Consider the following 55,946-nt stretch of genomic DNA (forward strand, 5'->3'; position numbering starts at 1 on the left):
CTGGCTGGCCGGGGCGGGCAGCGTCACCGCCTCCCGGGCCGCCGACACGCCCCGCCGCCCGGCCAGCCAGTGCCCGCCCAGCCCGGCCACCGCCGCAGCGCCGGTGAGCAGCCCGGCGCCGCGCAGGAACCGCCGCCGCGACTCCGCGTCATCGTCGTGCCGTACCGGCTCCCAGCCGCCCGGGGTCTTCTCCTCCCCCGCAAGCGCGGCGACCGCCGGAGGCGGCGTCGACGGCGGCCGGTCCGCCGCGTCGGCCCGGTCGCGCCCGGCCTGCTCCCGGCGTGCCGGGCCGGCGCCCAGCGGTCCGGCCACGAACGCCCAGAGCGTCAGCGCGCCGAGTCCGCCGCCGACCAGGGAGGGCAGCGCGTCGAACGCGTTCGCGCCGGCCCGGGTCAGCGCGGCCGCGACACCGAGCACGGCGAACGCGGCGACGCCGGCCAGGCCGACCACCAGCCGCCGGGCCGCCGCCAGGCCGAGCAGCGCCCCGAAGGCGGCCAGCAGCAGCGCCGTCCCGACCAGCAGGGCGATCTTGTCGTACGTGCCGAAGACGTCGATGGCGAACTGCTTGACCGGCTCGGGCACCAGGTCGACGACGAGTCCGCCGACGGCGACGAGCGGCGCGGACCGGGGACCGGTCAGGACCGCCACGGGCTCGGCGGTACCGAGTGCCACCACGGCGGCGACGACACCGGCCAGTGCCGCGCGGCGGCGGGAGAGGGTGCTCACGGCGTCCAGTCTGGTCGACCCGCCGGCCCGGCTGCCAATGTCGTCAGCGTTCCGTAAGGGCATACGCGTCAGGGCACACCACCGGGTCGGCGGTGTGCCCTGACGTCGGGCCGTGCGGTCGGGTCAGAAGCCCGGGCCGTGCTGGTGGCCGTGACCGTGCGAGTGGCCGTGCCCACCGGCGGCCGGCTCCGGCTCGGCCGGCTTCTCCACCACGAGGCTCTCGGTGGTGAGCAGCAGGCCCGCGATCGAGGCGGCGTTGCTGACCGCGTTGCGGGTCACCTTCACCGGGTCGATGATGCCGGACTTGGCCAGGTCGACGTACTCGCCGGTGGCGGCGTCGAGGCCGTGACCCCAGTCCTGGGCGACGACCTTCTGCACCACCACGTAGCCGTCGTGGCCGGCGTTCTGGGCGATCCAGCGCAGCGGCTCGACGAGCGCCTTGCGCACGATCGAGACGCCGACCTTCTCGTCACCGGTGAAGCCCAGGTCATCGTCGAGCGCCGGCAGGATCTGGGCCAGGGCGGCACCGCCACCCGGGACCGTGCCCTCCTCGACCGCGGCCTTGGTCGCGGCGATGGCGTCCTCGATGCGGTGCTTGCGCTCCTTCATCTCGACCTCGGTGGCCGCGCCGACCTTGATCACGGCGATGCCGCCGGAGAGCTTCGCCAGCCGCTCGGCCAGCTTCTCCCGGTCCCACTCGGAGTCGGAGGCCTCGATCTCCTTGCGGATCTGCGCGACCCGGTCGGCGACCTCGGAGGCCTGCCCGCCACCGTCGACGACTGTGGTGTTCTCCTTGTCGACCACGACGCGACGGGCGGTGCCGAGCACCTCCAGGCCGACCTGGTCGAGCTTGTAGCCCAGCTCCGGGGCGACCAGCTCGGCGCCGGTCAGGATCGCCATGTCCTGGAGCATCGCCTTGCGGCGGTCGCCGAAGCCGGGGGCCTTGACGGCGCAGACCTTGACGGTCTTGCGCAGCGCGTTGACCACGAGCGTGGACAGGGCCTGGCCCTCGACGTCCTCGGCGACGATGAGCAGCGGCTTGTTGTTCTGGAGAACCTTCTCCAGCAGCGGCAGCAGCTCCTCGATCGCCGAGATCTTCTGGGTGGTGATCAGGATGTACGGGTCCTCCAGGACCGCCTCCTGCGCCTCCAGGTCGGTGACGAAGTTCGGCGAGATGAAGCCCTTGTCGAACTGGAGACCCTCGGTCACCTCCAGCTCGGTGGTGAGCGCGGAGCCCTCCTCGACGGTGATGACGCCGTCGCGGCCCACCTTCTCCATCGCCTCGGCGATCAGGTCGCCGATGGCGGCGTCCTGCGCGGAGACGGTCGCGACGTGCGCGATCGACTCCTTGCCGGCGACCTCGACGGCCTTGCCGAGCAGCGCCTCGGAGACCTTGGCGGCCGCCGCGTCGATGCCTCGCTTCAGGCCGGTCGGGTTGGTGCCGGCGGCCACGTTGCGCAGGCCCTCGCGGACCATGGCCTGGGCCAGCACGGTGGCGGTGGTGGTCCCGTCGCCGGCGACGTCGTTGGTCTTGGTCGCCACCTCCTTGACCAGCTGCGCGCCGAGGTTCTCGTACGGGTTGGTGAGCTCGATCTCCTTGGCGATGGTCACGCCGTCGTTGGTGATCGTGGGCGCACCGAACTTCTTGTCCAGGACGACGTTGCGCCCGCGCGGGCCGAGGGTGACCTTCACCGCGTCCGCGAGGGCGTTGACACCGTGCTCGAGCAGGTGCCGGGCGTCGTCCGAGAAGCTGAGGATCTTCGCCATCAGTATCCCTTCGAAGCGACGTCGCCCCGGCCCGGCGAGCCGGACCGGGGCAACGACACTGATCGGTTGCTTACTTCTCGATGACCGCGAGGACGTCGCGGGCGGAGAGCACCAGGTACTCCTCGCCGGCGTACTTGACCTCGGTGCCGCCGTACTTCGAGTAGAGGACGGTGTCGCCGACCTTCACGTCGATCGGCACGCGGTTGCCCTTGTCGTCGATCCGGCCCGGGCCGACAGCGAGGACGGTGCCCTCCTGCGGCTTCTCCTTGGCGGTGTCGGGGATCACGATGCCCGAGGCGGTGGTGGTCTCGGCCTCGTTCGCCTGGACCACGATGCGGTCCTCGAGCGGCTTGATCGCAACCTTGGTCGCGGTAGTCACGGGCATACCCTCCCGGGTACTTGGTGTCGTTGCCGGCCGGCATGCCGACCAGCGTCAATCTGCCACATGCCACCGGGCGGGGCCGTCGTCGCGGGTGCCGGTCCGCCTGGCGCTCAACCCCCGGGCACGAGGCTCGGGCGTTGGCACCCTCAGGGTGAGAGTGCTAATCGCAGGTTATTCCTCGGCTAGCACTCCGTCAAGGAGAGTGCCAACGCGTCGCCCTCCGTGTCGCGCCGGAACCGGGCCGGGAGAATGAGCGCGTGGATCTCGACCAGCTCACCGCGCTGCGTACCCCCGAGGGGTCGGCCGCGCTCGCCGCGGCCGAACGGGTGGCCGGCGGCGACCCGCTGGCGGCGGCGGCCGCGCTGCGTTCGGCCGGGATTCCCGGCGGGCTCGCGGCGGCCGCACTCACCCAGGCGGAGCTGCGCCGCCGGGCCGCCGGCAAGTTCGGCGCGGCGGCGGCCGGGATGTTCCTCACCCGGGCCGGGCTGGAGCAGGCCACCCGCCGCGCGGTCGCCGACCGGCGCGCCGCGCGGCTGCGGGCCACGGGTGTGACCACGCTGGCCGACCTGGGGTGCGGGCTGGGGGCCGACGCGCTCGCCGCGGCCCGCGCCGGCATCCGGGTGTACGCGGTGGAGGCCGACCCGGTGACCGCCGCGATGGCCGCCGCGAACGCCGAGGCGGCCGGGCTGGCCGACCTGGTGACTGTCGAGCGCGGTGACGCCACGGCGTTCGACGCGACAGGGGTCGACGCCGTGTTCTGCGATCCGGCGCGGCGGCGGGCCGGCACCGGGCGGCGTGTGTTCGACCCGAACGCCTACTCGCCGCCGTGGGACTTCGTCACCGGCCTGGCCGCGCGCGTGCCGCGCACAGTGGTGAAGGTGGCGCCCGGGCTGGACCACGCGCTGATCCCGGCCGGCGCCGAGGCGGAGTGGGTGAGCGTGGACGGCGACCTGGTCGAGGCCGCGCTCTGGTGCGGCGAGCTGGCCGAGGTCCCACGCCGCGCCACCCTGCTGCGCGAGAAGGAAGGGCCCCTTCTTAACGCCTCCGGTAGCAAAAGGGGCCCTTCCTATCACCTCACCGGGACCGGTGCGCAGGAGGCGCCGGTGGGACCGGTGCGGCGGTTCCTCTACGACCCGGACCCGGCGGTGGTGCGCGCGCACCTGGTCGCCGAGCTGGCCGCCGACCTCGACGCCACGCTCGCCGACCCGTCGATCGCCTACCTGTACGCCGACGAGGCCCGGCCCACGCCGTTCGCCCGCTGCCTGGAGATCACCGACGTGCTGCCGTTCTCGCTGAAGCGGCTGCGCGCCCTGCTGCGGGAGCGGCGCGTCGGCCGGGTCGAGATCCGTAAGCGCGGCTCGGCGCTGGAGCCGGAGAAGCTGCGCCGCGACCTGCGGCTGTCCGGCGACGAGGCGGCCGGTCTGGCGCTGACCCGGGTGGCCGGCGACCCCACTGTGCTCGTCTGCCGGCCGGTTCCGCCCGGCGGTTGACCCCGGCTCACGTTTCCGGCTCGCGGTGTCGCGGCGCGCGGGTTAGCTTGAGCCCGTGGCGGGCCCTGGCACTCCGGCGATCGCGTTGCTGAGCAAGCGGAAGATCGCCCACAGCACCCACACCTACGACGTCTCGCCGGACGCGCCGAACTACGGCGCGCTCGTGGCGACCGCGCTCGGCGTGGCGCCGGAGCGCGTGTTCAAGTCGCTCGTCACCGAGGTCGACGGCGGGCTGACGGTGGCGGTGGTGCCGGTGACCGGCGAGCTGGACCTGAAGGCGCTCGCCGCCGCGGCCGGCGGCAAGCGGGCGACGATGGCGGAGCGCACGACGGCGGAGCGCGCGACCGGATACGTCCGCGGCGGCATCAGCCCGCTCGGGCAGCGCAAGCGGCTACCGACTGTCATCGACGCCTCCGCGCTGACGCACCCGACGGTGTACGTCTCGGCGGGTCGCCGGGGGTTGCAGGTGCAGCTCGCGCCGACGGATCTGGTGGCGCTCACCGGGGCGACGACGGCGTCGATCGCCACTGCCTGAGCGGCTCGTGACGGTACGTATGGGAGCGTTTCCGGAACGCGCTCTCCCGGCGGTGTCCCGCGGGTGACAACCGCGTTGCTGAATTGTTACCGCCGCCAACAAACTTCTGACCTCGGCAGTCTTGCGGCGCATGGGAAGCGGGGAATACGTTGCCGGGCACAACAAAACATCACCACTCCCCCACCTCCGAAAGGACCCTGCACATGCGCAAGGGCTTCCTCACCTTCGCGGCCGTCGGTCTTCTCGCGACCGGCAGCATGGCCGCCTGCGGTGACAACGGCGGTTCTTCCGACGAGGCCGGCGGCTCCAACGCCAAGAAGCCGAAGATCGGCGTGATCCTGCCGGACAGCAAGTCCTCCGCCCGCTGGGAGGGCGCGGACCGCAAGTACCTCAAGGCGGCGTTCGACGCGGCCGGCGTCGAGTCCGACATCCAGAACGCGCAGAACGACAAGACCGCGTTCCAGACCATCGCCGACCAGATGATCACCAACGGCGTCAACGTCCTGATGATCGTCAACCTGGACTCCGGCACCGGCAAAGCCGTGCTCGACAAGGCCAAGTCGCAGGGCGTCGCGACCATCGACTACGACCGGCTGACCCTGGGCGGCTCCGCCCAGTACTACGTCAGCTTCGACAACGAGGCGGTCGGCAAGCTCCAGGGCGAGGGCCTGAGCAAGTGCCTGACCGACAAGGGCGTCAAGAACCCGTCGATCGCGTACCTCAACGGCTCGCCGACCGACAACAACGCCACCCTGTTCAAGAACGGGTACGACTCGGTGCTCAAGCCGAAGTTCGACTCGAAGGAGTACACCAAGGTCGCCGACGACTCGGTGCCGGCCTGGGACAACGCGCAGGCCGCCACGATCTTCGAGCAGCAGCTGACCAAGGCCGGCGGCAAGATCGACGGCGTGCTCGCCGCCAACGACGGTCTCGGCAACGCGGCCATCTCGGTGCTGAAGAAGAACAAGCTCAACGGCAAGGTTCCGGTGACCGGTCAGGACGCCACCAAGGAGGGCCTGCAGAACATCCTCGCCGGTGACCAGTGCATGACTGTCTACAAGGCGGTCAAGAAGGAGGCGGACGCCGCCGCCGAGCTGGCCATCGCGCTCGCCAAGGGTGAGCCGAAGGACACCGGCCAGACGGTCAAGGACCCGGAGGGCGGCCGGGACGTGCCGTCGGTGCTGCTGGAGCCCAAGGCCATCTACAAGGACAACGTCAAGGACGTGGTGGCCGACGGATACGTCACCAAGGAAGAGCTCTGCACCGGTGCCTTCGCGAAGCTCTGCACCGACGCCGGCGTGAGCTGACCCACCCGCCTCAGGCGGCGCCGCCCGGCACGGGGTTTCCCGTGCCGGGCGGCGCCCGCGCCGGACGGGATCCGAGACCTCCCTCCGCCCAAAGGAGAACCCCGTGTCCGCAACCCCCCTGCTGGAGCTACGCGGGATCGACAAGAGCTTCGGTCCCGTCCAGGTGCTGCGTGACGTCGCCTTCGCCGCGCACGCCGGCGAGGTGACCGCGCTGGTCGGCGACAACGGCGCCGGCAAGTCGACCCTGGTGAAGTGCATCAGTGGCATCCACCCCACCGATGCCGGCGAGTTCGTCTTCGACGGCCGCCCGGTGACCATCAACAGCCCTCGGGACGCCGCCGCGCTCGGGATCGAGGTCGTCTACCAGGACCTCGCGCTCTGCGACAACCTCGACATCGTGCAGAACATGTTCCTCGGCCGGGAGAAGCGCAGCGGCATCGTGCTCGACGAGCCGACCATGGAGCAGATGGCCGCCGAGACGCTCGCCGGCCTGAGCGTGCGCACCGTGAAGTCGCTGCGCCAGCACGTGGCCAGCCTCTCCGGCGGCCAGCGGCAGACCGTGGCCATCGCCAAGGCCGTGCTCTGGAACAGCCGGCTCGTCATCCTGGACGAGCCGACCGCCGCACTCGGCGTCGCGCAGACCGCCCAGGTGCTGGAGCTGGTCCGCCGGCTGGCCGACAACGGCCTGGCCGTGGTGCTCATCTCGCACAACATGAACGACGTCTTCGCCGTCTCCGACCGGATCGCCGCGCTCTACCTCGGCCAGATGGTCGCCCAGGTGAAGACCACCGACATCACCCACTCGCAGGTGGTCGAGCTGATCACCGCCGGCCGCTCCGGCAGCCTCGGCCTCACCGGCGAGCCGGGCGGCAACGGCGCCGCGCCCGCCGACACCACTCCAGGAGCCGTCCGATGACCGCCATCGTCGTGAAGAAGGAAGGCCCGGCCGGCGTCACCCCGACACCGACCGTCGGCAGCCACGTGAACAACTACTGGCGCCGGGTACGCGGCGGCGACATCGGTGCGCTCCCCGCTGTGGTCATGCTCGTGACGCTGGCGGTGGGCTTCTCGATCGCCCGCCCGTCGTTCTTCACCGCCGGCAACCTGGCGAACCTGTTCACCCAGGGCGCGGCGGTCACGCTCATCGCGATGGGTCTGGTCTTCGTCCTGCTGCTCGGCGAGATCGACCTCTCCGCCGGCTTCGCCAGCGGCGTCTGCGCCGCGATCCTGGCCAACGTGGTGACAGTGCTCGGCTACCCCTGGTACGTGGCGGTGCTCTCCGCCGTCGTCACCGGTGTGGTGATCGGCACCGTGCTGGGCCTGCTGGTCGCCAAGGTCGGCATCCCCTCCTTCGTGGTCACGCTCGCCGGGTTCCTGGCCTTTCAGGGCGTGGTGCTGACGCTCATGGACGAGGGCGCCAACATCGCGGTCCGGGACGACGTGCTCGTCGCGATCGCCAACCGCAACCTCTCGCCCGTGCTGGGCTGGTCGCTCGCAGCCGTCGCCGTCGTCGGGTACGCGGCCGTGCAGTTGCTGCGGCACCGCAACCGTGCCGCCCGCGGCCTGCTCACCGACCCGATCGCGGTGGTCGCCGCGCGGATCGCCGGTCTGGCCGTGATCCTCGGCGTGGCGGTCTACGTGCTCAACCTGGAGCGCAGCCGCAACGTGCTCGTCGTCTCGCTCAAGGGCGTGCCGATCGTGGTGCCGATCATCGCGATCCTGCTCGTCGTCTGGACGTTCGTGCTCCAGCGCACCAGCTACGGGCGGCACATCTACGCGGTCGGCGGCAACGCCGAGGCGGCCCGCCGGGCCGGCATCAACGTCGACCGGATCCGCATCTCCGTGTTCATCATCTGCTCCTCGATGGCCGCGATCGGCGGCATCGTGGCCGCCAGCCGGGCCAACTCGGTCGACCCCAACACCGGGGGCAGTAACGTACTGCTCTACGCCGTGGGCGCGGCGGTGATCGGCGGCACCAGCCTCTTCGGCGGCAAGGGCCGGATCCTCGACGCCGTGCTCGGTGGCGCAGTGGTGGCGGTCATCGACAACGGTATGGGACTGATGGGATACAGCTCGGGCGTCAAGTTCGTGGTCACCGGCGTGGTGCTGCTCGCCGCGGCGACCATCGACGCGCTGTCGCGTCGGCGGGCCGCCGCCACCGGCACGCGCTGACCCGGGGTACGGGAACACCATGGCAGTGGCAATGCGCGCGGGCCCCAGTCAGGACGAGATCCGTCGGCAGAACCTGGGCGCATTGCTCCGCTATGTACACGTCCACGGCGCCACCACGCGGGCCGAGCTGACCACAGCGCTCGGCCTCAACCGCAGCACCATCGGCGCGCTGACCGCGGACCTGGCCGGCGCCGGTCTGGTCAGCGAGGGGACGCCGAAGGAGACCGGCCGGGCCGGACGACCGTCACTCGTCGTCCGGCCCGAGTCGGGGCGGGTCTACGCGTACGCGTACAGCGTCGAGGTGGACCGGCTGCGGGCCGCGCGGGTCGGGCTCGGCGGTGAGGTGCTCGACCGCCGGGAGATGGACCGGCCGCGCAACCTGGTCGCCGGGGAGGCCGCCCCGCTGCTCGCCGGCGCGGTCAAGGAGATGCACCAGTCGGTGCCGCCGGATGCGATCTGCGTCGGCGCCGGGGTGGCCGTGTGCGGCATGGTCCGCCGGGAGGACGGGCTGGTCCGGCTCAGCCCCACCACCGGCTGGGTGGACGAGCCGATCGGTGCGGCGCTCGCCGTCGAGCTGGGGATAGACGTACCGATCACGGTGGGCAACGTGGCCGACGTGGCCGCGTACGCCGAGCACGCCCGCGGCGCGGCGGTCGGCTGCGACAACGTCATCTACATCTACGGCGACGTCGGCGTGGGCGCGGGCATCATCGCCGGGGGCCGGCGGCTGAGAGGGCACGGCGGCTACGGCGGCGAGGTCGGCCACATGGTGGTGGTCCGCGACGGGGTGCGCTGCGACTGCGGCCGGCGCGGCTGCTGGGAGACCGAGATCGGCGAGCACGGGCTGCTGCGCGCCGCCGGCCGGTCCGAGGCGCGTGGCCGGGACGCCCTGCTCGCCGTCTTCGACGCCGCCGACCGCGGCGACGCCCGCGCCCAGACCGCGGTACGGCAGGCCGGCGACTGGCTCGGCTTCGGCGTCGCGAACCTGGTGAACATCTTCAACCCGGAGATGGTCATCTTCGGCGGCACGATGCGTGACCTCTACCTGGCCTCCGCGGCGCAGGTACGCAGCCGGCTCAACTCCAACGGGCTGCCCGCGTGCCTGGAGCACGTACGGCTGCGTACCCCGAAGCTCGGTGGCGACGCGGCCCTGATCGGCGCCGCCGAGCTGGCGTTCGAACGACTCCTCGCCGACCCGCTGAACTGATCGGCCCGCCGATCCGTACCAGTGTGCGGACGGGCGGCCGGCTTGCGCGGCCGTCCACGACCCCGCGTACCGGTCCGGACCGAGGAGGCACCGCAACCATGGCATCGCTGGAATCCGCACGCCGCAAGCTGGCGCACCGGGTGGTACTGCTGCTCGCCGCGCTGGGCGCGGGGATCGGCGTCATTCCCGGGACGGCACAGGCCGCACCCAACCCCGGCGTGCAGATGAACGCCGCCGACATGACGCTGCTCAACGGCGTACGGCTGGCCGGGCTGTGGGAGATGCCGGCCGGGCAGATGGCGGCCGAGAAGGGCCAGTCCGCCCGGGTACGCGAGGTCGGCGCGGAGATCGCCAAGCAGCACGCGGAGCTGGACCAGCTGGTGGTCGAGGCCGCGAACAAGCTGGGCGCCACCCTGCCGACGGATCCGACGGCCGAGCAGAAGGGGTGGCTGACCGAGATGCAGAACGCCACCGGCGCCCGGTTCGACCAGATCTTCGTCACCCGGCTGCGGGTCGCCCACGGCAAGATCTTCCCGGTGATCGGCGCGGTCCGGGCCAGCACCCGCGACCCGATCGTGCGCAAGCTGGCCGAGGACGCCAACACGTTCGTCAACGACCACATGACCATGCTGGAGAGCACCGGGCTGGTGCGCTGGCAGCAGTTGCCGCCGGCCGCGCTGCCGCCCGCGCAGAGCGACTCGCTCGTCGCCGCCGCCCAGGCCAACGTGGGCAGCGGCGGTGGACTCCAGGTGGGCACCGGTGTGGTGTGGGCGGTGTTCCTGATCGCGCTCGGCACCGGCGGGTACGCGACCTGGCGGCTGACCCGCCGCACGTGACCCCGGCCGTCGAGCGGGCCCCGGCACGTGTGCCGGGGCCCGTCGCGCGTTCTCAGCCGTGCCAGGAGCGCCACAGCGCGGCGTACGAGCCACCGGCCGCGACCAGATCGTCGTGTGATCCCAGCTCGGTGATCCGCCCGTCGGCGACCACCGCCACGCGGTCCGCGTCGTGCGCGGAGAAGAGCCGGTGCGCGATGGCGACGACGGTACGGCCGTGCAGCACCGCTGCCAGCGACCGTTCCAGTGCCCGGGCCGCCCGCGGGTCGATCAGCGAGGTGGCCTCGTCCAGCACCAGCGTGTGCGGGTCGGCGAGCACCAGCCGGGCCAGCGCGAGCTGCTGCGCCTGCGCGGGGGTGAGCGGGTGGCCGCCCGCCCCGACCGCCGTGTCGAGCCCGTCCGGCAGGGCCAGCGCCCAGTCCAGCGCGTCGACCGCGGCCAGCGCCGCGCGTACCCGAGCCGGGTCGGCGTCCGGCCGGACCATCGCCACGTTGTCGGCGAGCGTCCCGATGAACACGTGGTGCTCCTGACTGACGAGCGCGACATGGGTACGCAGCTCGGCCAGGGGCATTCCGGCGAGCGGCCGGCCGTCCACTGTCACAGTGCCGGCGCTCGGCGCGTGCACGCCCGCCAGCAGCCGGCCCAGCGTCGACTTGCCCGCCCCGGACGGGCCGACCATCGCGAGCCGCTCCCCCGGCCGGGGTTCCAGCGTCACGCCGTGCAGCACGTCGTGACCCGGGCGGTACGCGTACCGGACGTCGTGCGCGGCGAGCCGGCCCGCGCCGCCCGCACTGCCCGGAGCGGCGGCGCGCTCGTCCGGCGTGGCGAATGCCTTGGCGCGCTCGTCCGGTTCGGCGGCCACCCCGAGCAGCCGGGCCAGCGAGGCGCCTCCGACCTGGAACTCGTCCAGCCAGCCGAGCAGCCGCTCGATCGGGTCGGTGAGCTGCTGGGCGTAGAGCGTGGCGGCGGTGACCTGGCCGAGGCTGGCCCAGCCCTTCAGGTGGAACCAGCCGCCGATGAGCAGGGTCGCCACCATCGGCACCAGGTAGCCGAACTCGGCCACCGGCCAGAACACTGTCCGCAGATAGAGCGTGTAGCGCTCGGCCGCGTACGACCGGCTGATGTCCGCGTCGCCGCGGGCCCGGCGACGGGCCGCCTGCCGCAGCGCCTCGGTGGTCCGCGCCCCCTCGACCGTCTCGCTGATCCCGTCGGTGATGTCCGAGTAGGCGGCGTTCTCCCGCAGGTAGCCCTGCGGCGCGCGGCGCAGGTACCAGCGGGTGCCGGCCCACAGCACCGGCACCGCCAGCAGGCTGGGCAGCGCCAGCAGCGGGCCGGTCAGCACCAGCGCGCCCAGGATCAGCAGCACGGTCAGCGCGGCGATGAGCGTCTCCGGCCCGGCGAACCGGACCGTGCGGGACAGCGCGGCGACGTCCCGCGAGGTGCGGGTGAGCAGATCGCCGGTGCCGGCCCGCTCCACAGTGGCGAGCGGCAGCGCGAGCACCCGGTCGACGAACTCCTCCCGCAGCTCCGCGAGCACCCGCTCACCGAGCCGGGCCGAGGCCAGGTGCGCGAAGCGGACCAGCACCGCCTGCACCACCACGAACGCGGCGATGGCCGCCACGACCCGGTCCACAGTCGTCGCGGCGATGCCCTGGGAGATCCCCTCCACCAGGTCACCGAGCAGGCGCGGGGCGACGAGCCCGGCGCCGGCGGCGAGCGCGTGCAGGCCGAGCGCGACGGCCAGGCCACGCGGGTGACGGCGGATCAGCTCGCGCACGTACCGGCGGACCTGGGCGATGTCGGCGACGGGCAGCGCGTTGCTCATCGGTCCTCCTCCCGGCTCACCGTGGCGGCGTAGCGCGGCTCGCCGGCGAGCAGTTCCTCGTGCCGGCCCTCGGCGACGACCTTGCCGTCCTCGACGAAGACCACGTGGTCGGCGTGACCGAGCACCAGCGGGCTCGTGGTGCAGACGAGCGTGGTGCGGCCGCGGCGGGCCGGGCCGAGCCGTTCGGCGATGCGCGCCTCGGTGTGCGCGTCCACCGCGCTGGTCGGCTCGACCAGGATCAACGTCTCCGGGTCGGCGACGAGCGCGCGGGCCAGCCGCAGCCGTTGCCGCTGCCCGCCGGAGAACTCCCGGCCGCGTTCGGCGACCTCGCCGTCCAGGCCGCCGGGCAGCGCCTCGACGATGTCGGTGGCACTCGCCGCGGCCAGCGCCGCCGCCACGGCGCCGGGTTCGGCCCGGTCGTGCGGGTCAAGCTCCGTGCGCAGCACGCCGCTGAACAGCTGCGCGTCGTTGTCGGCCACCAGGATCCGCTCCCGCACCGTCGCCAGCGCCACGTCCCGCAGCGGTACGCCGTGCAGCGTGACGTCCCCGTCGGTGTACCGGCCGAGCCGGTCGGCGATCTCGGTGGCGTCCTGCGGGGTGGCGGCGGCCAGCGCGGTCAGCCGGCCCGGTCGCAGCACCAGTCCGGAACGTACGTCCGCCAGCTCGCCCGGCCCGGCCGGCACCGGCACCGGGGTGGCCGGGTCGGTGAACTCCGGCGCGAGCCGCAGCAACCGGACGACCCGGCGGGCCGCGACGTGTCCCCGGGTCAGCTTGTCGGCCGCCTCGGTGAGGTTGCGCAGTGGGCTGACCAGGAACGCGGTGTAGCCGTAGAACGAGACCAGCTCGCCGGCGCTGATCTCGCCGCGCAGCGCGAACCGGGCGCCCAGCCAGGTCACCAGCACCACGAAGACGCCGGGCAGCAGGATCTGCGCCGCCTGCAACAGCGACTCGACCCGCGCCACCCGCAGCCCGTCCGCGCGCAACGCCTGCGAGCGTTGCCGGTAGCGCTCGGACAGCACCGGCTCGCCGCCGACTCCGCGCAGCACGCGCAGGCCCGAGACGATGTCCGCGGCCCGGGCGGTGAGCCGGCCGGTCGAGTCCCGGTACGCGGCCTGCTGCCGGTGCAGCGGGCGGATCAGCAACGCCACGAGCGCCATCAGCAGCGGCACCCCGAGCACCACCACGAGGCCGAGCGGCTGGGAGGCGCTGAGCAGGATCACCGCCACGGTGACGATGCCGACCACCGAGCCGGCGCCCCGGGCGGTGATGTCGATGGCGCTGCCGATGTGCTCGATGTCGGCGGTGCCGATACTCACCACCTCGCCCGCCGCGACCCGCCGGGGCAGCGCCGCGCCGAGGCGGTTCGTGGCGTCCACCGTGACCTGCACGGTGCGGTAGGCGGCGCCGAGCCAGTTGTGCACCGCGCAGCGGTGGCGCAGGATCCCGGCGACGGCCTGCACCAGACCCAGCCCGAGCAGGGCCAGACTCCAGCGCACCAGCGCGTCCGGGTCGCGCTGGGCCAGGCCGGCTTCCACGGCGCGGCCGAGCACGGCCGGCACCAGCGCCTGGGCCAGCATCCAGATCACGCCGAGCGCGAGCCCGGCGCCGAAGATGACGGGATGTCGCCCGGCGAGCCACACGAGATATCGGGTGGCCGACCGCGCGTCGGGGGTGCCGGGATCGCCGGCCGGTGAGAAGCGCATGGCGCACCGACGCTAGGTGCCGGGGCGACCCGCGCGCCAACCAATTCCGGCGGTCGTGACGACCCTCGCGTCAGCGGTCGACCTGCGTGAAGTCCCAGCTGTGCGGCGGGCGGGCGATCAGGCGCGCCGGCGGCTCGGGCAGCTCCCGAGGGCTGTTCCGCCACTTGGAGACGACCACCAGCCGGTGGTCGGTGGAGGAGAACACCTCGCTGGAGACGTGCATCGGGTCGTGCTCGAACTCGGGCAGCGCGGTCTCGCAGACCCAGGTGATCAGGTCGGCGAAGCCGTACGGCTCGGCCTTGGCCTCCCACATGCGGACGATCATGTCGGTCCCCTCCCCGCTCACACGCTGACCACTGTCAGCGGCATCGCCGAGTCGGCCGGCAGGTCCAGCCGGCTCGGCGCGACGCCCGCGGCGACCAGGTGGGAGCCGAGCGCGGCCACCATCGCGCCGTTGTCCGTGCAGAGCTTCGGCCGGGGCGTACGCACCCGGATGCCGTGCCTGCCGGCCCGTTGCTCGGCCATCGCCCGCAGCCGGGAGTTGGCCGCCACTCCGCCGCCGATGACCAGCGTGTCGATGCCGCTGCTGCGGCAGGCGTCGATCGCCTTGCCGACGAGCACGTCGCAGACCGCCTCCTGGAAGGATGCCGCCACGTCGGCGACCGGCACCGGCTCACCGGCCCGCTGCCGCGCCTCCACCCAGCGGGCGACAGCCGTCTTCAGGCCGGAGAAGGAGAAGTCGTACCGGTGTCCGACCAGGTCCTTCGCCGCGGTCAGCCCGCGCGGGAAGGCGATCGACGCCGGGTCACCGGCGCGCGCCTCGCGGTCGATGTACGGCCCGCCGGGGAACGGCAGCCCGAGCAGCCGGGCCACCTTGTCGAACGCCTCGCCGGCGGCGTCGTCGATGGTGGCGCCGAGCGGGACCACGTCGCGGGCCAGATCGTCGACGCGCAGCAGCGACGAGTGCCCGCCGGAGACCAGCAGCGCGATCGCGGGCTCGGGCAGCGGGCCGTGTTCGAGCGTGTCCACCGCCACATGTGCGGCGAGGTGGTTCACGCCGTACACCGGCTTCTCCGCCGCGACCGCGTACCCCTTGGCGGCGGCGACCCCGACGAGCAGCGCGCCGGCCAGGCCCGGCCCGGAGGTCACGGCGATGGCGTCGATGTCGGCGAGGGTGACGCCGGCTTCGCGCAGCGCCCGGTCCATGGTCGGCACGATGGCCTCCAGGTGGGCGCGGCTGGCCACCTCGGGCACCACGCCGCCGAACCGGGCGTGCTCCTCGACGCTGGAGGCGAGCGCGTCGGCGAGCAGCGTGTGCCCGCGCACGATGCCCACGCCGGTCTCGTCGCAGGAGGTCTCGATGCCGAGGATCAGGGGTTCGTCAGCCATGCGCGTCAGTCCTCGTTGCGCTGCATGACCAGCGCGTCGGTGTTGCTCGGTTGGTAGTAGCCGCGCCGCACGCCGATCGGCTCGAACCCGTAGGTGGCGTAGAGCCGTTGCGCGGGCGCGTTGTCCGCGGCGACCTCCAGCAGCGTGCTGCGGGCGCCGCGCCGGGCCGCCTCGGCGAGCAGCGCCTCCAGCAGCAGCCGGCCGATCCCCCGGCGGTGGGCGTCCCGGCGGACCGCGACGTTCTGCACCCACGCCTCGTCGGGCGGGGACACGGCCAGCCCGGCGTAGCCGAGGACGGCGCCGTCGTCGTCGGTGGCGACCAGGTAGAAGTGCCCGTTGGCGAGTTCGTTCCAGAACATCGCCGCCGACCACTGCTCGGCGCCGAAGAGGTCCGCCTCGATGGGCAGCACCTCGTCGATGTGCCACCAGCGGAACCGGCCCAGCCTCATGGCAGGACCGGCTTGTGGCCGGTGGCCGCGACCGCGTCCGGGCGACGCAGGTAGAGCGGGGTGAGCGTCTCGCCGGGCGCGCCCGCGCGGATCCGCGGCGCGGCGAGACGGGCCAGCGCCAGCGGGTCCGGGTAGCGCGGCTCGTCGCGTACCGGCAGCCCCAGCACGTCCGCGTACCGGTGCGCGCCGTCGCCGACCGCGACGGTGACCGCAAGGTCGCGCGCCCGCTCGGCGACCACCGCCGGGGCGGCCACCTCCGGCCCGGCCAGGCGCCGGCCGGCGCCGTCGTAGACGGCCCAGTAGATCTCCCGGCGCCGCGCGTCGCTCGCCGCCAGCACCGGCTCGCCGGCGGCCGCCGGGTGGCCGAGCCCGTCCAGCGAGCAGACGCCGTACGTGGGTACGCCGAGCACCTGACCCATGGTGGCGGCGGTGACCAGCCCGACGCGCAGCCCGGTGAACGGGCCCGGGCCGAGGCCGGCGACGATAGCGGCCAGGTCGGCGGGCCGTGCACCGACGTCCGCCAGCACGGCGTCGACCTGCGGCGCGAGCAGCTCGCCGTGGGCGCGGGCGTCGACGGTGCACCGGGACGCGCGGACCGCGACGCCGTCCGCCGAGACCTCGGCAAGGGCCGCGGTCACCGCGGGCGTCGAGGAGTCCACCACGAGTACCAGCACGGTAAGCCAGCCTAGCCGTCCGCTCCGTCCGCCCCGTCCGCCCCCGGCACGCCCTCGGCACGCTCCCGGCACGCTCCCGGCACGCCCTCGCCGCTCGCCCGGTCACGATGCGTAGCGCCCGGATCAGAGAGAAGAGGTGAGAGCCTTATGCCTCTGGGTCATAAATATGACTCAGGGGCATAAGGCCAAGAAGAGGACTGCCATTCTCCGGAGATGACGGAGAGTCGCCTCGTTCGAGAAATCGCCCGGACCTTGCGGCGTGAACGCGAGCAGGCAGGGCTCACCCAGCAGGCTCTGGCCGCCCGGTCCGGGCTCAGTCAGGCCGCCATCGCCCGGATCGAACGCGGCGACCGGCTGCCGAGCCTGACCGCCGCGGAACGCCTGCTCGCCGCGCTCGGCCGGCAACTGCGGATCGAGGTCGAGCCGCTGGACAGCCACCTGGACGCCGCGCTGGACGAGATGGCCGGGACGGTGCTTGCCGAGCGGATCGAAGTCCTCCGGCTGGACCGGATCATGGACGCCCTGGGCGACCTGCCGTACGTGCTGTCGGGCGGCATGGCGGCGCTGCTGCAGGGCGCGCCGCTGCCGGTGGACGCGGTCGAGATTGCGGTGCGCTGGCGGGACTCGCCGCAGTTCAGCGCGCTCCTCGATCGGATCTACGCGCAGCGCTGGGACGCTCGATGGCAGGTGTGGGGCGGCATCCACACGGAGCCCGAAGAGCCGGGCGAGCACCGCTGGCTGACCCGCTACGGCGAGCTGCGGGCCCGGATGTGCGAGGAACTGCCCGAGCCCATCGAGGTCCGCCTCGGTGAACGTACGTACCCGGTCGAGCCGCTGGTCGAGGTGGAGGTGACCGACCGGCGCACGGCCGAGCTGCTGTCCCGGTACCGCCGGCGCCTCGCCGCGGCGGGCGAGGCGCCGGGCGGGTCAGCCGGCTGAGCGCTCCCAGTCGACGGTGGGCAGCCCCGCGTCGGCCAGCGCCTTGTTCGCGGCGCTGAACGGGCGGCTGCCGAGAAAGCCGCGCGGGTTCATCGGGCTCGGGTGCCCGGCCTCCAGCACCACGTGCTGCGGGTTGGTCACCAGCGCCGCCTTCTTGCGCGCGTAGCCGCCCCAGAGCAGGAAGACCACGCGCTGGTCGAGCGCGTCGAGCGCCCGGATGGTGGCGTCGGTGAACTCCTCCCAGCCCTTGTTGGCGTGCGAGCCGGGCGTGGCCTGCCGGACCGTCAGCACCGAGTTGAGCAGCAGGACGCCCTGCGCGGCCCAGCCGTCGAGGTTGCCGCTGCGCGGCTTCGGCACACCCAGGTCCTCGCCCAGCTCCTTGAAGACGTTGCGCAGCGACGGCGGCACCGCCACCCCCTCGCGCACGCTGAAGCTCAACCCGTGCGCCTGGCCCGCCTTGTGGTACGGGTCCTGCCCGAGGATCAGCACCCGGGTGTCGGCCGGCCCGCACAGCCGGTAGGCGGAGAAGAGGTCCTCCAGCGGCGGGAAGACCGTGGCGGTCGCGTACTCCCGGGCGACGAACTCGGCCAGCGCCGCGGTGCGGGCCGGATCCAGGTGGGGGGTGAGCACGGCACGCCAGGCCTCCGGCAGCAGCGCCGGCAGGTCCAGGGTGGGGGCGTCGGGCATCGGCAACCTCTCCTCGTCGGTCGCCATCTTCTTACCAGCCGCGACCGACACTCCCGGGCGGCGGCAGGGCCGGGTACTGGACGGGAAAAGTTACCGGAGCGTAACCTACTGGCAAGTTACTTACGCCACACCGCCACTGCTAGCTTGCATCCACCACCATCGATGCTCGCTAGGAGTGCCCGTGAGCAGGAGAAACACCCGTCCCCGCACGCCCTCCGCCGCCCTCTCCCCCCGTCGCGCGATCGGCCTCCGGATGCTGGCCGTCGCCGCGGCGGCAGCCACCTACCTGGCCGGATCCGGCGCAGCCGCAGCCGCAGCCGCAGCCGCCGACGGCACCACGCCGGTGGTCTCCCGCGGCGTGACGATCCCCGCCTTCTACCACCCGCCCGCCGACCTGCCCGCCACCAACGGCACGCTGATCCGTACCGAGCCGCTGCCGCTCGGGCTCAGCATCCCCGGGCTCGACGGCCGCCCGATGCCCGGCACCGCCACCCGCCTGATGTACCGGTCCACCGACTCCAACGGCCGGGCCGTCGGCGTGACCGGCGCCTACATCGAACCGTCGGCGGCGTGGCGGGGCGCCGGCCCGCGCCCGCTGGTCGCCGTCGCCTCCGGCACGATGGGGCAGGGCGACCAGTGCGCGCCCTCGTTCGCCCTGCAACACCCGCTCACCCTCACCGGCGACACCCTGTCCGTCGGCTACGAGGCCCTGGCGATCTACCGCCTCCTCGCCACCGGCGCCGCGGTCGTCGTCACCGACTACGTCGGGCTGGGCGCGACCGACCGGCTGCACACGTACGTCAACCGCCTCGACGAGGGACGTGCCCTGCTCGACGCGGCCCGCGCCGCCCGCACCGTGCCGGGCGCGTCGGTCACCGACCGGTCCCGCGTCGGTCTGTACGGCTACAGCCAGGGTGGCGGCGCCAGCGCCGCAGCCGCCGAACTCCAGCCCACCTACGCGCCCGACGTGCCGCTGGCCGGCACCTACGTCGGCGCGCCGCCGGCCGACCTGACCGCCGTCATCGGCGGCATCGACGGCAGCGCGCTGGCCGGGGCGCTGGGCTGGTCGCTCAACGGCTTCGCCCAGTCCGACCCGGCGGTGCGGGACGTCATCGAGGCGAACGTCAACGACGCCGGCCGGGCGGCGCTCACCGACACCTCGACCATGTGCGTCGGTGACGCCATCCTCCGGTACGCGTTCACCAAGAGCAGCAGGTGGATCACCGGCGGCCGGTCCCTCACCGCTGTCATCGCCGCCTCGCCCGAGGCAGCCGCCGTCCTCGACCGGCAGCGCATCGGCACGCTCAAGCCCGCCGGGCCGGTACGCGTGGCGACCGGCGTCCAGGACGACATCGTGCCCCACCGGCAGGCCCGTCAACTGGCGGTCGACTGGTGCCGCAAGGGCGCCAACGTGACCTACCAGGCCGTCAGCCTGCCCAACCTCGGTGACAAGCTCCTCACCAACCACTTGGCGCCGCTCATCACCGACCAGGGCGACGCGGTGGCCTGGCTGACCGACCGGCTCGCCGGGCGCACCGCCTACTCCAACTGCTGGACGATGCCCCTTCAGCCCTAGGACAGTTCGGCGACCCGGGCGGCCCAGTCGCCGCCGACCGGCTCCAGCGTGACCGCCCGGGTGTCGTCGTCGCGGCGGTCGATGCGTACCCGCAGGTGCGCGTCGACCAGCTGCTCGACCATCCCCTCGCCCCACTCCACCACGGTGACCGCCTCGTCCACCGAGGCGTCCAGGTCGAGGTCGTCGATCTCCGCGCGCGGGTCGGCGGCCTCACCCAGGCGGTACGCGTCGGCGTGCACGAGCGTCACCCGGCCGCCCCGCGCCGGGTCGGGCCGGTGCACCCGGGCGATGACGAAGGTGGGCGAGGTGATGTCCCCGCGTACGCCGAGGCCGGCGCCGATGCCCTGGGTCAGCGCGGTCTTGCCGGCGCCGAGCGGGCCACTGAGCAGCAGCAGGTCACCGGCCCGCAGCACCCCGGCCAGCCGCCGCCCGAACTCGTGGGTGTCGTCGACCGTCTTCAGCTCCACGACCACTGTCATAGCGAGTCCAGGAACCTCTCCAGCGCCACGTTCACCTCGTCGGCGTGCTCCAGCATCACCACGTGCCCACTGTCGTTGATCTTCACGAACTCGGCGTGCGGCAGCCGCCGGACGATCTCCTCGGAGTGCGTCACCGGCGTGATCATGTCCTTGTCGCCCACGATCACCAGCACCGGCGTGCCGGCCAGCGCCGCAAGCGCCGGGAACCGGGAGTGGGTGGCGATCGTGCGTAGGTAGCGGGTGACCGTGTCGGCCGAGGTGCGCGAGTTCATCATCTCGACGTACGACACCAGGGCCGGGCTCGGCTTCGACGTGCCGAAGCCGTACTTGCGGGTGAGCAGCCAGGCCACGTTCGACGTCGACCGGCGCGCCCGGTCGATCACGGTCCCGCCGTACCGGGTGGCGTTGCTCATCATGTAGAGCACCGGCGAGCCGACGCGGCCGAGCAGCGCGGGCGCCACCAGCTTGGTCTCCGCCGCGAGGCCGCCCGAGGTGGCCATCAGCACGGTGCCGACCACGCGGTCACCGAACATCTCCGGGTACAGCTCGGCCAGCGCCATGATCGTCATGCCGCCCATCGAATGCCCGACCAGCACCAGCGGGCCGTCCGGGGCCACCTCGTCGAGCACCCGGCGCAGCGTGTGGCCCAGCGCGGTCAGGTCGTACTCGCCGCTCTCCAGCCGGCCGGAACGGCCGTGCCCCGGCTGGTCGTACGCGACCACCCGGTAGTCGCCGCGCTCGGCGAGCCGCTTGCGCTGGAAGTGGAACGTGCCCATGTCCAGGCAGAACCCGTGCACCAGCACCACAGTCGGGTGCCCTGCGACAGGGCGGGTCGGCTCGACCACCTCGACGTGGATGTCGGTGCCGTCCGGCATCTCCAGCCGGTGCGCCTCGTCGTAACGCTGCTCACCGAAGACCTCGTCGGCGTACCGGTCGGTGGGGTCGTTCTTGAGCCGGCGGACCAGCACCCGCTCGCTGACCACGCCCGCCGCGAGCCCGGCGGCGGCAACGCCGACGGCGGCGCCGACCAGCCCGGCCACCTTGCCGGCGGCGGTACGCGGTCGCGGCAACCGGACACTCATGCGTGCTCGCCGTCGTAGACGCGGGGCACGCGCACACCGCCGAAGCGGGTCACGATCTCGTAGTTGATGGTGCCGACCGCCTCGGCCCAGTCGTCGGCGGTGGGCTCGCCGTCCGCGCCGCTGCCGAACAGCGTCGCCACGTCGCCGTCGGTCACCTCGTCGTCGCCGCAGTCGACCACGAACTGGTCCATGCAGACCCGCCCGGAGATGGTCCGGCGCTTGCCGGCGAGCTGCACCGGGCCGGTGTTGGAGGCGTGCCGCGGCACTCCGTCGGCGTAGCCGAGCGGCACCACCGCGAGGTTGGCCTCCTGCTCGGTGAGGTAGGTGTGGCCGTAGGAGACGCCGGTGCCGGCCGCCACCCGTTTGGTGAGCATCACCCGGGCGCGGGCGGTCATGGCGGGACGCAGACCGAACTGCTCGCCCGCGACCGGCGACAGGCCGTAGACGGCGATGCCGGGCCGGACCAGGTCGAAGTGGGTGTCCGGCCGGGTCAGCGTGGCGGCCGAGTTGGCCAGGTGCCGGTAGCGCGGACGCAGACCGGCACGCGTCACCATCTCCAGCCCCTCCTGGAACACGGCGAGCTGGCGGTCGGTGGTGGGGTGACCGGGCGAGTCCGCGTACACGAAGTGGCTCCACACGCCGACCACCTCGACCAGACCGTCGGCCTGGGCCTTCGCGGCGGCCTCCAGCAGCGCCGGCCAGTCGGCGACCGTGGCGCCACCCCGGGCCAGCCCGGTGTCGATCTTGAGGTGCAGCCGGGCCGGGCGGTCCGCCCGGCGGCTCGCCTGGATCATCTCGTCGAGCTGGGTGAGGCCGGCGCAGCCGAGGTCGACGCCGACGGTGATCCCGTCGTGCAGCGGCAGCCCGGGGCTGAGCAGCCAGGCCAGCACCGGCGCGGTGATGCCCTCCTCGCGCAGCCGCAGCGCCTCGTCCAGCGTGCAGACGCCGAGCTGGTCCGCCCCGGCGTCGAGCGCCGCGCGGGCGGCCGGCACCATGCCGTGGCCGTACCCGTCGCCCTTGACCACCGCCATCAGCTCGGCGCTGGTGCCGGCCTTGAGCCGGGTCACGTTCTCCCGGATCGCGTCCAGGTCGACGCGCACCTCCGACTGCCACATGTCCTCAGCCTACTTCCGTCAGTGATCATCAGCGCCGTGAGCCGAGCGGGCGGTGCCCGCCGCCACCGGGCGCCGCCGCCCGGATCAGCCCAGCCGGGCCAGTACCGGACGCAACGCCGCGGCCACGTCGGGCGCGGTCACCGGACCGCCGCGCGCCGCCTCCCGCCCGGCCAGCCCGTGCAGGTACGCCGCCGCGGCGGCCGCCCGTTCCGGGGTCAGCCCGGCGGCGAGCAGCGAACCGAGCAGCCCGGCCAGCACGTCGCCGGTGCCACCGGTGGCGAGCACCGGGGTGCCGGTCGGGTTCACGTACGCGCGGCCGTCGGGCGTGCCGATGACCGTGCGGTCGCCCTTGAGCAGCACCACCGCGTTCATCCAGGCGGCCAGCCGCAGCGCGGCGGCGACCCGGTCGTCCCCCGGCATCTCGCCGCAGAGCCGGGCGTACTCCCGGTCGTGCGGCGTCACCACGATCGGCGCGTCCCGGCCGCGCAGCCGGTCGGCCAGCTTGCCGTCGACGAGCAGCGTCAGCGCGTCCGCGTCGAGCACCACCGGCACCGGCGCGGCGAGCACCGCGCGCAGCTCGGCGGCGGAGTCCTCGCCGGTGCCGAGCCCGGAGCCGCAGACCCACGCCTGCACCCGGCCGGCGTCGGCGACCCGGCCGGTGGCGATCACCGACGGATGCTGGTGCAGCACCTCGCCCTCGGCGCTCCCGGCGTAGCGGACCAGGCCGGTGGGACCGGCGAGCGCTCCGGCGACCGAGAGCACGGCGGCGCCGGGGTAGGTGGCCGACCCGGTGGCGACGCCTACTACGCCCCTGGCGTACTTCTCCGACGACGCGCCCAGCGCCGGCCACCAGTCGACCACGTCCGTCTGCTCGATCACCTGGAGCGCAGGCGTGCCGCGCAGCCACGGCGTCAGCCCGATGTCGACCAGCTCGACCTCGCCGGCCAGCTCGGCGGCCGGCCCGACGACCAGTGCGGGCTTGAGCGCGCCGAAGGCGACTGTCACGTCGGCGCGGACCGCCCGGGGCCGCCCGACGTCGGTGAGCGGGACGTGGCCGGTGTCGACAGCGACGCCGCTCGGCACGTCGACCGCGACCACGGTGGCGCGCGTGCCGCCGCGCCCGCGCTGCCCGGTCAGGCTCGCGGCCAGCTGCTCGGCCGTCTCGCGGAGCCCTCCGGTGCCACCGATGCCCACGATGCCGTCGAGCACCAGGTCGACCACAGCGGGCGGCCGGTCGGCCACACGGCCGCCGGCGGCGCGCAGGGCGGCCAGGCCCTCGGCGTGTGCCCGGCCCGGCGTGAGGAGCAGCGCTGTCACCGCCACGCCCCGGCGGGCCAGATGCGCGCCCGCGAACAGGGCGTCGCCGCCGTTGTCGCCGGACCCGGCGAGCACCAGCACCCGGGCGCCGTAGACACCGCCCCGGTCGGCGAGTAGCAACGCGCAGCGGCGGGCCAGCCCGGCCGCCGCCCGCTGCATCAGCGCACCGGGCGGGAGGGTGGCCATCAGGCCCGCCTCCGCCGCGCGAACGTCCGCGACCCGCCACACCTGTCTCATGCCACCCCGCCCCGCTCGTCGCGCCGGCTCAGCATCCGCTCGCGGCTCCCCCGATCACGGCCTCACCCTACCGGCGGTACGCGCCCGGGACCGGCTGGCGAACAAGCCCTGTGGATAACCCGGACCGTTGTCCACAGGGGTCGGCAGCCACTGCCGGGTGCCGCCTAGCGTCCCGGTGTCCGGAGCCGGCCGGTGGCGCCGGGCGAGGGAGGGCACGTGGTGGAGAAACCGTTCGACGTCGACCCGGAGCTGCTGCGATCGGTGGCGCGCGAGCTGGCCGACGACGCGTACCGGCTGGGCCGCGGGCCGGGCGCGGCACCGGAGTCGTTGCTGGTGGCGGCACCGGACGGCTGGCGATCCGCGGTGGCGCTGACCGAACTGGAGTCGGCCGTGCGGCGCTGGTCCGGCGCGCTCGGCGCCCGGGTGGCCGACACCGCTCAGGCGTTGCGCCGCGGCGCGGACGGCTACGAGGCGGTCGACGAACGCGCCGCCCGCCGCCTCACCGGGGTGCTCCGGTGAACGACGGTCCGGCCGACGCCGTGGACGTGCCGGTCGGCTACGCGCAGCTCTGGCGGGCCGATCCGGGCGCCTGGTCCACCGCCGGGGCGGCGTGGCGGGGCCTCACCACGCCGGTACGGCAGCGCGCCGACGCGTTGGCCGCCCGGATCGGCACGCTCCGCCCCGGGTGGTCGGGTGCGGCCTCGACTGCCGCGCAGCGGCGCATCGGGGATCTGCGCACCGATCTCACCGACGTGCTGCCCGCACTGGTCGAGGTCGACCAGGTGCTCGCCGAGTTCGGCGCCCGGCTGGGCGCGGCGAAGGCCCGGCTCGGCGCCGAGGTGGCCCGCGCCGAGTCCGGTGGCCTGCTCGTCGACCGCACCGGCGCGGTCCGGCCCGACCCGGCACGGCCGCTGGGGCAGACCGCGCCGGCGGTGGTCGACGCGCGGGCCGGGATCCGGGGCGCGCTGACGCTCGCCGGCGCCGCCGACCGGGAGGCGGCCGGCCGGCTGGCGGAGCTGACCACCGCTGCGGTACGCGGCTGGGTGAGCGTCCCGCCCGCGTGGCGGCCCGGTCCCGGCGCCGGGCCGGCCGAGGTGAGCCGCTGGTGGGCCGGCCTGAGCGCGGCCGAGCGGCGCTGGCTGGTGGGGCGGGAACCGGGCCGGATCGGGCGCCTCGACGGGCTTCCGGCCGCCGTCCGGGACCAGGCGAACCGGCTACTGCTCGGCGACCGGCGGGAGCAGTTGCTCGCGCGCCGGCTCGGGCTGCTGCACCCGCTTCCGGCCGGGCCGTTGGAGGCGTCCCGGCGGGTCCGGCTCGCCGCTGTCGAGGCGGCGCTGCGCGGGCTGGACGGGCTCGGCGAGCGGCTGGCCGCGGGCGGGGCGCCCCGGGCGTACCTGCTGGGGCTCGACCCGGCCGGCGACGGCCGCGCGGTGGTGGCGCTCGGCAACCCGGACCGCGCCGCCTCGGTGCTCACGTACGTCCCGGGCATGACCTCGGATCTCGCCGACGCGCCGGCCGAGCTGGGCCGGGCAGCACGGGTGTTGCAGCGATGCGCGGCGCTCGGGCCGGGCGAGGAGGCGGCGGCTGTGCTCTGGCTGGACTACGACGCGCCCGGCTTCCTCACCGAGGCGGCCGGCACCCGGCAGGCCGAGGACGCCGGCCCGGCGCTGCACCGGTTCCAGGACGGGCTGCGGGCCGCGCACGAAGGGCCACCGGCCCGGCAGACGGTGCTCGGGCACAGCTACGGCTCGCTCGTGGTCGGCACCGCCGCCCGCGACCACGGGTTGGGCGCCGACGCGCTGGTCTTCGTCGGCTCGCCGGGGGTCGGCGTCGACCACGCCGCCGAGCTGCGGATGCCCGCCGGTCAGGTCTGGTCGTCGACCGCGCCGGACGACGTGATCCGGCTGGCCCGCCCACCGGACGAGCTGGCCCGCCGCGCGCTGCTCGCGGGTACGCCGCTCGGTCCGGCGCTCGGCGTGCTCGACCCGCACGGCGAGCGACTCTGGTTCGGCGCCGACCCGAGCGCGCCGGACTTCGGCGGGAGGCGCTTCCCGAGCGCTCCGCACGGCCACACCGGCTACTGGGATCCGGACAACCCGGCGCTGGACGGCATGGCCCGGATCGTGCTGGGCCGATGACCGCCCGCGGCCCTCCGGCGACCGGTGCGCGGCCATCCGGCGGCCGCCCGCGAGGCAGGCCGGAGACGACGCGGTCCCTCCACCCGTCGTGCGGGCGGAGGGACCGTGGACGAGATCGGCTACTCGACAGTGACCGACTTGGCCAGGTTCCGGGGCTGGTCGACGTCGTGCCCGCGGGCGGCGGCGATCTCGGCGGCCAGCACCTGCAACGGCACCGTGGTCACCAGCGGCGCCAGCAGCGTCGGCGTACGCGGCACGTAGATCAGGTGGTCGGCGTAGCGGACCACCGCCTGGTCGCCCTCCTCGGCGATCACGATGGTGCGGGCGCCGCGGGCGCGGACCTCCTGGATGTTGGAGACGACCTTGTCGTGCAGCATGCCCCGGCCGACCGGGGAGGGCACGATGCAGATCACCGGCGTGCCCTGGTCGATCAGCGAGATCGGGCCGTGCTTCAGCTCGCCGGCGGCGAAGCCCTCGGCGTGCATGTACGCCAGCTCCTTGAGCTTCAGCGCACCCTCCAGCGCCACCGGGTAACCCACGTGCCGGCCGATGAACAGCACCGTCGGCTCGGACTTCAGCTCGCGGCCCAGCTCACGGACCGGCTCGATGCGGTCCAGCAGCTCCCGCAGCTTGCCCGGCATCTCCTGGAGCTGGGCCACCACCGCGCCCACCTCGTCGGCGAACTTGATGCCGCGCACCTGGGCCAGGTGCAGGCCGATCAGGTAGCAGGCGACGACCTGGGTGAGGAACGCCTTGGTGGAGGCGACGGCGATCTCCGGGCCGCCGTGGGTGTAGAGCACCGCGTCGGACTCGCGCGGGATGGTCGAGCCGTTGGTGTTGCAGATCGCCAGCACGCGGGCCTTCTGCTCCTTGGCGTGGCGCAGCGCCATCAGCGTGTCCATCGTCTCGCCGGACTGCGAGATCACCACGATCAGCGTGGACCGGTCCAGCACCGGGTCGCGGTAGCGGAACTCGCTGGCCAGCTCCACCTCGCAGGGGATGCGGGTCCAGTGCTCGATGGCGTACTTGGCGACCAGGCCGGCGTGGTAGGAGGTGCCGCAGGCGACGATGAAGATCTTGTCGACGTCGCGCAGGTCCTGCTCGCTGAGGCGGACCTCGTCGAGGGCGATCTCGCCGGTCTCGGTGAGCCGGCCCAGCAGCGTGTCGGCGATGGCCTGCGGCTGCTCCTCGATCTCCTTGAGCATGAACCAGTCGTAGCCGCCCTTCTCGGCGGCCGACGAGTCCCAGTCGATGTGGAAGTCCGTGCCGCTCGCCGGCTGACCGTGGAAGTCGGTGATGTCGATGCTGTCCGGGGTGATCAGGACGATCTGGTCCTGCCCCAGCTCGACCGCGTCCCGGGTGTGCTCGATGAACGCGGCGACGTCGCTGGCCAGGTAGTTCTCGCCGTCGCCCCGGCCGACGACCAGAGGCGAGTTGCGCCGGGCGCCGACCACCGCGCCGGGGATGCCGGCGTCGACGGCGAGCAGCGTGAACGCACCCTCCAGGCGCGCGCAGACCACGCGCATGGCGGCGGCGAGCAGCGCCGGGCTGTCGGTCTCGCCGGCCGAGCGCAGGTCGGCCAGCGCGCGGGCGATCAGGTGCGCGGCGCACTCGGTGTCGGTGTCGCTGGCGAACTCGACACCCTCGTCCTCCAGCTCGGCGCGCAGCTTCGCGAAGTTCTCGATGATGCCGTTGTGGATCACCGCGACCCGGCCGTCCGGGGAGAGGTGCGGGTGGGCGTTGCGGTCGGTCGGGCCGCCGTGCGTGGCCCAGCGGGTGTGGCCGATGCCGGTGGTGCCGTCGCCGATGCCGATCGGGCTGGCGGCGCAGTCCTCGGGGTTGTCGGCCGCCCGCTCGGAGAGGACCTTCTCCAGGTTCGCGAGCTTGCCGGCCTTCTTCTCGGTCAGCAGCTCGTCCTCGCAGACCACGGCGACGCCGGCCGAGTCGTAGCCGCGGTATTCGAGACGCCGCAGTCCGTCAAGCACGATGCCGAGCGCCGGGCGCGCACCGGCGTAACCCACGATTCCACACATGGTCCGCAGCCTAACCGAGTTTCGCTCATCGTGCGTGCTCGGAAAGGCGGTTAACGATCACTGAACTTGAGCGAACCGAGCGCCGGGGATGCGATTACCGGACAAAGCACCATCCAGGTCGTTCCGCCCGTCCCTACCGGTTCGGGACGCGGGGCGCGGACCGCCGGCCGGGACCGCACGGCTGGTCGCCACCGCCTACATTGAGGCCGGGCGCCGTCCCCCGGCCCCACCGTTCCGCGGTCGTCCGCGCCGTACCCCTGTGAGCTGAGCCCATGTCCGAGACGACCCCCGCCCCCGAACCGGCCTCCGGACCGAGCGACCCGACCGCCGCGCCGGCCACGCCGCAGCCCTCGTCCTGGACGCCGCCGGACCCGTTGGCCGCCCCGCAGCCGTGGACGCCGCCCGCGCCCTGGTCGCCACCCCCGGCACCGAGCCCGTGGGCGGCAGCCGGCCCGGAGAGCGCGTCCGGAACCGACCCGGCCTCGTCCCCGAGCGGCACGGGCCGGCCGGTGGGCGAACAGGGGTGGGCGGCTCCGGCCGACCCGGCCGCCACGCCACGCCCGGCCGTCCCACCGGCCTCCGGCGATCCGCAGGCCCCAGGCTTCCCGGGCGCGCCCGGCTGGCCGTCCCAGCCCGGCGTCCCGGACTTCTCGGCACAGCCGGCCTGGACACCGGGCGCCTACCCGCCCGGCCCTCACAAATCCGGGTCCTACCCGCCCGGGCCCTACCCGCCGCCGTACGCGTATCCGGGCATGCCGCCGCGCCGCAGCGGCGGCGGCTGGGTGGCCGGTCTGGTGATCGGCATCGTCACCGTCCTCGCGCTGATCGTCTGCGGCTGCGTCGGGCTGTCCTTCCTCGGCCGCTCCATGACCGACGGGACGGCCTCCGGCGACCGGTACGACGGGCCGCTGTACGGCGAGCCCGACGGATGGGCCGACGAGCCCACCGGTCCCCCGGCCCGACCGGTCACCACCCCGTCCGGCGGACCCGGCAGGTTCACCGTCCTGTACGAGGTCACAGCCACCGACGGCGAGGCGGAGGTGCAGTTCTACGACGCGGACGCGAACTTCCACCAGCCCGGCGCCGTGGACACGCCCTGGCGGCTGAGCCTCACCGCGAACGACCGCGAGCGGGTGCAGATCATCGCGAGCCCCGTCGAGTCCGGCGAGGTGACCTGCCGGATCACCGTCAACGGCAAGGTCGTCTCCAGGGACTCGGGCGAGTACGGCGCGACCTGCTTCGGCTGGTGAGCGGTCGGCGGCGGGCCGTAGGCTGGCCGCCGTGACGACGACCGATCCCCTGGTGGCCCGGATGCGGCCGTTCGGCACCACCGTCTTCGCCGAGATGTCCGCGCTGGCCGTGCGCACCGGCGCGGTCAACCTCGGGCAGGGCTTCCCGGACACCGACGGCCCGCCGGAGATGCTCGCCGCCGCGGCCGAGGCGCTGCGTACCGGCCACAACCAGTACCCGCCCGGACCGGGGATCCCCGCGCTGCGCGCCGCCGTCGCCGGGCACCAGCGCCGGTTCTGGGGCCTGGAGTACGACCCGGACGGCGAGATCGTCGTGACGGCCGGCGCCACCGAGGCGGTCGCGGCGAGCATCCTCGCGCTCTGCGAGCCGGGTGACGAGGTGATCTGCTTCGAGCCGTACTACGACTCGTACGCCGCCTCGATCGCGCTCGCCGGCGCGGTCCGCCGCCCGGTGACGCTGCGGCCCGGCCCCGACGGCAGGTACGCGTTCGACCCGGACGAGCTGCGCGCCGCGTTCGGGCCGCGTACCCGGCTGGTGCTGCTGAACTCGCCGCACAACCCGACCGGCAAGGTCTTCACCGCCGACGAGCTGACGACGGTGGCCGAGCTGTGCCGGGAACACGACGTGTACGCGGTCACCGACGAGGTCTACGAGCACCTGGTGTTCACCGACGCCGCCGCGCCGCACGTGCCGCTGGCCACGCTGCCGGGCATGCGGGAGCGGACGCTGCGCATCTCGTCGGCCGGCAAGACGTTCTCCTGCACCGGCTGGAAGGTCGGCTGGGTGAGCGGCCCCGCGCCGCTGGTGGCGGCCGTGCTGCGGGTGAAGCAGTTCCTCACGTTCGTCAACGCCGGGCCGCTGCAACCGGCGGTGGCTGTGGCGCTCGGGCTGCCGGACGCGTACTTCACCGGGTTCCGGGACGACATGCAACGCCGCCGGGACCAGCTCGCCGCCGGGCTGGCCGACGCCGGGTTCGGCGTGCTCGCGCCGGAGGGCACCTACTTCGTCACCGCCGACGTCACGCCGCTGCGCGGCCGGGACGGGGTGGAGTTCTGCCGGGCGCTGCCGGAGCGCTGCGGCGTGGTGGCGGTGCCGACGCAGGTGTTCTACGACGACGTGGAGGCCGGGCGCAGGCTGATCCGGTTCGCGTTCTGCAAACGGCCGGAGGTGCTGGCCGAGGCGGTGACCCGGCTGCGCCGGCTCCGGGCGGACGGATGAGCGACGAGCAGGCCACGCGGCTGCGCCGGTTCACCGCCCAGCGCGGCTGCGACACGATGCTCTCCGGCGTACGCCCGGCCTCCGTACGGGAACAGCTCGCCGCGCTCGATCAGGTGGCCGGGGACGACCCGCCCGACCTGTACGGCGAGGGCGGGCCGGTGGCGGAGCTGGAGCTGCGGGTCGCCGAGCTGCTCGGCGCGGAGGCTGCCGCGTTCTTCCCGTCGGGCACGATGGCGCAGCAGGTGGCCATGCGTCACGGGGCGGAGCTGACCGGCCGCGCCGGTGTCGGCCTGCACCCGCTCAGCCATCCGCTGACGCACGAGCGGGACGCGTACGCGCTGCTCGCCGGCGTACGCGCGGTGCGCACCACGAGCGCGCCGCGCAACCCGGCTGCCGACGAGGTGGCGACGCTCGACGAGCCGATCGGCACACTCTTCCTGGAGTTGCCGCTGCGGGACGCCGGGTTCGTGCTGCCGACCTGGGACGAGCTGGTGGCCGTCGTCGCGGCGGCCCGCGCCGGCGGTGCCCGGGTGCACTTCGACGGGGCCCGGCTCTGGGAGTCGTCAGTCCATCTGGGCTACTCGCCGGCCGAGATCGCGGCGCTGGCCGACAGCACGTACGTCTCGTTCTACAAGTCGCTGGGCGGCATCTCCGGTGCCGGGCTGGCCGGCGACGCGGAGCTGATCCGGTACGCGCGTGCCTGGCGGCACCGCTACGGCGGCACGCTGTTCCAGCAGTGGCCGGCGGCGCTCGCAGCGCTCGCCGGGCTGACCCGGGAGCTGCCCCGCCTCCCCGGGTACGTGGTGCACGCCCGGGTGGTGGCCGAGGCGCTGGCCGCCCTGCCCGGCGCCCGGGTGTACCCGGCGCCGCCGCACACCCACCAGTTCCGGTTCTGGCTGCCGTACCCGGCGGCCGTGCTCGACGCGGCGAACCTGGCGCTGGCCGAGGAGGAACGCGCGTGGTTCGTCGGCGGCTGGCGGGACACCGAGGTACCCGGGCTGGCGCTGGCCGAGGTGACCGTGGCCGGGCCGGCGCAGGAGCTGGACGCCGGCGCGGTGGCCGACCTGGCCGCCCGCTTCCTGCGCCGGGTCCAGGCGAACTGACCGCCGCGTCCGGCCGAGCTGACCGGCGAGGAGGAAGAGCAGGCGGCCCCGGGTCGGTCAGGCGACCGGGCTGGCGGTGCGGACCTGCTCGGCGATGCGCTCGGCGACCTCGCGCGCGGTGTCCTCGGTGGCCGCCTCGACCATGACCCGCACCAGCGGCTCGGTGCCGGACGGGCGCAGCAGCACCCGGCCGGTCTCGCCCAGCTCCGCCTCGGCGCGCTCGACCTCGGCCCGGACGGCCGGTGCGGCGGCGCCGACGGTACGGTCGCCGACCGGCACGTTGATCAGCACCTGGGGCAGCTTGGTGACCACGGCGGCCAGCTCGGCCAGCGAGGTGCCGGTGGCGGCCATCCGCGCCATCAGGTGCAGGCCGGTCAGCACGCCGTCGCCGGTGGTGGCGTACGCGGGCAGCACGATGTGGCCGCTCTGCTCGCCGCCGAGCGCCAGGCCGGAGGCGCGCAGCTCCTCCAGCACGTACCGGTCGCCGACCTTGGTCTCGACCAGCCGGATGCCGTGCTCGGACATGGCCAGCCGGAGACCGAGGTTGCTCATCACTGTGGCGACCAGGGTGTCCTGGGTCAGCTCGCCGGCGTCCCGCATGGCCAGCGCGAGGATCGCCATGACCTGGTCGCCGTCGACCTCGTTCCCGTCGGCGGTGACCGCGACGCAGCGGTCGGCGTCGCCGTCGTGGGCGATGCCGAGGTGGGCGCCGTGCTCGACCACCGCGGCGCGCAGCGCCTCGATGTGGTTCGAGCCGCACTCGTCGTTGATGTTGAGCCCGTCCGGCTCGGCGTGGATGGCGATCACCTCGGCGCCGGCCTCCCGGTAGGCGACCGGTGCGACGTCGGCGGCCGCGCCGTTGGCGCAGTCGACCACGACCTTGATCCCGTCGAGGCGGTGCGGCACGGTGCCGACCAGGTGCTGCACATAGTGGTCGGCGCCGTCGAGCAGGTCGTGCACGCGGCCGACACCGGCACCGACGGGGCGCTTCCAGGCGGTGGTGGCGTTCGCCTTCACCGCCTCCTCGATCCGCATCTCGATCTCGTCGGGCAGCTTGTGCCCGCCGGCGGCGAACAGCTTGATGCCGTTGTCCGGCATCGGGTTGTGCGAGGCGGAGAGCATCACGCCCAGGTCGGCCTTTGCCTCGGCGGTGAGGAACGCCACCGCCGGGGTGGGCAGCACGCCGACCCGGACCACGTTGGCGCCGGCACTGGTGAGCCCGGCGACCACCGCCGCCTCCAGCATCTCGCCGCTGGCCCGGGTGTCCCGGCCGACCACCGCGAGCGGCGGATGGCTCTTGTCGGTCTCGGCCAGCGTGTGGGCCGCGGCCACCGCGACCGCGAGCGCCAACTCCGGGGTGAGATCCGCGTTCGCCCGCCCGCGTACGCCGTCCGTGCCGAACAACCGGCCCATACCCGCCAACCTCCGTGGAACTGCCGATGAGAGGAGAAACGCGGAACGGCCGGTCCGCCTCCCGGGAAGGGGAAGCGGACCGGCCGTCCGTCAGAAGTACAAGACGCTTGTGATGATCAGCGCTTCGAGTACTGGGGAGCCTTGCGGGCCTTCTTGAGGCCGTACTTCTTGCTCTCCTTGACCCGGGCGTCACGGGTCAGGAAGCCGGCCTTCTTCAGGGCCGGGCGGTCGTCGGGCTCGCTGACGATCAGCGCCCGGGCGATGGCGAGCCGCAGCGCGCCGGCCTGGCCGGTGGTGCCGCCGCCACGCAGGTTGGCGATCACGTCGAACGCCTCGGGCTTCTCGGCGGTGACCAGCGGGTCCTTGATGAGCTGCTGGTGCACCTTGCTCGGGAAGTAGGCCTCGAGGTCGCGGCCGTTGCAGGTGATCTTGCCGCTGCCCGGGATGATCCGGACCCGGACGATGGCTTCCTTGCGCCGACCCACGGTCTGGATCGGGCGGTCACCACGGGGCGCGCGCGCGACGGGCGCCGGCGCCTCGGTGGCCTCGGGGGCGACCTCGGTGGCGGTGATGTCGGTCATGCTGCTTCCTTCGCCCGCGCTCACTGCGCGATCTGCTTGATCTCGAACGGCACCGGCTGCTGCGCGGTGTGCGGGTGCTCGGCACCGGCGTAGACCTTCAGCTTCTTGAGAAGCTGACGGCCCAGCTTGTTGTGCGGGAGCATGCCCTTCACGGCCAGCTCGATGGCCCGCTCGGGCCGCTTGGTGAGCAGCTCGTCGTAGCCGACCCGCTTCAGGCCACCCGGGTAACCGGAGTGGCGGTAAGCGACCTTGGTCTGGCGCTTGTTGCCGGTCAGCGCGACCTTGCCCGCGTTCACGATGACGACGAAGTCGCCCGTGTCGACGTGCGGCGCGAAAGTCGGCTTGTGCTTGCCACGCAGGAGCGTGGCGGCGTGGGTCGCCAGGCGGCCCAGCACGACATCAGAGGCGTCGATGACGTGCCACTGACGCTCGATCTCACCCGGCTTCGGGCTGTACGTACGCACAGGTCTACCTTGTCTCGTCGTCGGTCTGGGGTCGCGCGCCGAGGTGACCAGGAGTACCCAGCCGGACCAGCGCGCACGAACGACCAAGCGTACCTGATGCGGCACGCCTAAGAATGTCGTACAACAGCAGGCAACGATACCCGGCCGCCCGGCGGCAGGTCAAAACGGGGTCGCGCCGCGCGTGGCCTGCGGGTTCGTCATGGCACAGGTCACACGCCGACCAGCGTACGCGGTCCGGGACGCAGGTAGACCACCCAGGTGACCAGGAAGCAGAGCGCGTACCAGCCGATGAAGGCCAGGTAGGCGGCATCAGCAGTGCCGGAGGCCAGGAACGACTGCCGGAACGCCACGTTCACCAGCACCCCGCCCGAGGCGCCGACCGCCCCGGCGATGCCGATCACCGCGCCGGCCAGCCGCCGGGCCCGCCGCTGCGCCGCCTCCGGGTCGCCGGTCAGCTCGCTCTCCGCGACGGCCCGGGCCCGGAAGATCGCCGGGATCATCTTGTACGTCGACCCGTTGCCGATGCCGGAGAAGACGAACAGCGCCAGGAACCCGGCCAGGTAGAGCGGGAACGACTTCTCCCTGGCGGCGTACAGCACCAGCCCGGCCCCGGCGGCCATCGCCACGAAGTTCCAGAACGTGACCCGCGCCCCGCCCAGCCGGTCGGCGAGCTGACCGCCCACCGGCCGGATCAGCGACCCGATCAGCGGCCCCAGGAAGGTCAGCCAGGCCGCGTCCACGGGCGTCGGGAACCGGTCGTGGAACTGGAGCTGGAGCACCTGGCCGAAGGCGAACCCGAAGCCGATGAACGAGCCGAACGTGCCCACGTAGAGCAGCGACATCACCCAGGTGTGCGGGTCGCGGGCCGCCGCGCGCAGCGCGCCCGGCTCGTTGCGCGCCCCCGGCACGTTGTCCAGCCACCGGGCCGCGGCCAGCGCGGCCAGCACGATCAGCGGCAGGTAGACCGCCGGCACGAGCCGGGGGTACGCGGCGCCGGCGGTCGCCAGCACCGCCAGCCCCACCAGTTGCACGGCCGGTACGCCCAGGTTGCCGCCGCCGGCGTTGAGCCCCAGCGCCCGGCCCTTGAGCCGCTCCGGGAAGAACAGGTTGATGTTCGCCATCGACGAGGCGAAGTTGCCGCCGCCGACGCCGGACAGGCAGGCCAGCACCATCAGCGTGGCGTACGACACCCCGGGTTCGATCAGCACCGCCATCGGCACCGCCGGCACGAGTAGCAGCAGCGCGCTCACGATGGTCCAGTTCCGGCCGCCGAAGCGGGCCACCGCCAGCGTGTACGGCAGCCGCAGCACCGCCCCCAGCGCGGCCGGTACGGCGGTGAGCAGGAACTTCCCGGCCGGGTCGATGCCGTACTCGGGGCCCAGGAACAGCACCGTGACGGACCAGAGGCTCCACACCGAGAAGCCGACGTGCTCGGCGAAGATCGAGACGTACAGGTTGCGCCGGGCGACCCGGGCGCCACCGGCCGCCCAGAACGCCGGGTCCTCCGGCCGCCATTCGGTGAGCCGGCCGGCGGTGGTGGCCGGAGGCGTGGTCGGTGCGGAAACGAGCGTGCTCACGGGCGACTCCTCCTCGTCGATGACGAGGCGACGCTCTCAGCCCGTGGTTTCCCCGGCGTGCCCCGCACGCGTCGGCCCGGCAACGGAGATCGCACGTCCGCCGGACGGCGCCGGTGAGGCGGTCACAGCTCCTGGAGGATCCGCAGCGCCCGGCCGACCCGCTGCATGGTCTCGGTGTCCGCCACGTCCACGCACTCGGTGAACCACTTCTTCATCGGCGAGGAGATCCGGTCGGGCATCACCACGTACGCGCCCATCGGCACGGCGAGCGGCGAGTCGCGCAGCAGCGACTCCTCGACCACCTCGGCCACGATCACGATCGGTACCGCAGTGGCGTTGTAGACGTCGGAGCTGATCACCAGGCCGAACCGCTCCCGGGCGCCGGAGATGCGCCAGACCTCACCCCTACGCAGCACGCGGACGCCCGCCGAACAGGGCGTCGTCGACGAGCGCGACCTCCTGGGCGTCGGCCAGGGCGGCGGCTTCCAGGTCCAGGCCGGCACGGCCGACCGCGTCGGCGTGCGCGGTGAAGACCTCGCGCAGCGCCTTCTCCCGGGCGGCCTGGTCCATCCAGGCGGAGAGGGAGAGCCCTTCCCGCTTGGCGAACCGGCGCGCCTCCTCGATCGTCTCGTCGGAGAACGACAGCGTCACCTTGGCGGTCATGCCGGGAAGACTACCCATCGGTATGACCGCCAGTCATCCTCGTCCCCGCCGATCGCGGAATCGGACACCTGCAGGTGAAACAAGCGAAGCCGGTTGCGGATATTGCACTTGAGGGCGACGATAGAGCAGGTCCGAACGGCTGGGACGACACAAGCCGCATCTGCCACAGGGAGCCGTCATGAGCCTCAGCACCGGCATGGCCGCCTCGGTCATGCCCACCGAGGGAGCGGAGCGCCAGAAGGCGGCCGCCATGGAGGAGTTCCTCGTGCGGCACCCCCTCGCCGCGGGCGGAGGCGTGGCCCGCCTCGTCTCGGCGGACGGCGAAGAGGTCGAGGTGCCCGCCCAGATGTTCGACGTCCTCCATCAGATCTCGGCGATGCTCGCCCGCGGCGACGGCGTCGCGATCAGCGCCATCTCCCGCGAACTGACGACGACCGAGGCGGCGAAGCTGCTCGGCATGTCCCGCCCCACACTCGTTCGCCTCCTGGAGAACGGGTCGATCGCGTCACACCGGGTCGGCAGCCACCGGCGCCTCTTCCTCCGCGACGTCCTCGCATTCCGGCAACGGCAGATGGAGGAGCGACGGAAGTCGTACGAGGCCTTGATGTGGGAATCCGACGCGCTGGGTTTCACCGACGACGTGTAGTTCCGGGCCCGGCCAGGGGGCGCTGGGTAGGGTGTCCACTGTGATCCCCAGCGCCCCACTGGTGTTCCTGGACGCGAGGACGTTCTGGCGGAATGGATGTATCGCCTGCGCCGTAAGCGGCCCGAGCATTCCGAGCAGGCGATCGGCGGGCAGCGACGCCGCTTCGTCCAGGCGTTCCCGTACGGCCTCGTCACCGGCTATTCGCCGAACGACGTTCCGTGCCCGCCGGACCCGGACGACCGGCACGTGCTGGCCGCCGCCGTCCACGGCCGCGCCGACATCCTGGTGACCGACGACCGGTGCGCCTTTCCGCCGGAATGCGTACGGGAATCGCTGTCGGTCCGCACCGGCGACGAGTTCCTCGACTGGGTGGCCGACCGTTCGATGCCTCTGGTCATGAGAACGTTGGCGCGGCAGATCGACTACTACCGGCGCAGCCTGGTCGCCGAGGACAAGGACGCGGTCGAACTGATCGCCCACCTACGGAAGGCCGGCGCGTCCCGTTTCGCCGATCGGCTCGAGAATCACCTCGCCGATCCGTCCGGCCGCTGACCGCCGAAGACCGCGAAACGCCATTCCTTGAAGAAGCAGTCCACGTCCACCAGGCCCGCCTCGGTCAGCCAGCGACACTGCTCGGCCACCGGGGCCGGCCGGTCGTGCCGCATCCGCTCCCGGGCGCCGGCGATCTCCTCGGCGTCGGAGCCCAGCTCGGTGATCCGCGCCGTCCACACCTCGTCGTAGCGGCGGTCCAGCGCGGGAGTCGGCCCGGCGACCTGCTCGGCGTTGACGAACACCCCGCCGGGGACGAGCGCGTCGGCGGCCCGCTTGTACAGCGCCCGCTTGCCCTCGTCGTCGAGGTGGTGGATGGCCAGCGCGGAGACCACCGCGTCGTACCGGCCGGCGGGCAGCGGGGCGGCCAGGTCGGCGTGGACGGTGCGGTGCGGCACGCCACGGGCGTCCAGGTGCCCGGCGGCCACCGCGAGCATGCCGGGGGCGCCGTCCACGAGCGTCAGGCGGACCCAGGGGACGGCCGCGGTCAGCAGCAGGGACAGCAGGCCGGTGCCCGCGCCCAGGTCCAGCACCTCGGGGGTACGCCCGGCGGTGAGCGCGGCGCGCAGCGGGGGTGCGGCCACCTCGACAGCGGTGCCGTAGAAGGCGTCGAAGCAGGGCACCAGGCGGCGCCGGGCCTGGTCGTAGCTGCCGGCCACCGCGTCGAACGCGTCCGCCACGCTCATCATGCCTCCCGTTATATGAGATCTTTGTCCCACATTCTAAGCCCTGCGGAGCGTCTCGTCACCCGCGTGCGGTGTGAAGCGCTCGTGACAGGACCGAAACAGAGCAGACCCGGACCGGAAACCGCCCGACGGCACGCTTTTCCGACATGACAGACGGTGCACGCACGGCGACGCGAACGGGGTCACGCCTCGTCGAGGCCGCCACGCACTGCCCGTACTGCGCGTTGCAGTGCGGCATGGTGCTACGCGCCACCGGCGACGGTGTCGAGGTCGGCGCCCGCGACTTCCCCACCAACCGGGGCGGGCTCTGCCAGAAGGGCTGGACCGCCGCCGACCTGCTCGACCACCCGGACCGGCTCACCACCCCGCTGCTGCGCGACCGGCCCGGCGGCGAGCTGCGCCCGGCGACCTGGGACGAGGCGCTCGACCGTGTCGCCGCCGGGGTCAAGGACGTGCAGCACCGCCACGGGCCGGACGCGGTAGCGGTCTTCGGCGGCGGCGGGCTCACCAACGAGAAGGCGTACGCGCTGGGCCGCTTCGCCCGGGTGACGCTGCGGACCCGGCACATCGACTACAACGGGCGCTGGTGCATGTCGTCGGCCGCCGCAGCCGGGAACCGGGCGTTCGGGATCGACCGGGGACTGCCGTTCCCGCTCGCCGACCTCGGGCACGCGGACACGCTGCTGCTGGTCGGCGCGAACCCGGCCGAGACCATGCCGCCGCTGATGCGGCACGTCGCCGACCTGCGGGAACGCGGCGGCCGGCTGATCGTTGTCGACCCGCGCGCCACCGCCACCGCCCGCCAGGCCGACCTGCACCTGCAACCCCTGCCCGGCACCGACCTCGCGGTGGCGAACGCGCTGCTGCACATCGCGCTCACCGAGGGCTGGCTGGACCGGGCGTACGTCACGGAGCGGACCACCGGCTTCGACGACGTCCGGCGGACGGTGGCCGGCTACTGGCCGGCGGAGGTGGAACGGCTCTCCGGCGTGCCGGTGGCCGACCTGTACGCGACCGCCCGCGCACTCGCCACTGTGGACCGCGTGGTCGTCCTCACCGCCCGGGGAGCCGAGCAGCACGCCAAGGGCGTCGACACGGTCACCGCCTTCATCAACCTCGCGCTCGCCCTGGGACTGCCCGGCCGCCCCGGCTCCGGCTACGGCTGCCTGACCGGACAGGGCAACGGTCAGGGCGGCCGGGAACACGGGCAGAAGGCCGACCAGCTTCCCGGCTACCGGCGCATCGACGACCCGGCGGCCCGCGAGCACGTCGCCGGGGTGTGGGGCGTCGAACCGGACTCGCTACCCGGGCCGGGAGTGCCGGCGTACCAGCTCCTCGACGCGCTCGGCACGCCGTCCGGCGCGCGGGCGCTGCTGGTGTTCGGTTCCAACCCGGTCGTGTCCGCGCCCCGCGCCGCGCGGGTCGAGTCCCGGCTGCGCGCCCTGGACCTGCTCGTGGTGGCGGACTTCGTCCGCTCCGAGACGGCCGAGCTGGCCGACGTGGTGCTGCCGGTCGCCCAGTGGGCCGAGGAGGACGGGACGATGACCAATCTGGAGGGCCGGGTGCTGCGCCGCCGGGCGCTGCGCGAACCACCCGCCGGGGTCCGTACCGAGCTGGAGATCCTCGCCGCGCTCGCCGAACGGCTGACCGGGGGTGGGACGCCGCTGCCGGCCGACCCGCGCGAGGTGTTCGCGGAGCTGGGCCGGGCCTCGGCCGGCGGGCCGGCCGACTACGCCGGGATCACCTGGGACCGGATCGACGCCGACACCGGCGTGTTCTGGCCCTGTCCGGACCGGGACGGCCCGGACACGCCCCGGCTTTTCGCCGACCGCTTCCCCACTCCGGACGGCCGGGCCCGGTTCCATCCGGTGACCGACCGGCCGGCCGCCGAGCCGGTGTGCGCCGACTACCCGCTGCACTTCACCACCGGGCGGGTGCTCGCGCAGTACCAGTCCGGCGCGCAGACCCGGCGGGTGGCCGCGCTGCGCCGCGCCGCACCGGGCGGCTTCGTCGAGCTGCACCCCGACCTGGCGGCACGGATCGGCGTGGCCGAGGGCGCGCCGGTACGTGTGGTCTCCCGCCGGGGTGAGTTGTGCGCACCGGCCCGGCTGAGCACGGCGATCCGGCCGGACACCGTCTTCGCGCCGTTCCACTGGCCCGGCGCGCAACGCGCCAACTCGGTCACCAACGACGCGCTCGACCCGGTCTCCGGGATGCCCGAGTTCAAGATCTGCGCGGTCCGGGTGGAGCCGGCATGAACGAGCGCATCGTCGTCGTCGGCTACGGCATGGCCGGCGCCCGGCTCGCCGCCGAGCTGCACGCACGCGGCGGGAACCACTCGATCACAGTGCTCGGGGCGGAGCCGCACCGCGCGTACAACCGGATCATGCTCTCCACGCTGCTCGCCGGACGCATCGGCGAGCCGGACGTGGAGCTTGTCGAAGCCGTCGGGCCGGGCGTCGAGGTCCGCACCGGCGCGGCGGTCACCGCAGTGGACCGGGCCGCCGGCGAGGTGGTCACCGACGACGGCGAGCGGCACGGGTACGACCACCTGGTGCTCGCCACCGGCAGCCGGGCCGTGGTGCCGCCGCTGCCGGGCCTCGCCCCGCTGCCCGAGCGGGTCGTCCCGTTCCGCACGCTCGGCGACTGCCGGCGGATCCTCGCCGCCGCCGAGGGCGCGCGGCGCGTGGTCGTGCTCGGCGGCGGGCTGCTGGGTCTGGAGGCGGCCCGCGGGCTGGCCGCCCGAGGGCTCGACGTGACTGTGGTCCACCCGGTCGGGCACCTCATGGAGCGCCAGCTCGACCCGCCGGCCGGCGCGGTCCTCGCGGGCACGCTCGCCGGCCTGGGCGTCCGGTCCCGGCTCGGGGTGCCGGCCACCGCCGTGAGCGCCGGCGCCGACGGCGTCCGCCTGCACCTGGGCGACACCGGGACGCTCGACGCCGACCTGCTGGTGCTCTGCTGCGGGGTACGCCCCGACACCGCGCTCGCCGCCGCGGCCGGGCTCGCCGTCGAGCGGGGCGTGGTGGTGGACGACCGGATGCGGACGAGCGACCGGCGGATCTCCGCGATCGGCGACTGCGCCCAGCACGACGGGACGTTGACCGGGCTTGTCGCGCCGGCCTGGGCGCAGGCCCGGGTGGTGGCCGACGTGCTGACCGGCACGGACCCGCTGGCCCGGTACCGGCCCCGCCCGGCGGTGACCCGGCTCAAGGCGGCCGGTATCGACCTGGCCGCGATGGGCGACGTGGACGGGACCGGCGACCCGGACGGGCCGGTCGAGGAGCTGACCTTCGCCGACCCGGCCCGGGGCACCTACGCCCGGCTGCGCATCCGGGACGAGCGGCTGACCGGCGCGATCCTGCTCGGTGACAACCCGGCGGTCGGCACCGTGGTGCAGCTGTTCGACAGGGGCGCGCCGGTGCCGGCGGACCGGCGTTCGCTGCTGCTCGGCCGGGCGTTCGGCGAGGCGCCGGCCGGTCCGGCCGCGTCACCGGCGCTGATGCCGGACGCCGCGACCGTGTGCCGGTGCAACGACGTGAGCAAGGGCGCGCTGGTGGCGTGCTGGCGGGCGGGTGCCCGGACGGCGGCGGAGCTGTCCGCGGAGACCCGGGCCGCCACCGGCTGCGGCAGTTGCCGGGACGCGGTGGCCGGCATCGCCGCCTGGCTCGCCGAGGTGGACCCGCCCACGGACGAGACACGCGACAGCGAGACGGATCGCGAGACGGTGGAGGTGTCATGAACGAGCGGCTGGTGGTGGTCGGCAACGGCATGGTGGGGCAGCGCTTCGTCGAGGCGCTGCGGGCCCGGGACACCGACGGGCGGTGGCGGGTCACGGTGCTCGCCGAGGAGCGGCGCCCGGCGTACGACCGGGTGCGGCTCTCGGCCGTGTTCGACGGGGTGGACGCCGGTGAGCTGAACCTGCACACGCCCGACGCCGGAGTGGACCTGCGACTCGGCGAACCGGTCACCGGCGTCGACCGGGCACGGCGGGTGGTGACCACGGCGGCCGGCGAGTACCCGTACGACGCGCTGGTGCTGGCCACCGGCTCGTACGCGTTCGTGCCGCCGGTCGACGGCACCGATCTGCCAGGCGTCTTCGTCTACCGGACGCTGGACGACCTGGCCGCGATCCGGGAGCACGCCCGGGGCCGCCGTACCGGCGCGGTGATCGGTGGCGGGCTGCTCGGGCTGGAGGCGGCGAACGCGCTGCGGCTGCTCGGGCTCGCCACGAGCGTTGTCGAGTTCGCGCCCCGGCTGATGCCGGTGCAGGTGGACGAGGCGGGCGGCGCGATGCTCCGGCGGTACGTCGAGGAACTGGACGTCACGCCGTACCTCGGGGTGGCCACCACGGCGCTGCGTCCCGGGCCGGACGGCACGGTGGCCGCGCTCGACCTGGCCGACGGCCGCAGCCTCGACGCGGAGCTGGTGGTGGTGGCCGCCGGGATCCGGCCGCGCGACGAACTGGCCCGGGTGGCCGGGCTGCCGCTGGGCCCGCGCGGCGGCGTGCTGGTGGACACGGCCTGCCGGACCGCCGACGAGCGGATCTGGGCGGTCGGCGAGTGCGCGGCGGTCGACGGGGTCTGCCACGGTCTGGTCGCGCCCGGGTACGCCACCGCCGAGGTGGTCGCGGACCGGCTGCTCGGCGGCGCTGCGACGTTCCCCGGCGCGGACACCGCCACGAAACTCAAGCTGCTCGGCGTGGACGTGGCCTCGTTCGGTGACGCGCACGGCGTCACCCCCGGCTGCCTCGACGTGATGTACACCGACCCGGCCACCCGCTCGTACGCGAAGCTGGTCCTCTCCGACGACGCGCGGACGCTGCTCGGCGGCGTGCTGGTCGGGGACGCGAGCGCGTACCCGGCGTTGCGCGCCAGTGTCGGCGGACCGCTGCCCGCTCCCCCGCTGGCGTTGCTGGCGCCGGCCGGCGGCGCGGGCGCCGGTGCGGGCGCGTTGCCCGCCACCGCGCAGGTCTGCTCCTGCAACGCGGTGACCCGGGCCGACCTGGACGCGGCGATCGCCGGCGGGGCGACCGACGTGCCGGCGCTGAAGGCGTGCACCCGCGCCGGTACGAGCTGCGGCTCCTGCGTGCCGATGCTGAAGCAGTTGCTGGACGCCGCCGGGGTACGCCAGTCGACGGCGCTGTGCGAGCACTTCGACCACAGCCGGCAGGAGCTGTTCGACCTGATCCGGGTGCGGGGCATCAGCACGTTCTCCCGGCTCGTCGCCGAGCACGGGCGCGGCAGCGGGTGCGACATCTGCAAGCCGGTGGTGGCCTCGATCCTGGCCTCGCTCGGCACCGGGCACGTGCTCGACGGCGAGCAGGCGTCGCTCCAGGACACCAACGACCACTTCCTGGCCAACCTGCAACGCGACGGCAGCTACTCGGTGGTGCCCCGGATCCCCGGCGGGGAGATCACCCCGGAGAAGCTGATCGCGATCGGTGAGGTGGCGCGCGACTTCCGGCTCTACACGAAGATCACCGGTGGGCAGCGGATCGACCTGTTCGGCGCCCGGGTCGACCAGTTGCCGCAGATCTGGCGCCGGCTCGTCGACGCGGGCTTCGAGTCGGGTCACGCGTACGGCAAGGCGCTGCGCACCGTGAAGTCCTGCGTGGGCGACACATGGTGCCGCTACGGCGTGCAGGACTCGGTGGGGCTCGCGGTCGCGCTGGAGCTGCGCTACCGGGGCCTGCGCGCGCCGCACAAGCTCAAGTCGGCGGTGTCCGGCTGCGCTCGCGAGTGCGCCGAGGCCCGGAGCAAGGACTTCGGCGTCATCGCCACCGAGACCGGCTGGAACCTGTACGTCGGCGGCAACGGCGGTTTCCGGCCCCGGCACGCCGACCTGTTCGCCACCGACCTGAGCACCGCGGAACTGGTCACCCTGATCGACCGGTTCCTCATGTACTACATCCGCACCGCCGACCGGTTGCAGCGCACCGCCGCCTGGATCGAGGCCATGGACGGCGGCCTGGACCACCTCCGGTCGGTGCTCGTGGACGACTCGCTCGGGCTCTGCGCCGACCTCGACGCGGCCATGGCCCGGCACGTCACGAGCTACTCCGACGAGTGGCGCGACGTCCTGGAGGACCCGGACCGGCTGCGCCGCTTCACCTCCTTCGTCAACGCGCCCGAGGTGCCCGACCCGTCCATCACGTTCACCCAGGAGCGGGGCCAGCCGGTGCCGGCCCGGGGCGCGCCCCCGGACGGCGGACACCGCCGCCAGCCCGTCGCGCTGGGCCTGCCGGAGGTACGCCGATGAGCCCCGTCGTCACGCTGGACTGGACCCCGGTCTGCCCGCTGGACCGGCTCGACCCCGACCGGGGCGTGGCCGCCCTCGTCGACGGCGTACAGGTGGCGGTCTTCCGTACCGCGAACGGGCTGTACGCGGTGGACAACCTCGACCCGGTCGGCGGCGCGTACGTCATGTCCCGGGGTCTGGTGGGCAGCCGGGGCGGCGTGCCCACGCTCGCCTCGCCGCTGCACAAGCAGGTCTACGACCTCACCACCGGGCGGTGCCTGGACCTACCGGGCGTGACGCTGCGCCGGCATCCGGTGCGCTGCCGGGACGGCCTGGTCGAGGTGCGGTTACGGCAGGAGGAATGATGCGGGACGAGCTGGCCGGCTTCACCATCGGGGTCACCGCCGACCGGCGGCGCGACGAACTGGCCGCGCTGCTCCAGCGGCGCGGTGCGCGGGTGGTGCTCGCCCCGGCGCTGCGGATCGTCCCGCTGGCCGACGACACCGACCTGCGTGAGGCCACCCGGGCCTGCCTGGAACACCCGCCGGACGTGCTGATGGCCAACACCGGCATCGGCATGCGGGGCTGGCTGGAGGCGGCCGAGGGCTGGGGGCTGGCCGAGCCGCTGCGCACCACGCTCGCCCGCGCGTACGTGGTGTCCCGCGGTCCGAAGGCGACCGGCGCGATCCGCGCCGCCGGGCTGCGCGAGCACTGGTCCCCGGATTCGGAGAGCTGCGACGAGGTGGTCGAGCACCTGGTCCGGCGCGGGGTGGCCGGCCAGGTCGTGGCGATGCAACTGCACGGCGAGCGGCAGCCCGAGTGCGCCGACGCGCTGGTGGCGGCCGGCGCCACGGTGATCGAGGTGCCGGTGTACCGGTGGGCGCCGCCGGCCGACCCGGCGCCGCTGCACCGGCTCATCGACCTGGTGGCCGGGCGTCTCGTCGACGCGGTCACGTTCACCTCGGCCCCGGCGGCCGAGGCGCTGCTGCGCGCGGCCGGGGACCGTACCGAGACGGTGCTGGAGGCGCTGCGCGGCGACGTGCTGGCCGGGTGCGTCGGCACCGTCACCGCCGAGCCGCTGGTGCGGCGCGGGGTGCCGGTGAGCGCGCCGAGCCGAGCCCGGCTGGGCGCCCTGGTCCGCACCATCGTCGAGGAGCTGCCCCGGCGCACGGTCTCGGTGAAGGCGGCCGGGCACGTGCTGACGCTGCGCGGGCACGCCGCGGTGGTCGACGGGGAGCTGCGCCAGCTGGCGCCGGCGCCGATGGCGGTGCTGCGGGCGCTCGCCGCGTCGCCGGGGAAGGTGCTCTCCCGCACCGCGCTGCTGCGGACGCTGCCACGTGGCGCCGACGAGCACGCGGTGGAGATGGCGGTCGCCCGCCTGCGGGCGGGGCTGACGGCGCCCCGCGTGGTGCAGACGGTGGTCAAGCGGGGGTACCGCCTGCGGGTCGACTGACCCGCAGGCGGTCAGCCCACAGAGGCCGGGTAGCCGTGCTCGGCCTGGAGGCGGAGCATCGCGTGCTCGACCACCGTGACCAGCACCTGCTTGACCGAGTCCCGCTGGCGGGCGTCGCACAGGACCATCGGCACGTCCGGGGAGATGGCGAGCGCCTCCCGGACCTCCTCCAGCTCGTAGTGCGGCGCGTCGCCGAAGCGGTTCAACGCCACGACGTACGGCAGCTTGCGGTTCTCGAAGTAGTCCAGCGGCGCGAACGCGTCGGTGATCCGGCGGGTGTCCACCAGCACCGCCGCGCCCACCGCGCCCCGGATGATCTCGTCCCACATGAACCAGAAGCGGGTCTGGCCCGGCGTGCCGAACAGGTAGAGGATCAGGTCCTCGGCCATGGTGATACGGCCGAAGTCCATGGCGACCGTGGTGGTCTCCTTGCCCGGCACCTTCGACGCGTCGTCGATGCCCACGCCGGCCGCTGTCATCAGCGCCTCGGTGGTCAGCGGCTGGATCTCGGAGATCGCTCCGACAAGTGTCGTCTTGCCCACGCCGAAGCCACCCGCGATCACGATCTTCGCGGAGATGATCTCCCGGCCGCGGTTCACCCCGTCGGGGTCATAGTTCGCGAAGTCCACTTAGCACCCTTCCAAGCAGGTTCATCCGCGCCGCGAAACCCGTCGCGGGAGCGGCAGTGTGTAGCGTCAGCAGGCCCTCGGCCACCATGTCGGCGACCAGCACCCGGGTGACGCCCAGCGGCATCCGGGTGTAAGCGGCGATTTCCGCAAGCGACTGCGCCCGGCCCTCACAGACCGAGGAGATGCGGTACTTGTCGTGCCCGGCGAAGCGCGCCTCGGCCGACTGCGTCGGCGTGCTAGACAGCACCGCTTCGAGCGCGATGTTCTGCAACGGCTCGGTGCGGCCCCGGGTGACCGCATACGGCCGCACCAGCGCGCCACGTGGATCACGTCGCGGGTCCATCTCGCGATCACCTCCCCTCGTTCGGAGCCGCACCGGCTCCGGTCGTCAGCTCCCCGGTCCGATCAGGACCGGACCGCGTCTCTCGGCAGCGGGACCAGTGCCTGGCCGACCCGCTCGACCAGCAGCGCCATCTCGTAACCCACCTGGCCGACGTCGCAGCTGCGCGCCGCGAGGACGGCCATCGACGAACCGTCGCTGATGGACATCAGGAACAGGTAGCCGCTGTCCATCTCGATGACGGTCTGCAACACCCCGCCGGCGCTGAACATCCGCGCCGCGCCCTCGGTCAGGCTCACCACGCCGGAGGTGATCGCGGCGAGCTGGTCGGCCCGGTCACCGGGCAGGTCCCGGGAGGAGGCGAGCAGCAGCCCGTCCGCGGACACCGCCACCACGTGCGCGATACCCGCAACGCTGTCGGCGAAGTTGGTGAGAAGCCACCCCATGTCCTGCATGGCCGCCGGCCTGTTCATCGGTTCGTCTCCTTGGTCGAGGTGCTGTTCAGGTCGGCGCCGGCCGTACGGCCCCGCTGGACGCCACGGTGGTAGGCGGAGAGCAGACCGCGTACCTCGTCCGGCGTGCGCCGGCTGCGGTCCCGGCCGCTCTTCGGCTCTATCCCGCCGGGCACGAGCTGGGCCTGCGGCACCCGCTTGGGCAGGCCGGAGCGGGTGGTGCCGCCGGTGGTGGGCTCCGCGGCACGGCTGGCCCGGGACCAGCCCTCGTCGGCCGCCGTACGCCAGGCCTCCGGGTCGATCGGCGGCGCGGGCGCGGGCGCGGCGGCGGGTGGCGCCGGGGGCGGCGTCGCGGCCGCCGGCGGCGTGGACGGAACCTCCGGCGGGCTGTACGCGGACGGCGTGGTCGACGTGGTCAGCCCCGACGCCTGGGCCCCCGGGGTACGGGTGGGCAGCTTCGGACGCGCCGGCGCCGCTGGGGGCGCCACCGCCGGCTGTGCCGGCGCGGGCGGCTCGTCGAACGTGGGACGGGTGAAGATGGTGGTCTCGTCCTCTCCGTGCGAACGGAACCAGACCGCCTCCATCTCACGGAATATCGGCGCCTCGGCCCGCTGCTCGGGCCGGGCCACCACCGGCGTCGCCGGGGTGCTCTCCACCGCCGGCGCCGCCGCGAGCGGCTGGTAGGCCGGAGGCGCGGCCTGGGTGGCGGGTTGCGCGGTCTCGACACCCGGCGTCCGCTTGGGCAGCGGGTCGAGCGCGGGGTACGCCACCGTCGGTCCCCCGGCCGACCAGCCTGCTCCGGAGACCGGAGCCGGCGCGGTAGCGGGCGCCGCCGCCACCGGAGCGGGCGCCGCCACGGTGGGCAGCGCACCGGTCGCCCCACCCAGCTGTACGGCGGGCGTGGTGTCGCGCGTCTCGCCGGGCGTCTGCCACCGCGACGGCGGAGCGGTGGTCGCCCCGCGCCACTGGTCGGCGAGCGTCGCCGTGGCCGCGCCCCGCCCGGCGCCGGCCAGCGCGTCGGCGGCGCCGACCTGGCTGAGCGGCGACTGTTCGACGGCGAGCGGCTGACGCGGCCGGGTCAGCGGGGCCTGGCCCCGGTTGGCCGGCAGCACCACTGTCGAGTTCGGCAGCGTGACCTGGGCGACTGTGCCGCCCTCGACGTTGCGGCGCAGCTCGACGCGGATCCCGTAGCGGGAGGCGAGCCGGCTCACCACGGCCAGACCCATCAGCCGGAACGCGGCCACGTCGACGGTCGGTGGCGCGGCCAGTCGCCGGTTGAGCGAGTCGAGCTGGTCGTCGCTGAGGCCCAGACCGCGGTCCTCGATCTGGATCAGCACGTAGTCGCGGATCCGGCGGCCGTCGGCCACCACTGTGGTGTTCGGCGGCGAGAACCGGGTGGCGTTGTCGAGCAGCTCGGCGACCAGCCGGACGACGTCGTTGACGGCGTGCGCGGCCACCGAGATGTCGGTGTCGACGGTGCCGAACTCGATCCGGTTGTAGAGCTCGACCTCGGACTGCGCGGCGCGCAGCACGTCGACCAGGAGCGCGTCGTCGCGACGCGGTACGGCCGAGTCGGCGCCGGCGAGCACCAGCAGGTTCTCGTCGTTGCGGCGCATCCGGGTGGCCAGGTGGTCCAGCTCGAACAGCTGCGCCAGCCGCTTCGGGTCCTCCTCGGAACGCTCGATCGCGTCCAGCTCACCGATCATCCGGTCGACCAGGCTCTGCGAGCGGCGGGCCAGGTTGAGGAACATCGCCGAGACGCTCGTCCGCAGCGCGGCCTGCTCGGCCGCGACCCGGACCGCCTCCCGGTGGACCACGTTGAAGGCCACAGCCACCTGACCGACCTCGTCGCGGTTGCTCAGCTTGATCGGATCCCGTACCTGCTGGACGATCTCGTCCACACCGCCGTCACCGATGGCGTTGACGTTCTGGAGCCGGCTCACCGCGTCCGGCAGGTCGTGGTTCGCCACGGCGAGCGCGCCCTCGCGCAGCCGGCGCAGCGAGTCGTTGAGCGAGCGGGCGAGCACCACGGCGAGCGTCACCGCGACCGCGAGCGTGAGCAGCACGAGCAGGCTCTCCACGATCGCCTGCCGGATCACGTCGGCGCGTGCCTCGTCGGCGTCGGCCAGCATGTCGTCCAGGAGCTGGATCTCGGCCCACCGCATCAGGTCGTCGACCGCGCCGATGGCGGCTGATGCCTCGTCGCGGGTGACCAGCGCCTGACGCCCGATGGACCGGGAGATGTCGCCCGCGACCCGGTCGGCGAGCTGGACGGCGTCACCGGAGACGGTGCGGTCCACCAGGGCCCGCTGGCTCGGCGTCGCGGACCGGGAGAAGGTGAGCAGCGCCTCCTGCTGACCCGTCAGCGTGGCCACGAAGGACGAGAACTGCTCCTCGTCGATCCTTCCGCCGTCGAGGGCGGTGAAGGCCACCGCCTGCTCCTCGGCCACCTCGGCCTTGGCGTGGGCGAACGCGGCCACCGCGCGGCGGGCGTCGGCCAGGCTGTCCGCGCCCGGCTGCTGGGCCAGCGCGTCGCTGTACGCGACCAGGTCGTCCAGCACGATGCCGTAGCGCAGGCTCGCCTCGGCCACCGGCATCTGCAGCCGGTCCAGCACCTCCTGGCGGGTGCCGTTCAACGTGGACAGGTGGGCGTCGATCACCTTGAGCTGGTTGCTGATCGCGCCCGTCACGTCGCCGAGCTTGCCCCGCTCGTCCTGGTACGCCGCGATGCGCTCGTCGGTCTGACGCACCCGCAGGTTGTACGCGTCCGGCTTCTGGTTCGGGTCGGCCAGGAAGACCGCCGCCGCCATGCGCTCCTTGTGCAGGTCCTGGGTGAGCGCCGCGATGTCGACCGACACCGCGCTCAGCGACCGGACCTGGTCCGCCTCGTACGCGCCCTGGCCCACCGAGATGAGTCGGATAGTTGCCAGCGCGATGACAGCTGCGACCGGAACGACCAGGATGAGGGCGAGCTTGGAGCGGATCCGCGCGTCGCGCAGCCTGGGCAGGAGCCGGCGCCGGTTCCGCTGTTCGGCGTTGGGGCTCCCGGGCAGGGTCGTAGGTCCGGTGCTCACGACATCGCCTCCGTCGTTTCTTCCACGCGTGACCCGCTGACCCGTGCCTGGTGCAGCGGCCAGCGCCACGCGCGGCACGGCCGCGATTTCATCAGACGAGATCCTGTTTGGGAAGCCGCGGTGAGGCAGGAAACGGTCGCGGTCGACGCAACCCGTGATCCGATCACCTAATACCTTCTTTTCTCCGACCCCCTGATCAGGGGATGTCACTCCAGAGTGGTCACACGCATCTGTGCAGTAATTGTCAGTTAATGTTCCGTGTCCCCAGCATGTGGGATGGCTGTCCCGAAACAGCACTCGACGGCCCGGCTTGACCACAGGCCCCGGCATTGGCAAGGTTTTGCAGGCTTCGCGCACACCGTACGGCAAACCAATCCCGTTCCTCCACTGAGGACGGACGAGCGGCGGTGATCGGGCGTCGGCCCGCGCCGCACCTGGAGGACTGAGTTGAGCCCCATCCGCTCCGCGCGCATCGCGGCGCTCGCATCGGCCGTGCTGGCCACCACGCTCACCGGCTGCGGGATCGGCGGGGAACCGCAGGACACCAGCCCGATCGTGATCGCCGCCGACCTGGAACTCTCCGGCGCCTCGGCGCCGGTCGGCAAGGTCTACCAACGGGCTCTGGAACTGAAGGTCGAGCAGTTGAACGCCTCCGGCGCACTGGGCGGCCGGAAGATCGATCTGCGGGTCAAGGACAACCGCTCGGACGCCGCGGAATCCTTGCGGAACATCAATGATTTCAGCGGTGACTCACGGGTGAGCGCCGTCATCATGGGCGGTTGCAACGAATGCGCCGTCGGCGCGGCCCGCACGATCGGTGAGAAGCGCATTCCGACGATCGCACTCGCGTCGTCGAGCGCGGTCACCGAGCCGGTGGCCGAGCGCCGATATGTCTTCAAGCTCGCCCCGAACGCCACCGACAGCGCCGCCGCGCTCGCCGCGGAACTGGACCGGCGCGGCGTCCGCAAGGTGGCCTTGCTGCACAGCGCCGAGGGTTACGGCCAGGAAGGGCTCACCGCCCTGCGCCGCGAACTGAGCAAGACCACGGTCAAGCTGGTCGGCAACGAGTCGGTGCGCGCCACCGACACCGAGGTCGGCACGCAGATCAACGAGCTGATCGCCCGCAAGCCGCAGGCCCTGGTCCTGTGGACCACGCCGGAGCAGGCGACGCTCGCCGCCACCACCGCCCGGCAGAGCAAGTTCCGCGGCTCGCTGTTCTTCGACGCCACGGCCGCCGGCGACCTCTTCCTCGGCCCGTCGGCCCGCTCCACCGAGGAGGCCACGCTGATCTTCACCCAGACCATGGTGATCGACGACGTGATCGCCACCACCCCGGCGAAGGCCGCGCGCCGGCAGTGGTTCCAGGACTACACCGCCCGGTTCGGCGGCTACAACGGCTTCTCCTCGTTCGCGGCGGACGCGGTCCAGCTGATCGCCGACGCCGAGCAGCGGGCCGGCGGCGAGCCGGGCGAGGTCGACCGGGACGCGCTGCGTGACGTGCTGGAGACCTCGCAGCTCGACGGGCTGTCCGGGCCGATCCGGATGACGCCGGACAACCACTCCGGGTTGATGCCGCAGGCGTTGACGACGCTGGTGGCTCGTGGTGGTCGTTGGCGGCTCGCTGGTTAGTCACTGTTGGGGGTGTGGCCCCACCGCAACCGGCTCCGGGCGGTCAAGCTTGATCCCTGCGCCGGTTGCGGTGGGGCCACGCCTGTCGTGGTCGGCCGCCATCCGTGGGTTGAGGTTTTCTTTCTGGATTCTCGGTCGACGTCGGGTTCTCTTGTCGGTGCTCTCAGCGGGCTGAGGTGGTGGCCCGCACCCAGGGCAGGGCCAGCCGCTCGACCAGGCTCAGGACGGCGTAGAGCACGATGCTCATCAGCGCCACCAACACGATCGCAGCCCAGGCGGTCGCGGTGTCACCGACGCCGTTGTACTGGAGGATCTGGTAACCCAGACCCGGACGGTCGGAGTAGAACTCCCCGATCACCGCGCCGATCGCGGCCAGCGGCATGGCCACCTTGAGCCCGACGAAGATCTGCGGCAGCGCCGCCGGGAAGCGCACCTTGCGGAACGACTGCCACCACGAGGCGTTGAGCGACCGGCCCAGCTCCGCCAGGTCCGCCGGGGTGGTGGTCAGACCGGTGGCGGTGGAGAGCACGATCGGGAAGAAGCAGAGCAGGAACACCATGGTCAGGATGGGTTTCTGCCCCCAGCCCACCGCGACCACGAGCAGCGGCCCGAACGCGATCTTCGGAACCGCGTTCACCGCCACCAGCAGCGGCGCGAACATCCGCTCCACCCGGCGGGAGGCGGCCAGCGCCATCCCGATCAGCACCCCGGCCGCCGACGAGAGCAGGAAGCCGAACACTGTCATCCAGGTGGTGATGCCCAGCGCGGGCAGCAGCACCTCGGTGGTGCCGGCGAGGGACTTCCCCACCGCCTGCGGCGGGGGCAGCGCGGCCGGGTGCACCAGGTTCAGGCCCGAGGTGACCAGCCACCAGGCCGCCACCGCGATCACCAGTCCGAGCGCCGGCAATCCGACCGCCGCCGGGCGTACGGCCATCCCGCGCCGGACCGCCGGGCGCGGCGGCGCCTCCGGCCGGGCCTCGGTCGACTGTGTCAACGTGTCCTCCTCTCTGCGCCGGTCGGTGTGACCGGCACGGGAAGGGGGTGCGCCCCACCGGGGTGTCCGGCGGGTCGCACCCCCGTTGGCCCGAGCGGACCGGTCAGGCCTTCGGCGCGAGGTTGAAGTCGATGATCTGGTCGGGGGTCAGGTTCTGCTTCAGCGCACCGGCGCCCTGGAGCAGCGCGATGCTCTTGGCGACCCGGCCGCTGTCCAGCGTGCCGATCGCGGTGCCGGAGTTGCTCGACCGGACGTACGCGGCCATCAGCTGAAGCTCGGCGGACGCCGCAGCCGGGACGGCGGCCGGCACGTTCTTCTTCAGGATCTCGCCCGCCTCGTCCGGGTTGGCCAGCGAGTACTCCAGGCCCTTGAGCAGCGCGGCGGTGAACTTCTTCACCATCTCCGGCTTCTCCTTGGCGATCTTCGACGAGGTGATCAGCGCGTTGCCGTAGAGGTCCTGCATCACGTTGCTGTACGGCAGGACGACCGGCTTCTTCTTGGTCACCGTCTCCACCGTCGGCTGGCCGACGACGAACTGGCCGATGCCGTCCACCGAGCCCGAGCCGAGCATGCCGATCAGGCCCTGCGCCTCACCGTTGACCCAGGTCACCTTGCTGCCGTCGATGCCGGCGAGCCGGGCGTACGTCGGGAAGAGGTTGCGCACGACGGACGTCGGGGTGTCCGCGAGCTTCTTGCCCTCGAGGTCCTTCGGCGTGGCGATGTTCTTGCCCTCGACCGTGACGATGGCGGCCATGGTGCGCTGCTGGATCGCGGCCACCGCCACGAAGTCCTTCGCCTGGCCGTTGCCGAGCTGAAGGATGCCACCGGTCAGGTCGATCGGGCCGAAGTCGGCCTGGCCGCCGGTGATGGTCTGGATCACGGAGCCGGTGCCCTGACCGGGCTTGATGTCGACGTCGAAACCGGCCTCCTTGAAGAAGCCCTTGTCCTTCGCCACCCAGGCGTAGGAGTCACGCCCGAAGTTGCCGAACGAGGTGAGGTACGTCACCTTCTCCAGCGCCGCGCCGTTGCCGCCGCCGCTCTCGGACTTCTCCGAGTCGCTGCTGCAGCCGCCCACCAGGGCGAGGGCGGTGGCCATAGCCGCGGCGGCGACCGTACGGGTCAGCCTTCTCATCAGTGCACCATGTCCTTTCCGACCAGGACTTCTTCGCCGGTCGGGTCGTGGGTCCGACGGGGTCGGCAGGCGGGTTCGGCCGACTGGACCGTCGTGAGGGGACTCTTCGCGCGCAACAGCGTACGAGAAGCCAGATGACCTGCCGCCGCCGTCCCGGTTGCGGAACGGAAACGAAGTTGCGTGACGGAAAGCGGACTGACGTCCACCCCGGACGGTGCTATAAGCACGGTCCGCTACGCTAGCCCGGCTCGCGTTCGGACGACGTGGAAGGGAGCCGGCGGAAGATGATCCGACTGTCCGGGGTGTCCCGCACCTTCGACGGCCGTTCGGGGCGGGTGGAGGCGTTGCGCGGCATCGACCTCGACGTCGCCGAGGGCGAGTTCGTCGCCGTCCTCGGCCGCTCCGGCTGCGGCAAGTCCACGCTGCTGCGCATGATCGCCGGCCTGCTGCCGGTCACCGGCGGTGAGATCACCGTGGGCGGTACGCCGATCACGAAGCCTCGCCGCGACGTGGCGATGCTGTTCCAGCGTCCGGCGCTGCTGCCCTGGCGCTCGGTGCTGGACAACGTGCTGCTGCCGGTGGAGATCTTCGGCTGGCGCCGCGCCGAGCACCGCGACCGGGCCCGCCAGTTGCTGGAGATGGCCGGGCTGGGCGGCTTCGAGAAGCGCCTCCCGCACGAGCTGTCCGGCGGCATGCAGCAGCGCGTGTCGCTGTGCCGGTCGCTGATCGGCTCGCCCCGGGTGATGCTCATGGACGAGCCGTTCTCCGCGCTCGACGCGCTCACCCGCGAGGAACTCTCCGGCGAACTCCAGCGGGTGCACATGGAGACGAAGGCGACGATCGTCTTCGTCACCCACTCGATCGACGAGGCGGTGCTGCTCGCCGACCGGGTCGTCGTGCTCAGCCCGCGCCCCGGCCGCATCCGCGAGGTGGTCGAGGTGAACGTTCCCCGGCCGCGCACGCTGGGCCGCCACGAGCACCTGGAAGACGTCGCGCGGATCAGCGCCGAGCTGCACGAACTGCTGATGGAGCGGGACGCCCCCGGCGTACCCGTGGGAGGCCGGTGACCATGCGGGTCTCGGTGTTCACCGAACCCCACCGCGGTGCGGACTACGACGACCAGCTCCGGCTCGCCCGGCTGGTCGAGGAGACCGGCTTCGAGGGCTTCTTCCGGGCCGACCACTACCGGGCCATGGGGGACGAGCCGGCGCTGCCCGGCCCCACCGACGCCTGGCTGACGCTCGCCGCGCTGGCCCGGGAGACCTCGCGGATCCGGCTCGGCACGCTCGTCACGTCCGCCACGTTCCGGCTCCCCGGGCCGCTCGCCGTCATGGTCGCCCAGGTCGACCGGATGAGCGGCGGCCGGGTCGAGCTGGGCATCGGCGCCGGATGGTACGAGCGCGAGCACACCGCGTACGGCATCCCGTTCCCGCCGGTCAGCGAGCGCTTCGACCGGCTCGCCGAGCAGTTGGAGATCGTCACCGGGCTGTGGCGCACCCCGTCCGACGGGACGTACAGCTTCACCGGTGAGCACTACCGGCTGGTCGACGCGCCCGCGCTGCCCAAGCCGGTGCAGCAGCCCGGCCCGCCGGTGATCGTCGGCGGCCGGGGACCGAAGCGCACCCCCGAGCTGGCCGCCCGCTACGCCGACGAGTTCAACATGCCGTTCAAGAGCGTGGCCGAGACCGCCGCCGCGTACGAGCGGGTGCGGGAGGCGTGCGACCGCGCCGGGCGGGACGCCTCCGGCCGCGCGCCCCTGACGCTCTCCGCCGGCATCGTGGTGGCGATCGGAC

General features: G+C 73.5%; 51 protein-coding genes and 1 pseudogene (1 of these 52 running past the window's edge). 24 read left to right on the forward strand and 28 right to left on the reverse strand.

Translation table 11 applies throughout. The annotated features are described in order from the left end of the window. From ABD52_RS04615 to groES, 3 genes and pseudogenes are all read right to left on the reverse strand, one after another. Positions 1-726: pseudogene (locus tag ABD52_RS04615) on the reverse strand (molybdopterin-binding oxidoreductase); the annotation flags it as partial. Between the two features lie 123 nt (positions 727-849). Next, complete coding sequence (groL, locus tag ABD52_RS04620; protein WP_013288545.1) at positions 850-2,493, reverse strand: chaperonin GroEL; 1,644 nt, start codon at positions 2,491-2,493, stop codon at positions 850-852. Between the two features lie 70 nt (positions 2,494-2,563). Further along, positions 2,564-2,878, reverse strand: a complete 315-nt coding sequence (gene groES, locus ABD52_RS04625) for a co-chaperone GroES (protein ID WP_018222648.1) — start codon at positions 2,876-2,878, stop codon at positions 2,564-2,566. 254 nt (positions 2,879-3,132) lie between these two features. On the opposite strand from groES, the gene ABD52_RS04630 reads away from it, so the two are divergent. From ABD52_RS04630 to ABD52_RS04660, 7 genes are all read left to right on the forward strand, one after another. Continuing rightward, positions 3,133-4,365, forward strand: a complete 1,233-nt coding sequence (locus ABD52_RS04630; RefSeq protein WP_047890890.1) for a methyltransferase domain-containing protein — start codon at positions 3,133-3,135, stop codon at positions 4,363-4,365. Positions 4,366-4,420: 55 nt separating this feature from the next. After that, on the forward strand, positions 4,421-4,900 hold the full coding sequence (ybaK, locus tag ABD52_RS04635; protein WP_013288547.1) for a Cys-tRNA(Pro) deacylase: 480 nt from the start codon (positions 4,421-4,423) through the stop codon (positions 4,898-4,900). A gap of 203 nt (positions 4,901-5,103) precedes the next feature. Further along, on the forward strand, positions 5,104-6,207 hold the full coding sequence (locus tag ABD52_RS04640) for a sugar ABC transporter substrate-binding protein (RefSeq protein WP_047890891.1): 1,104 nt from the start codon (positions 5,104-5,106) through the stop codon (positions 6,205-6,207). A gap of 103 nt (positions 6,208-6,310) precedes the next feature. After that, positions 6,311-7,123, forward strand: coding sequence for an ATP-binding cassette domain-containing protein (locus tag ABD52_RS04645; RefSeq protein WP_013288549.1), 813 nt, complete (start codon positions 6,311-6,313; stop codon positions 7,121-7,123). After that, positions 7,120-8,379, forward strand: a complete 1,260-nt coding sequence (locus ABD52_RS04650) for a sugar ABC transporter permease (RefSeq protein WP_047890892.1) — start codon at positions 7,120-7,122, stop codon at positions 8,377-8,379. Before ABD52_RS04645 ends, ABD52_RS04650 begins: the two co-directional genes overlap by 4 nt. Before the next feature lie 31 nt (positions 8,380-8,410). Further along, positions 8,411-9,586, forward strand: a complete 1,176-nt coding sequence (locus tag ABD52_RS04655; RefSeq protein ID WP_030269402.1) for an ROK family protein — start codon at positions 8,411-8,413, stop codon at positions 9,584-9,586. Positions 9,587-9,684: 98 nt separating this feature from the next. Beyond that, entirely contained in the window at positions 9,685-10,422 is a 738-nt protein-coding gene (locus ABD52_RS04660; RefSeq protein WP_047890893.1) for a DUF4142 domain-containing protein, read from the forward strand. 52 nt (positions 10,423-10,474) lie between these two features. On the opposite strand, the gene ABD52_RS04665 is transcribed toward ABD52_RS04660, so the two are convergent. The 6 genes from ABD52_RS04665 to tsaB form a co-directional block, all read right to left on the reverse strand. Further along, positions 10,475-12,244 (reverse strand): ABC transporter ATP-binding protein, encoded by a 1,770-nt coding sequence (locus ABD52_RS04665; protein WP_047890894.1) that lies wholly within the window; start codon positions 12,242-12,244, stop codon positions 10,475-10,477. Next, on the reverse strand, positions 12,241-13,947 hold the full coding sequence (locus ABD52_RS04670; RefSeq protein ID WP_047890895.1) for an ABC transporter ATP-binding protein: 1,707 nt from the start codon (positions 13,945-13,947) through the stop codon (positions 12,241-12,243). Before ABD52_RS04670 ends, ABD52_RS04665 begins: the two co-directional genes overlap by 4 nt. Before the next feature lie 70 nt (positions 13,948-14,017). Then, positions 14,018-14,272: a hypothetical protein gene (locus ABD52_RS04675; protein ID WP_013288555.1), complete on the reverse strand. Its 255-nt coding sequence runs from the start codon at positions 14,270-14,272 to the stop codon at positions 14,018-14,020. A 17-nt stretch (positions 14,273-14,289) separates the two neighbouring features. Continuing rightward, positions 14,290-15,336, reverse strand: a complete 1,047-nt coding sequence (gene tsaD, locus ABD52_RS04680; RefSeq protein ID WP_047890896.1) for a tRNA (adenosine(37)-N6)-threonylcarbamoyltransferase complex transferase subunit TsaD — start codon at positions 15,334-15,336, stop codon at positions 14,290-14,292. 5 nt (positions 15,337-15,341) lie between these two features. Beyond that, entirely contained in the window at positions 15,342-15,785 is a 444-nt protein-coding gene (rimI, locus tag ABD52_RS04685; RefSeq protein ID WP_013288557.1) for a ribosomal protein S18-alanine N-acetyltransferase, read from the reverse strand. Further along, complete coding sequence (gene tsaB / locus ABD52_RS04690) at positions 15,782-16,459, reverse strand: tRNA (adenosine(37)-N6)-threonylcarbamoyltransferase complex dimerization subunit type 1 TsaB (RefSeq protein ID WP_013288558.1); 678 nt, start codon at positions 16,457-16,459, stop codon at positions 15,782-15,784. Before tsaB ends, rimI begins: the two co-directional genes overlap by 4 nt. Positions 16,460-16,672: 213 nt before the next feature. Between tsaB and ABD52_RS04695 the strand changes: the two genes are divergently transcribed. Beyond that, positions 16,673-17,398, forward strand: a complete 726-nt coding sequence (locus ABD52_RS04695) for a helix-turn-helix domain-containing protein (RefSeq protein WP_047890897.1) — start codon at positions 16,673-16,675, stop codon at positions 17,396-17,398. On the opposite strand, the gene ung is transcribed toward ABD52_RS04695, so the two are convergent. Beyond that, complete coding sequence (gene ung / locus ABD52_RS04700) at positions 17,387-18,085, reverse strand: uracil-DNA glycosylase (protein ID WP_013288560.1); 699 nt, start codon at positions 18,083-18,085, stop codon at positions 17,387-17,389. The genes ABD52_RS04695 and ung overlap by 12 nt on opposite strands. Before the next feature lie 181 nt (positions 18,086-18,266). On the opposite strand from ung, the gene ABD52_RS04705 reads away from it, so the two are divergent. Continuing rightward, positions 18,267-19,661, forward strand: a complete 1,395-nt coding sequence (locus ABD52_RS04705; RefSeq protein WP_082171210.1) for a lipase family protein — start codon at positions 18,267-18,269, stop codon at positions 19,659-19,661. Here the strand turns inward: ABD52_RS04705 and tsaE are convergent. From tsaE to ABD52_RS04725, 4 genes are all read right to left on the reverse strand, one after another. Then, positions 19,658-20,140: a tRNA (adenosine(37)-N6)-threonylcarbamoyltransferase complex ATPase subunit type 1 TsaE gene (gene tsaE / locus ABD52_RS04710; protein WP_013288562.1), complete on the reverse strand. Its 483-nt coding sequence runs from the start codon at positions 20,138-20,140 to the stop codon at positions 19,658-19,660. The genes ABD52_RS04705 and tsaE overlap by 4 nt on opposite strands. Beyond that, the gene (locus tag ABD52_RS04715) at positions 20,137-21,222 is read right to left on the reverse strand and encodes an alpha/beta fold hydrolase (RefSeq protein ID WP_047890899.1); all 1,086 of its coding nucleotides are present in this window, start codon (positions 21,220-21,222) and stop codon (positions 20,137-20,139) included. The genes tsaE and ABD52_RS04715 overlap by 4 nt, the downstream gene beginning before the upstream one ends. Next, positions 21,219-22,337 carry an alanine racemase gene (gene alr, locus ABD52_RS04720; RefSeq protein WP_030269390.1) on the reverse strand — a complete coding sequence of 373 codons (1,119 nt, stop codon included), beginning with the start codon at positions 22,335-22,337 and terminating at the stop codon, positions 21,219-21,221. Before alr ends, ABD52_RS04715 begins: the two co-directional genes overlap by 4 nt. 84 nt (positions 22,338-22,421) lie before the next feature. Beyond that, positions 22,422-23,891 (reverse strand): NAD(P)H-hydrate dehydratase, encoded by a 1,470-nt coding sequence (locus tag ABD52_RS04725; RefSeq protein ID WP_047890900.1) that lies wholly within the window; start codon positions 23,889-23,891, stop codon positions 22,422-22,424. 216 nt (positions 23,892-24,107) lie between these two features. Here ABD52_RS04725 and ABD52_RS04730 point away from each other — a divergent pair, with 216 nt between their 5' ends. Further along, the gene (locus ABD52_RS04730; protein ID WP_013288566.1) at positions 24,108-24,410 is read left to right on the forward strand and encodes a type VII secretion target; all 303 of its coding nucleotides are present in this window, start codon (positions 24,108-24,110) and stop codon (positions 24,408-24,410) included. After that, positions 24,407-26,029 carry an alpha/beta hydrolase gene (locus ABD52_RS04735; protein ID WP_047890901.1) on the forward strand — a complete coding sequence of 541 codons (1,623 nt, stop codon included), beginning with the start codon at positions 24,407-24,409 and terminating at the stop codon, positions 26,027-26,029. Before ABD52_RS04730 ends, ABD52_RS04735 begins: the two co-directional genes overlap by 4 nt. 119 nt (positions 26,030-26,148) lie before the next feature. Here ABD52_RS04735 and glmS read toward each other — a convergent pair whose 3' ends face one another. Continuing rightward, positions 26,149-28,062 carry a glutamine--fructose-6-phosphate transaminase (isomerizing) gene (gene glmS, locus ABD52_RS04740; RefSeq protein WP_013288568.1) on the reverse strand — a complete coding sequence of 638 codons (1,914 nt, stop codon included), beginning with the start codon at positions 28,060-28,062 and terminating at the stop codon, positions 26,149-26,151. A 272-nt stretch (positions 28,063-28,334) separates the two neighbouring features. Between glmS and ABD52_RS04745 the strand changes: the two genes are divergently transcribed. The 3 genes from ABD52_RS04745 to ABD52_RS04755 are packed head-to-tail and all read left to right on the forward strand — an operon-like array spanning position 28,335 to position 31,634. Further along, on the forward strand, positions 28,335-29,312 hold the full coding sequence (locus ABD52_RS04745) for an MmpS family transport accessory protein (protein ID WP_047890902.1): 978 nt from the start codon (positions 28,335-28,337) through the stop codon (positions 29,310-29,312). Between the two features lie 31 nt (positions 29,313-29,343). Continuing rightward, positions 29,344-30,531 carry a pyridoxal phosphate-dependent aminotransferase gene (locus ABD52_RS04750; protein ID WP_013288570.1) on the forward strand — a complete coding sequence of 396 codons (1,188 nt, stop codon included), beginning with the start codon at positions 29,344-29,346 and terminating at the stop codon, positions 30,529-30,531. Further along, entirely contained in the window at positions 30,528-31,634 is a 1,107-nt protein-coding gene (locus ABD52_RS04755) for a low specificity L-threonine aldolase (protein ID WP_047890903.1), read from the forward strand. Before ABD52_RS04750 ends, ABD52_RS04755 begins: the two co-directional genes overlap by 4 nt. A 57-nt stretch (positions 31,635-31,691) precedes the next feature. Here the strand turns inward: ABD52_RS04755 and glmM are convergent, their stop codons facing one another. The 6 genes from glmM to ABD52_RS04785 all read right to left on the reverse strand — a co-directional run bounded on the left by glmM (position 31,692) and on the right by ABD52_RS04785 (position 36,332). Continuing rightward, on the reverse strand, positions 31,692-33,047 hold the full coding sequence (glmM, locus tag ABD52_RS04760; RefSeq protein ID WP_013473666.1) for a phosphoglucosamine mutase: 1,356 nt from the start codon (positions 33,045-33,047) through the stop codon (positions 31,692-31,694). Positions 33,048-33,163: 116 nt separating this feature from the next. Beyond that, a complete protein-coding gene (gene rpsI / locus ABD52_RS04765; RefSeq protein ID WP_013288573.1) occupies positions 33,164-33,628 on the reverse strand; it encodes a 30S ribosomal protein S9 in 465 nt (154 codons plus the stop codon). 20 nt (positions 33,629-33,648) lie between these two features. Continuing rightward, the gene (gene rplM / locus ABD52_RS04770; protein ID WP_013288574.1) at positions 33,649-34,092 is read right to left on the reverse strand and encodes a 50S ribosomal protein L13; all 444 of its coding nucleotides are present in this window, start codon (positions 34,090-34,092) and stop codon (positions 33,649-33,651) included. A 209-nt stretch (positions 34,093-34,301) separates the two neighbouring features. Continuing rightward, positions 34,302-35,669 carry an MFS transporter gene (locus ABD52_RS04775; RefSeq protein ID WP_013473667.1) on the reverse strand — a complete coding sequence of 456 codons (1,368 nt, stop codon included), beginning with the start codon at positions 35,667-35,669 and terminating at the stop codon, positions 34,302-34,304. A gap of 122 nt (positions 35,670-35,791) precedes the next feature. After that, positions 35,792-36,085: a type II toxin-antitoxin system PemK/MazF family toxin gene (locus ABD52_RS04780; protein ID WP_030269379.1), complete on the reverse strand. Its 294-nt coding sequence runs from the start codon at positions 36,083-36,085 to the stop codon at positions 35,792-35,794. After that, a complete protein-coding gene (locus ABD52_RS04785) occupies positions 36,075-36,332 on the reverse strand; it encodes a DUF6364 family protein (RefSeq protein ID WP_030269378.1) in 258 nt (85 codons plus the stop codon). Before ABD52_RS04785 ends, ABD52_RS04780 begins: the two co-directional genes overlap by 11 nt. 178 nt (positions 36,333-36,510) lie before the next feature. On the opposite strand from ABD52_RS04785, the gene ABD52_RS04790 reads away from it, so the two are divergent. Together ABD52_RS04790 and ABD52_RS04795 are read left to right on the forward strand one after the other, a co-directional pair. Then, positions 36,511-36,978 (forward strand): helix-turn-helix domain-containing protein, encoded by a 468-nt coding sequence (locus ABD52_RS04790; RefSeq protein ID WP_013288578.1) that lies wholly within the window; start codon positions 36,511-36,513, stop codon positions 36,976-36,978. A gap of 84 nt (positions 36,979-37,062) precedes the next feature. Continuing rightward, entirely contained in the window at positions 37,063-37,530 is a 468-nt protein-coding gene (locus ABD52_RS04795; protein ID WP_255352835.1) for a PIN domain-containing protein, read from the forward strand. Here the strand turns inward: ABD52_RS04795 and ABD52_RS04800 are convergent. Further along, complete coding sequence (locus ABD52_RS04800) at positions 37,503-38,216, reverse strand: class I SAM-dependent methyltransferase (RefSeq protein WP_235437341.1); 714 nt, start codon at positions 38,214-38,216, stop codon at positions 37,503-37,505. The two genes, ABD52_RS04795 and ABD52_RS04800, sit on opposite strands and share 28 nt — an antisense overlap. Before the next feature lie 143 nt (positions 38,217-38,359). On the opposite strand from ABD52_RS04800, the gene ABD52_RS04805 reads away from it, so the two are divergent. Genes ABD52_RS04805 through ABD52_RS04825 form a run of 5 tightly spaced genes read left to right on the forward strand, consistent with a single transcriptional unit; the run spans position 38,360 to position 45,903 of the window. Beyond that, entirely contained in the window at positions 38,360-40,471 is a 2,112-nt protein-coding gene (locus ABD52_RS04805; RefSeq protein ID WP_047890906.1) for a molybdopterin oxidoreductase family protein, read from the forward strand. Beyond that, positions 40,468-41,952, forward strand: a complete 1,485-nt coding sequence (locus ABD52_RS04810) for an FAD-dependent oxidoreductase (RefSeq protein WP_047890907.1) — start codon at positions 40,468-40,470, stop codon at positions 41,950-41,952. Before ABD52_RS04805 ends, ABD52_RS04810 begins: the two co-directional genes overlap by 4 nt. Next, on the forward strand, positions 41,949-44,471 hold the full coding sequence (nirB, locus tag ABD52_RS04815; RefSeq protein WP_047890908.1) for a nitrite reductase large subunit NirB: 2,523 nt from the start codon (positions 41,949-41,951) through the stop codon (positions 44,469-44,471). Before ABD52_RS04810 ends, nirB begins: the two co-directional genes overlap by 4 nt. Beyond that, positions 44,468-44,815, forward strand: a complete 348-nt coding sequence (gene nirD, locus ABD52_RS04820; protein ID WP_013288584.1) for a nitrite reductase small subunit NirD — start codon at positions 44,468-44,470, stop codon at positions 44,813-44,815. The genes nirB and nirD overlap by 4 nt, the downstream gene beginning before the upstream one ends. Beyond that, positions 44,815-45,903 (forward strand): uroporphyrinogen-III synthase, encoded by a 1,089-nt coding sequence (locus tag ABD52_RS04825; RefSeq protein WP_013288585.1) that lies wholly within the window; start codon positions 44,815-44,817, stop codon positions 45,901-45,903. Before nirD ends, ABD52_RS04825 begins: the two co-directional genes overlap by 1 nt. Positions 45,904-45,914: 11 nt before the next feature. Here ABD52_RS04825 and ABD52_RS04830 read toward each other — a convergent pair whose 3' ends face one another. From ABD52_RS04830 to ABD52_RS04845, 4 genes are all read right to left on the reverse strand, one after another. Then, positions 45,915-46,532, reverse strand: a complete 618-nt coding sequence (locus tag ABD52_RS04830; RefSeq protein WP_013288586.1) for an ATP/GTP-binding protein — start codon at positions 46,530-46,532, stop codon at positions 45,915-45,917. Then, positions 46,513-46,875 carry a DUF742 domain-containing protein gene (locus tag ABD52_RS04835; RefSeq protein WP_013288587.1) on the reverse strand — a complete coding sequence of 121 codons (363 nt, stop codon included), beginning with the start codon at positions 46,873-46,875 and terminating at the stop codon, positions 46,513-46,515. The genes ABD52_RS04830 and ABD52_RS04835 overlap by 20 nt, the downstream gene beginning before the upstream one ends. Positions 46,876-46,937: 62 nt before the next feature. Then, the gene (locus ABD52_RS04840) at positions 46,938-47,345 is read right to left on the reverse strand and encodes a roadblock/LC7 domain-containing protein (protein ID WP_013288588.1); all 408 of its coding nucleotides are present in this window, start codon (positions 47,343-47,345) and stop codon (positions 46,938-46,940) included. Then, a complete protein-coding gene (locus ABD52_RS04845) occupies positions 47,342-50,398 on the reverse strand; it encodes a nitrate- and nitrite sensing domain-containing protein (RefSeq protein ID WP_047890909.1) in 3,057 nt (1,018 codons plus the stop codon). The genes ABD52_RS04840 and ABD52_RS04845 overlap by 4 nt, the downstream gene beginning before the upstream one ends. 447 nt (positions 50,399-50,845) lie before the next feature. Between ABD52_RS04845 and ABD52_RS04850 the strand changes: the two genes are divergently transcribed. Then, positions 50,846-52,027, forward strand: coding sequence for an ABC transporter substrate-binding protein (locus tag ABD52_RS04850; protein WP_013288590.1), 1,182 nt, complete (start codon positions 50,846-50,848; stop codon positions 52,025-52,027). Between the two features lie 163 nt (positions 52,028-52,190). On the opposite strand, the gene ABD52_RS04855 is transcribed toward ABD52_RS04850, so the two are convergent. Both ABD52_RS04855 and ABD52_RS04860 read right to left on the reverse strand, forming a co-directional pair. After that, positions 52,191-52,961 carry an ABC transporter permease gene (locus ABD52_RS04855; protein ID WP_225319577.1) on the reverse strand — a complete coding sequence of 257 codons (771 nt, stop codon included), beginning with the start codon at positions 52,959-52,961 and terminating at the stop codon, positions 52,191-52,193. Between the two features lie 163 nt (positions 52,962-53,124). Beyond that, on the reverse strand, positions 53,125-54,153 hold the full coding sequence (locus ABD52_RS04860; RefSeq protein WP_013288592.1) for an ABC transporter substrate-binding protein: 1,029 nt from the start codon (positions 54,151-54,153) through the stop codon (positions 53,125-53,127). Positions 54,154-54,437: 284 nt separating this feature from the next. Here ABD52_RS04860 and ABD52_RS04865 point away from each other — a divergent pair, with 284 nt between their 5' ends. Continuing rightward, positions 54,438-55,220: an ABC transporter ATP-binding protein gene (locus ABD52_RS04865; RefSeq protein ID WP_013288593.1), complete on the forward strand. Its 783-nt coding sequence runs from the start codon at positions 54,438-54,440 to the stop codon at positions 55,218-55,220. A 2-nt stretch (positions 55,221-55,222) separates the two neighbouring features. After that, a protein-coding gene (locus ABD52_RS04870; RefSeq protein WP_047890910.1) for an LLM class F420-dependent oxidoreductase crosses the window boundary here: on the forward strand, positions 55,223-55,946 show its 5' portion. The gene runs 227 nt beyond the window's last position; 724 of the gene's 951 nt are visible here — the first part of the coding sequence; it begins with the start codon at positions 55,223-55,225; the stop codon falls past the right edge of the window.

Source organism: Micromonospora sp. RV43 (genome assembly GCF_001029515.1).
Taxonomy (GTDB): Bacteria; Actinomycetota; Actinomycetes; order Mycobacteriales; family Micromonosporaceae; genus Micromonospora; species Micromonospora aurantiaca.

What these genes read in the sequence shown, in the direction of transcription:
- groL (WP_013288545.1), bottom strand. Translation starts at nt 2,493, where the DNA reads ATGGCGAAGATCCTCAGCTTCTCGGACGACGCCCGGCACCTGCTCGAG.
- groES (WP_018222648.1), bottom strand. Translation starts at nt 2,878, where the DNA reads ATGCCCGTGACTACCGCGACCAAGGTTGCGATCAAGCCGCTCGAGGAC.
- ABD52_RS04640 (WP_047890891.1), top strand. Translation starts at nt 5,104, where the DNA reads ATGCGCAAGGGCTTCCTCACCTTCGCGGCCGTCGGTCTTCTCGCGACC.
- ABD52_RS04650 (WP_047890892.1), top strand. Translation starts at nt 7,120, where the DNA reads ATGACCGCCATCGTCGTGAAGAAGGAAGGCCCGGCCGGCGTCACCCCG.
- ABD52_RS04655 (WP_030269402.1), top strand. Translation starts at nt 8,411, where the DNA reads ATGCGCGCGGGCCCCAGTCAGGACGAGATCCGTCGGCAGAACCTGGGC.
- ABD52_RS04660 (WP_047890893.1), top strand. Translation starts at nt 9,685, where the DNA reads ATGGCATCGCTGGAATCCGCACGCCGCAAGCTGGCGCACCGGGTGGTA.
- ABD52_RS04665 (WP_047890894.1), bottom strand. Translation starts at nt 12,244, where the DNA reads ATGAGCAACGCGCTGCCCGTCGCCGACATCGCCCAGGTCCGCCGGTAC.
- ABD52_RS04670 (WP_047890895.1), bottom strand. Translation starts at nt 13,947, where the DNA reads ATGCGCTTCTCACCGGCCGGCGATCCCGGCACCCCCGACGCGCGGTCG.
- ABD52_RS04675 (WP_013288555.1), bottom strand. Translation starts at nt 14,272, where the DNA reads ATGATCGTCCGCATGTGGGAGGCCAAGGCCGAGCCGTACGGCTTCGCC.
- tsaD (WP_047890896.1), bottom strand. Translation starts at nt 15,336, where the DNA reads ATGGCTGACGAACCCCTGATCCTCGGCATCGAGACCTCCTGCGACGAG.
- rimI (WP_013288557.1), bottom strand. Translation starts at nt 15,785, where the DNA reads ATGAGGCTGGGCCGGTTCCGCTGGTGGCACATCGACGAGGTGCTGCCC.
- ABD52_RS04695 (WP_047890897.1), top strand. Translation starts at nt 16,673, where the DNA reads ATGACGGAGAGTCGCCTCGTTCGAGAAATCGCCCGGACCTTGCGGCGT.
- ung (WP_013288560.1), bottom strand. Translation starts at nt 18,085, where the DNA reads ATGCCCGACGCCCCCACCCTGGACCTGCCGGCGCTGCTGCCGGAGGCC.
- tsaE (WP_013288562.1), bottom strand. Translation starts at nt 20,140, where the DNA reads ATGACAGTGGTCGTGGAGCTGAAGACGGTCGACGACACCCACGAGTTC.
- ABD52_RS04715 (WP_047890899.1), bottom strand. Translation starts at nt 21,222, where the DNA reads ATGAGTGTCCGGTTGCCGCGACCGCGTACCGCCGCCGGCAAGGTGGCC.
- alr (WP_030269390.1), bottom strand. Translation starts at nt 22,337, where the DNA reads ATGTGGCAGTCGGAGGTGCGCGTCGACCTGGACGCGATCCGGGAGAAC.
- ABD52_RS04725 (WP_047890900.1), bottom strand. Translation starts at nt 23,891, where the DNA reads ATGAGACAGGTGTGGCGGGTCGCGGACGTTCGCGCGGCGGAGGCGGGC.
- glmS (WP_013288568.1), bottom strand. Translation starts at nt 28,062, where the DNA reads ATGTGTGGAATCGTGGGTTACGCCGGTGCGCGCCCGGCGCTCGGCATC.
- ABD52_RS04745 (WP_047890902.1), top strand. Translation starts at nt 28,335, where the DNA reads ATGTCCGAGACGACCCCCGCCCCCGAACCGGCCTCCGGACCGAGCGAC.
- ABD52_RS04755 (WP_047890903.1), top strand. Translation starts at nt 30,528, where the DNA reads ATGAGCGACGAGCAGGCCACGCGGCTGCGCCGGTTCACCGCCCAGCGC.
- glmM (WP_013473666.1), bottom strand. Translation starts at nt 33,047, where the DNA reads ATGGGCCGGTTGTTCGGCACGGACGGCGTACGCGGGCGGGCGAACGCG.
- rpsI (WP_013288573.1), bottom strand. Translation starts at nt 33,628, where the DNA reads ATGACCGACATCACCGCCACCGAGGTCGCCCCCGAGGCCACCGAGGCG.
- ABD52_RS04785 (WP_030269378.1), bottom strand. Translation starts at nt 36,332, where the DNA reads ATGACCGCCAAGGTGACGCTGTCGTTCTCCGACGAGACGATCGAGGAG.
- ABD52_RS04790 (WP_013288578.1), top strand. Translation starts at nt 36,511, where the DNA reads ATGAGCCTCAGCACCGGCATGGCCGCCTCGGTCATGCCCACCGAGGGA.
- ABD52_RS04800 (WP_235437341.1), bottom strand. Translation starts at nt 38,216, where the DNA reads ATGATGAGCGTGGCGGACGCGTTCGACGCGGTGGCCGGCAGCTACGAC.
- ABD52_RS04805 (WP_047890906.1), top strand. Translation starts at nt 38,360, where the DNA reads ATGACAGACGGTGCACGCACGGCGACGCGAACGGGGTCACGCCTCGTC.
- ABD52_RS04810 (WP_047890907.1), top strand. Translation starts at nt 40,468, where the DNA reads ATGAACGAGCGCATCGTCGTCGTCGGCTACGGCATGGCCGGCGCCCGG.
- nirB (WP_047890908.1), top strand. Translation starts at nt 41,949, where the DNA reads ATGAACGAGCGGCTGGTGGTGGTCGGCAACGGCATGGTGGGGCAGCGC.
- nirD (WP_013288584.1), top strand. Translation starts at nt 44,468, where the DNA reads ATGAGCCCCGTCGTCACGCTGGACTGGACCCCGGTCTGCCCGCTGGAC.
- ABD52_RS04825 (WP_013288585.1), top strand. Translation starts at nt 44,815, where the DNA reads ATGCGGGACGAGCTGGCCGGCTTCACCATCGGGGTCACCGCCGACCGG.
- ABD52_RS04835 (WP_013288587.1), bottom strand. Translation starts at nt 46,875, where the DNA reads ATGGACCCGCGACGTGATCCACGTGGCGCGCTGGTGCGGCCGTATGCG.
- ABD52_RS04840 (WP_013288588.1), bottom strand. Translation starts at nt 47,345, where the DNA reads ATGAACAGGCCGGCGGCCATGCAGGACATGGGGTGGCTTCTCACCAAC.
- ABD52_RS04855 (WP_225319577.1), bottom strand. Translation starts at nt 52,961, where the DNA reads ATGGCCGTACGCCCGGCGGCGGTCGGATTGCCGGCGCTCGGACTGGTG.
- ABD52_RS04860 (WP_013288592.1), bottom strand. Translation starts at nt 54,153, where the DNA reads ATGAGAAGGCTGACCCGTACGGTCGCCGCCGCGGCTATGGCCACCGCC.
- ABD52_RS04865 (WP_013288593.1), top strand. Translation starts at nt 54,438, where the DNA reads ATGATCCGACTGTCCGGGGTGTCCCGCACCTTCGACGGCCGTTCGGGG.